Raw genomic sequence first — 57671 nt, forward strand, 5'->3', positions numbered from 1 at the left:
ATGGTACTGCACCCGACAGAGTGTGGGAGAGTAGGACACCGCCGCAACAACACTACAATGGTGAGGCCGTGAAAACCCAAAAGGTCTTTCACGGCCCCACTTGTGTTTGCTGGCAATCTCAGACAGTGCCAGCCAATTGCCGGCACAACAATCGGCAACGTGTCCGACGCTACAAGCCGTCTGTGACGATAGACCGCCTTCTTTATTTCATTAGGGTGGAATGCTTGTTCTATGAGTGAAACGACCAATCAAGTGTCGTCGGGCTACATTATCGAAGGTGCCCCCGACGGCATTCAGGCTTACCGTTCAGCCGCCCATGATCGTCTTGCCCACCAGTCACGCGTGGTGTTGCGACTCGGTCAGATGTTCCTGGCAAGCGGCGCTAGTGCATATCGCGTAAAAAACTCAATGGCAACGCTTGCCAAAGCAGTAGGTATCGCAGAGCATCACGCGCAAGTCACCTACACGGAGATCATCGCCACCGCATATGCGAACGGCACCTTCCGTACCGGTCTTGCTGAACAACGCCAAATGGGCGTCAATGCCGACCGTATCGACAGGCTGAACAACTACGTCGCTTCCATTAAAGGCAAGGCAGTTCTGGTTGAAGACGCTGACAAAGCGCTTGACGAAATCGAACGGGTGAAGCCACTGTATGACTGGTTTCCGAACGCTGCGGCATCTGGACTTGCTTGTGCTGCCTTCTCATTCCTGAACAGTGGCGGCTGGGTTGAATGCTCAGCTGTTGCAGTCGCAGCATTCTTTGGCCAGGCGCTTCGGCGTCAGATGCTCCACCGTCACATGAACCACTTCGGTGTGTGGATGAGCTGTGGTGCAGTCGCGGCGCTGATCTACATCCTTCTTGTTGCCCCTGCACAGCACTTCCTTGGCCTTGAGCCTACGCACCAAGCTGGTTTTATTTCAGCACTGCTGTTCCTAGTCCCTGGTTTCCCGCTAGTGACGGGCATTATTGACCTGGTCCGACACGATTTCCAAGGCGGTCTAGGTCGTCTGACGTACGTCTTCATGCTCTTGTTGTCTGCGGGCGTCGCCACTTGGGTAGTGTCAACAGTCTTCCACTGGTCTGTCACTCCCGAATACATCTACATCCTCAGCCCCTGGTTGCTCTATACTCTGCGGTTCATCACGAGCTTTGTCGCGGCGTTTGGCTTTGCTGTCCTGTTTAACTCGCCAACGCGAGTAGCGGGAACGGCGGCATTGATTGGTGCTTTTATCAACGTTGGGCGTCTTGCTCTGGTTGACGAGCTTGATGTTCAGACGCCCGCAGCTGTCGGTCTTGCAGCCCTTGCTGCAGGCCTCCTTGCAACGTTTGCAGCGGAGCACACGCGGTTCTCCCGAGTGACGTTGTCTGTCCCGGCTGTGGTCATCATGATCCCAGGTGTTCCGCTTTACCGTTCGCTCACCTACTTGAACAACGGTCAGATGTTCGAAGCCCTCCAGTCGCTATTCACCGTTATTTTCACGATCGTGGGTATCGGCATGGGTCTTGCTTTGGCGCGAATGCTGACGGATAAGAACTGGCTAACGGAATCGGTGCCTGTTGTTCCTCTCTTGGACGAGGGCCTCCCAGATCCGTTCAGCACTACGAACAGCGCTGACACGGTGGCCAACGACCACACTTTAGCTGAGGTAAATGAAACAGTTGGAGCTACCGGCGGTGAAGAGGCTCTGAGTGAGCAGTCGCTTGCCGAAGAAACAACACCAGACGATACGTCCTCAAACCAAGAATTGAGCGACTAACGTAGCGTCTGACTTTTCATATAGGTGTGGGGGCCACAGGCGCGCCTGCGTTGGGCAGAGGAGGAGCATTCTGCCTAGCACTATGGGGTGGGCTCGCGCTGGTCGTGCGCCCACTTCCGCCTGGCGCGTAGGGGGACGAGGCTCCAGCTGAAGCCGAGGACACGGATGCATCGGACGGGAAGGCGCTCGGTGACGAAGGATCATTCCCCGGAATACTCGAAGGCGAAGCAATGGGGTCATCAACCCACAGTTGCCAGCCCGCCGGTGCAGGGCCCCACGAAGGATCGGGGCTCCACCCCGGCCCGGGAGTAAAACTTTCAGGCGGTTTCGGCCAGTTAGGTGATGGATTGAAACGCACAGTCATGGAACGCTCTTCGAGCAAACAATGATGGGGCGTCGCCATTCTAAGAGAGGGGAGCATTCAAAGGGTTTGAAAGCGTAAGGCAAGCAAGCGGTGCTCATCTCGTCGAATTAAAGATAAAGAACCGGGCGGGCACCACTTGCGTGGTGCCCGCCCGGCCTCGTCAATTAGAGAGCAGCGGAAGGTGAAAGGATCAGCCAAGTCCACCGAGGATCTGGGCCACGAAGATCTTGCCAACCATTGCGACCGGGTAGATCAGAGCGTAACCAAGGGCAACGCGCGGATCCGAGTTCGTGCGGCCGTTGGCGAATGCCAGAACAGCAGGCTGGGTCTGCAGACCGCCAAGGAAACCGGACAGCTGCGTGCCACCCATCTTGAAGATCCAACGCATGACGACGTAGGTGCCAACTGCGAGGATCGTCGTGATGACGAAGCCCAGGATGAAGATCCTGATCCAGTCACCGGAGGTGAAGGCGTTCGCAATCTGTCCACCAGCGTTGGCGCCAGCCTGTGCGAGGAAGACCAATAGACCGAACTCAGAAAGAACCTGGCAAGCGGTGAAGGGCAGAGCAGTAACCAGCGGTCCGATACGGCCCAGACGACCGAAGACCAAGCCAACGATCAGGGTGCCTGCTGCCGAACCGATCGAGAAGTATTCACCGGACGGGGTCAGGATCGGGAGCTCACCGATCGCGATACCGAGCGCCATACCGAGACCCAGCGCGATCGGGTTCAGATCCGAAAGGCCACGAGCCGAGTCGCCGAAGAACTTCGTGATGGCTTCCATCTTGGAGGTAGGAGCAACAACGCGAACACGGTCACCCTGCTGAAGGATTAAGCCCGGCTCGGCAACCATGTCAACATCACCGCGACGCACGCGGGAGATCGTTGCGGAGAAGTGCTTCGCCATCTCCAGGTCAGCAACCGTGCGACCGGCAACCTTCGGATCAGAAACCGTCATGCGACGGAAGTCAAGGTAAGTGCGATCCTGCATGAGGGAGTGTGAAGAAGCGTGGCCCAGCTCAGTTGCTGCGCGAGCAACCAATTCACGAGGACCAATGACGGTCACCAAGTCACCAGGATCCAGAGTGTCAGACATCGACGGACGGGTGATCGGGCCGGTCTCGCCACGACGCAGACGCGAGAACGTGACCTTCGAACCGAGCTTCTCGTAAATGTCGCCAACGAACGGGTGATCGTCGCGCTCAACGCGGATTGTACGGTTCGCCAGCGGGGAAGGAGTATCGCGGTCGTTCTTGCCGTAGGAGAGCGCTGCGGCAGAAGCTGCGAGCATACCGATAACACCGAACAGGTAGGCAATCGAGTAGCCGACAGTTGCGCGGTCTAGCTGACCGGAGGCTTCGCCGGCGGCTGCAAGAGCGGGGGTGTTCGTGACCGCGCCAGCGAACGTACCCGAGATCAGCGCGATATCCATGCCGAGGGCCTTACCAACGCCAAGGCCAACGCCGGCCGCGACGATGTAGAGCACAACGACGGTCAAGATCGGGCCGACAGCGGTCTTCAAGTTATGGAAGAAGGACGCGCCGGAGTTGATACCGATAGCGAAGGTAAAGAGGGTCAGGCCGAGCGTGCCCAGCTGCGGAGTCACGCGAAGTTCGATGCCGTATGCCTGTGCCCACGCCGCCAAAATAATGGCGAAGAACAGAACTGCCGCAGCGCCGAGGCCGATGCCCTTGACCTTGATATGGCCAAACGCCATACCGATACCAATGAGCAGGAAGAGGAAGAGAACTGGCTGTTCAGCCAGCAGAGCGAATACTGTTTCCACAGTTACGACTCCAATGTTGTGTTGACGGAGTAATCACGCCCATTATTGCAGGTCTGCCCGCAAAGGAAATTAGTCCATCGTCCTATCTGTGACAGATAAAGCGCCGAAAACCTATCGTTTGTGTCACGTATGCAAATGAAACGACAAAGGCGATGAGATTCAGATTCCGCAGTGTGAGACAAGCGGGGGCACGGTGCCCTAGCGGGCATACGGTTTAAGCGTGTTCAACATTCTCTCGGTTGGTATTTCCGTCCTGGTCATCGTACCCGGGCGTGCGAATCCTGCCGCGTGAAAACGGATGGATCGCACGCCTTATCCCCAACGCCATGACGCGGCTGGGGATTTTTTGTTGAGATCCACCCACACATAGAGAGGACCCAGCGGTGAAAGACACTGCTCCTACGCAGACGATGACCGGGGCGCAAGCGATTATTGCTTCCCTTGAAGCTCTCGGCGTGACCGACGTGTTCGGCATGCCCGGTGGCGCAATTCTTCCTACCTATGATCCGTTGATGAGCTCAAAGCTCAATCACATTCTTGTGCGTCACGAACAGGGTGCAGGTCACGCCGCTGAAGGCTACGCTCTTGCCACCGGCAAGGTCGGTTGTGCGATTGTCACATCCGGCCCGGGTGCAACAAACACCCTGACAGCGCTGGCTGACGCGAACATGGACTCCATCCCCATGGTCGTGATTTCAGGTCAGGTGGGTGCCTCCCTGATTGGCACCGACGCATTCCAGGAAGCCGATATTGTTGGCGCCTCGATGCCATTGACGAAGCATGCGTTCCTTGTCACCGACGCTACAGAGATTCCATCTCGACTGGCTGAAGCCTTCGAGATTGCGTCGACTGGTCGTCCCGGTCCGGTCCTCGTTGATGTCACGAAGTCCGCGCAGACTGCCCAGATGAACTTTTCTTGGCCACCCGCCATGGACCTGCCCGGCTACAAAGAAGCTGCCAAGCCTCACAAGCGCCAAGTGCGCCAGGCTGCAGAGGCACTCCTCCAAGCGCAAGCCCCGGTACTGTACGTCGGCGGTGGCATGATCCGTTCGGGTGCAACCGATGATCTTGCTCGACTGGTTGAGGCAACCGACGCTCCGGTCGTCACTACTTTGACCGCACGTGGTGCATTCCCAGATTCTGATTCACACACCTTGGGTATGCCTGGCATGCACGGAACCGTGGCAGCCGTTGGTGCTCTGCAACGCTCCGACCTGATCGTCACACTCGGTGCTCGCTTCGATGACCGCGTGACCGGCAACCTCGATTCTTTCGCGCCTCGAGCGAAGATCGTGCACATCGACATTGATGCCGCTGAGATCTCGAAGAACCGATTCGCGGACATTCCGATCGTCGGTAACCTCGCCGACGCACTTCCGATGCTCGTTGACGAAATCGTCGCGATGAAGAAGAAAGATCAGGGTGAGGACATCTCCGGATGGTGGCGTTACCTCAACCGTCTGAAGGACCGCTACCCGATGGGGTGGACGAAGACTGAAGACGGCATGATGGCCCCGCAGGAAGTCCTGTCGCGACTGTCCAAGATCGCAGGCCCCGACGCTATCTACGTGACCGGCGTTGGCCAGCACCAGATGTGGTCGGCTCAGTTCATCCAGTCCGACAAGCCGAGGCACTTCATATCCTCGTCCGGTCTAGGCACCATGGGCTTTAGCATCCCCGCCGCCATGGGAGCGCAGGTCGGCAAGCCAAACAAGGTTGTGTGGGCAATCGACGGTGACGGTTCGTTCCAGATGACCAATCAGGAACTGGCCACCTGCACGGTGAACAACATTCCGATCAAGGTCTGCCTGATCAACAACTCCGTGCTCGGCATGGTGCGTCAGTGGCAGTCGCTGTTCTACGACAAGCGCTACTCCAACACGACGCTCAACCCTGTTGACGGAGAGCAGATCCCGAACTTCGAAATGCTCGCCACCGCCTACGGCATGGCAGCGCGCACCGTCCGCTCTATCGACGAAGTCGACGAGGCTATCGAATGGGCCATGTCCATCAACGACCGCCCCGTCCTGATCGACTTTAGAGTCTCGAAGGACTCCATGGTGTGGCCGATGGTCGCAGCAGGTGTGTCGAACGATGAAATCCGCTATGCCAAGGGTATGGCCCCCGACTGGGATGTGGAGGACTGAAAATCATGGCACAAACACATACTCTGAGCGTGCTTGTTGAAAACAAGCCCGGTGTCCTGACCCGCGTCTCAGCACTGTTCGCGCGTCGTGCATTCAACATCACCTCGCTTACCGTGGGTGAAACTGAGCATCCCGAAATCTCCCGCATGACGATCATCGTCAAAGCAGAAGACCAGCCCTTCGAACAGGTCACCAAACAGTTGAACAAGCTGGTGAACGTGCTCAAGGTCGTGGAGCTTGAATCGGAAGACTCCGTGGAACGTCGCCTGCTCCTAATCAAAGTGCGCGCCGACGAAAAGCGTCGCACCGGCGTCCTGCAGGTTGTCGACCTCTTCCGTGCTCACGTCGTCGATGTGCAGACGGAAACGGTCGTCATCGAATCTATTGGCTCACTATCTAAACTCGAAGCACTTGTCCGCTCCCTTGAGCAGTACGGTGTGACAGAAATCGTCCAGTCGGGTGCCGTGGCGATCGGCCGCGGATCACGCTCGATCACGGATCAATTGAAGGAGAAATGACAATGACTGAGATCATCTACGACGACGGTGCAGATCTGTCGATCATCCAGTCCAAGAAGGTTGCCATCATTGGCTACGGCTCGCAGGGTCACGCCCACGCGCTCAACCTCAAGGATTCCGGCGTCGACGTGGTTGTTGGTCTGCGTCCGGGCTCTTCCTCATGGGACAAGGCTGAATCCGCTGGCCTGACCGTCAAAGACGTTCCCGAAGCTGCTGCCGAAGGCGACGTTGTGATGATCCTGGTGCCCGACCAGGTCCAGCGTTTCGTCTACGCAGAGCAGATCGCGCCGAACCTCAAGGACGACGCCGCACTGTTCTTCTCGCACGGCTTCAACATCCGCTACGGCTACATCACCCCCGAAGCTGGCCACGACATCTGCATGGTCGCCCCGAAGGGCCCGGGACACACTGTTCGCCGTCAGTTCCTCGAAGGCAAGGGCGTTCCGGCCCTCGTCTGTGTCGAGCAGGACGCATCCGGCCAGGCACTTGCACTCGCACTGTCCTACGCCAAGGCAATCGGTGGCACTCGCGCAGGCGTCATCGAGACTACCTTCACCGAAGAAACCGAAACCGACCTCTTCGGCGAGCAGGCAGTCCTCTGCGGTGGCATTTCCAAGCTCATCCAGTACGGCTTCGAAACCCTGACCGAAGCTGGCTACAAGCCCGAAATGGCCTACTTCGAGGTCTGCCACGAAATGAAGCTCATCGTTGACCTGATCAACGAGGGGGGCCTGACCAAGCAGCGTTGGTCCTGCTCCGACACCGCAGAGTACGGCGACTACGTTTCCGGCCCACGCGTCATCGGTCCGCAGGTCAAGGAAGCCATGAAGGAGGTCCTCGCGGACATCCAAGACGGCACCTTCGCCAAGCGCTTCATCGCCGACCAGGACAACGGTGGCCTCGAATTCAAGGCACTGCGTGCAGAAAACGAAGCACACCCGCTCGAAAAGACCGGCCAGAAGCTCCGCAAGGCTTTCGGCTGGACTTCGGCAGACGTCGACTACACCGATGGTTCTGCAGCTCGCTGAAGCCTGGTGATGCTACGTCGCTAGACGTACAGCTAGACGTACAAGAGCACATATGGGTGTGGCCCCCCGACCAACTGGTCGGGGGGCCACACCCATATTCAGCTGAGCGAAGAAAAACCGATCACTTATCGGCGTTCTTCTGCATAGCTTCATAGATCAACGTGGTGTTCTGAGCTGTACGAATCTGAGCAACCGCACGCTCAAGTCCCAGACGGACTCCAATCAGAACCGCAAGGGCAACGATCCATCCGAACAGAAGTACGATGAAGCCAGCTGTTGCATCAGCGCTAAAAGCGGCAATCATGCTCACAAACCACGACAGGGCGATAAGGCCGAGGCTGATGATGTAAATGAACTTCATGAACCCCAGCGTCACGTAGTGGCTGAAAGAGAAATCAAAAAGAGCCCTGATAAAACCGACGCCAGCCTGGGCAGTAGTGGAAGTAGCTTGAAGTGCAGGAGCAGGCTGGGCCATTGCATACGGGTTTGCCTGTTGTGCCGGAACAGTCGGTATCTGACCGGTGGTGTACGTCGGCATCTGAGTCGTCGGCTGGGCAGAAGGAGCTACCGGAGGAGCCGGCGGCGGGGGAAGCATATCGTTCGCGGCGTTCGGATCTTGAGGTGCGTACGGGTTGGACATGGGATGTTTCCTTGCAGTGTCGATGAGGATACAGATAAGCGTTGACGCTTATCGAGTATATGTCTCATAGTTTATGACATCTCCCGACCTTCACGGGTAGGGGTAGCGATTATCTGAGTGTTGTCGTCAAACAGGTGGTACCTAGAGCAGACAGACCAGTTGGTGGACGCTCTGAATGCCCACACATGGGAGTGCCCACAATTGGGCTATGACAACTTTGAAGCTTGCAGTTATTCCCGGCGACGGTATCGGTAAAGAGGTTGTTCCCGAAGGCCTGAAGGTTCTGACCAAAGTCCTTGAAGGTTCCGACCTGGAACTTGAAACGACTCACTTCGATCTGGGCGCTGACCGCTGGCACCGCACCGGCGACACCCTGACCGACGAAGATCTTGAAGCAATCAGGGGAAACGACGCTATCCTTCTGGGTGCTGTTGGTGACCCGTCGGTTCCCTCCGGTGTCCTTGAACGCGGTCTGTTGCTGAAGCTCCGCTTCGCTCTCGATCACTACGTGAACCTTCGTCCCTCGAAGTACTACGAAGGCGTTGCCTCGCCACTGCGCACCCCCGACAACACGGACTTCGTTGTTGTCCGTGAAGGCACGGAAGGCCTCTACTGTGGCAACGGCGGCGGAGTCCGCGTCGGCACCCCGCACGAGATCGCAACCGAGGTTTCAGTCAACACTGCTTTCGGTGTTGAGCGCGTTGTACGCTACGCGTTCGAAAAGGCCAACGCTCGGCCTCGTAAAAAACTTACTTTGGTGCACAAACACAATGTCCTCGTGAACGCCGGACACCTCTGGCGCCGCACAGTCGAAGCCGTCGGAGCCGAATATCCTGACGTCGCCGTCGACTACTGCCACGTTGACGCGGCCACGATCTACATGGTCACCGACCCGCAACGCTTCGACGTGATCGTCACCGACAACCTATTCGGCGACATCCTCACCGACGAAGCGGGCGCAGTCACCGGTGGCATCGGCCTGGCCGCATCGGGCAATATCAACCCCGACGGTGCATTCCCGTCGATGTTTGAGCCCGTCCACGGCTCTGCGCCCGACATTGCAGGTCAGGGCAAGGCTGATCCGACTGCAACGATCTCCTCGGTCGCACTGTTGCTCGACCATATTGGCAAGCCGGAACTGGCAGCCAAGGTGGAAGCCGCCATCAAAAAGGACATGGCCGACCGCGTTGCCGCCGATAAGACAGGCACTCCGCTGGCTCGCTCCACCTCCGAAATCGGAGACGCGATCTGCGCGGCACTTGCCTGAGCGTATTCTCACCGACTGATGCGCGCCTAGGGTCACATGACGGAACCTCGGCAAGCATCGTCGTATCCGCACATATCCTTGAAGCAACGCCTACGAAGAGGAGAAATAATGGCGATCCAAGAGCATGTGCCTACTCAGCTGGAATCCTTGGCTGCTCAGCCGATTGGATCCGGTGACGAGCTTGCAGGTCGTTTCCCTCTTACCATCAACCCGAATCCTGCGTCGCAGGCAGAATACGACGCAGTGATGAATGATCTGACCTTCGGCTGTCAGTTCACCGATCACATGGCGCACATGCGCTGGATCAAGGGTGAAGGCTGGACGGATCGCGGCGTGATTCCTTACGGCCCGCTGGATCTTACGCCGGGTGCTGCGGTTCTGCACTACTCGCAGTCCGTGTTCGAAGGCATCAAGGCGTACCGTCACGATGACGGGTCGATCTGGACTTTCCGCCCGACTTTCAATGCGGCGCGCATCAACCACTCGGCTCGTCGTCTGGCTCTGCCCGAGATGGATCGCGAAGACTTCGTCGCCTCCCTGGTTGACTACGTTCGTGCGGATTCGAAGTGGGTTCCCGAAGGCGATGGCACCAGCCTCTACCTTCGCCCGTTCATGTTCGCGTCCGAGGCATTCGTGGGTGTCCACGCCGCCCAGGTGGTCGACTACTACGTGATTGGCTCGCCGTCCGGTCCGTACTTCAAGTCCGGCTTCACCGGTGTTGCGATCTGGGTCGTTAAGGGGTACCACCGCGCAGGCCCGGGCGGTACCGGTACCGCGAAGGCGGGTGGCAACTACGCTGCGTCCCTGATGCCGCAGGAAGTCGCTGCTGAAAAGGGCTTCTCGCAGGTCTGCTTCCTGGACACCTACGAGGAAAAGTATCTCGAAGAGCTCGGTGGCATGAACATGTTCGTCGTCATGGCTGACGGCACGATCCGCACGCCCGAACTGTCCGGTGTCATCCTTGAGGGTGGTACGCGTTCTGCAATCTGCCGTATGTTGCGCGAGCAGGGAACCGAGGTTCGTGAAGAAAAGATCGCTCTGGACGAACTGGTTGCGGGCATCCGCTCCGGCGCTGTTTCGGAGATCTTCGCGTGTGGCACTGCCGCCGTCGTCACGCCGATTACTCGCCTTGCGAATGATGACTTCGATGTGGAGCTCCCCGTTGGTGAAAAGACGAAGGCTATCCACGCTGAGCTGACCGGTATCCAGATGGGTCACCGTCCGGATCCGTACAACTGGCTCTACCGTCTCGCTTGACTTTCACGTTTTTAACGTAGGGGCCTCGTTGATTTTTATCGACGAGGCCGCCTCCATATACAAGACTGGGCTGTGGGGCTCAGTCCCACAGCCCAGTCTTGTGAGGGGCGGAGTTGGATCACTGATCAGCCAGGCGTGCACCTTCAGTCAGTGATTCGAGCTTTGCCCATGCGATCGACGGGTAGACGCGGCCACCCAGGCCACAGTCGGTCGATGCGACAACGCGTTCCTTGCCGACGATGTCGGTGAACTGGTGGATGCGCTGGGCAACCAATTCGGGGTGCTCGACAACGTTTGTGGAGTGAGATACAACGCCCGGGATCAGGTACTTTCCTTCAGGAAGCTCGATGTCCTTCCAGATTGTCCACTCGTGAGCGTGGCGCGCATTCGCTGCCTCGAAGGTCAGGCCATTGGCGTTCACTGCAAGAGCGAGGTCGACGATGTCCTTGAATGGGATGTCCGTGGTGTGCGGGCCGTGCCAGGAACCCCAGCAGACGTGGAAACGGATGAGCTCGGGATCGATACCTGCAAGTGCGTGGTTCAGAGCATCGATACGGACTTGCTGGAAAGCGCGGTACTCCTCGAGTGAAGGGGCAACAGCGAACTGGTCCCAGCCCTCGGCAATATCCGGAGCATCGATCTGAACGGTCAGGCCTGAGTCGGTGATGCGCTTGTATTCCTCGCGAAGAACATCAGCGAGTGCCCACACGACGGCCTCGTCATCTTCATAGAAGGCGTTGGCGACGCGGGCGGCAGAGCCGGGGGAGATAGCGGCGATGAAGCCATCCTTCACGGACTTTCCAACAGCTTCGAGGGCTGCTTTCGTGCCGGCAATATCGGCGTTGACAGCGTCGGTGCCAATGTAGGTGAGTTCCGATGTGATCGTCGGGAAGACAACGGGATTCTTATTCGCAATGTGGATACCGGAATCCGGATCGGAGTAGGCGTCTTGGAAACGTTGCCAGTCTCGGCGCTCTGCGAAGGAAGAGTATGAAATGCGACCTTCGCGGCCTGCCGGAGGACGCACATCGAAACGAGCGGTCTCTTCAGCGGTCAGACCACCGAAACGGGAGAAGGAGTAGGTCCACCATGCGCCGTAGTCGACTGTGTCGAGCATCGCATGACCGTACTCGCCATCGTTAACGACCGAAATGCCGAGCTCAACCTGCTTGGCAATAACCTTGTTTGCTTCTTCCTGAAGAATCACAGCAAACTCAGCGTCAGAGAGCTCACCCTTTGCCCGCTTCCAGTTCGCGTCGACAAGCTTGGGTGTGCGGGGGAGTGAACCCACATGGGTTGTACGGATAGTCACGTCGGTAATCCTTTCTAGCGACCGCGTCTTGAGCGAAAGATTACGTTTGGGTACGAGGCGCAGGCCGAGGTGTCCATTGGGTAGGCGAATGTGACACAACGGTCTGTTCACTCAATGACCTCGTCGGGCGCGCGTCAACCAATCCTCTTAGGCTTAACGCATTACCTAATTACTAGGAGGACGCTCATGAGCAGGCAGCTTCGCTCCGCGACTTCAACGCAGGGCCGCAATATGGCTGGTGCCCGTGCGCTCTGGCGCGCGACGGGTATGAGAGATAGCGACTTCGGGAAGCCGATTATTGCCGTCGTTAACTCGTTCACCGAATTTGTACCTGGACACGTCCATCTTCGTAACGTTGGCAAGCTTGTCGCTGACGCAATCGTTGAAGCTGGCGGCGTTGCCAAGGAAATGAACACCATTGCCGTCGATGACGGTATTGCGATGGGCCATGGTGGCATGCTCTACTCACTCCCCAGCCGCGAGGTCATCTCCGACTCCGTTGAATACATGGTGAATGCCCACTGTGCGGACGCCATGGTCTGCATCTCCAACTGTGACAAGATCACGCCCGGCATGCTGATCGCTGCGATGCGCCTCAACATCCCCGTTGTTTTCGTCTCCGGCGGCCCGATGGAAGCTGGCAAGAACATTGATCCGTCTGTGATCATTGGCGACGCAAAGACCGGCCACGGCAACCTCATCACCGTTATGAATGCGACGGCGAACGACGAGGTTTCCGACGATGCGCTGCTCGCCATCGAGAAGCTTGCTTGCCCGACCTGTGGTTCCTGCTCTGGCATGTTCACCGCGAACTCGATGAACTGTCTGACCGAGGCCCTTGGCCTGTCGTTGCCCGGTAACGGCTCAACCCTCGCCACCCAGGTTGCTCGCCGCGACCTGTTCGTGCGCGCAGGCGAAATGATCGTTGACCTCTGCCACCGCTACTACGACGAGGAAGATGATTCCGTCCTGCCTCGCAACATCGCGAACAAGGATGCCTTCCACAACGCGATGACACTGGATATGGCGATGGGAGGATCCTCGAACACCGTCCTGCACCTGCTGGCAGTTGCGCACGAAGGCGGAATTGACTTCGACCTCGAAGACATCGCAGAACTGGGACGCACCGTCCCGTGCCTGTCCAAGGTTGCACCGAACCACAATGACTACCACATGGAAGATGTCCACCGAGCAGGCGGTATTCCGCGCATTCTTGGTGAACTTGACCGTGGCGGGTTCCTCACCCACACCGTCCACACCATCCACTCGCCGTCGCTGGACGAGTGGCTGGGAGCATGGGATCCGAAGTCGCCTACCGTCACCGACGAAGCGATCGAACTCTGGAAGGCTGCGCCTGGAAACATGCGCACCACCGAAGCGTTCTCTACCTCGAATAAGTGGGCTGAACTCGACCTCGATCAGGAAAATGGTTGCGTCCGCGATATCGAGCACGCCTACACCGCAAACGGTGGCCTGACCGTTCTCTTCGGCAACCTTGCCCCCGAAGGCGCCATCATCAAGGCAGCTGGTATTGACCCGTCTCTCTTCCACTTCGAAGGCCGAGCGCGCGTCATGGAATCCCAGGACGAAGCCATCGAAAAGATCCTCGACAAGACCGTCGAAGCTGGCGACGTTGTTGTCATTCGCTACGAGGGGCCCGCAGGGGGGCCGGGCATGCAGGAAATGCTCTACCCGACCTCCTTTATCAAGGGACGAGGCCTCGGTAAAGCCTGCGCCCTCATCACCGACGGTCGTTTCTCCGGCGGCACGTCTGGCATCTCCGTTGGACACATTTCGCCTGAGGCTGCTGACGGTGGTCTGATCGGCCTGATCGAAGACGGTGATCCGATCATCATCGACGTGAACGAGGGGCTTCTGCAGCTCGATGTCCCCGAAGAGGAAATCGAACGCCGTCGCGCCGCCCAGGAAGCACGCGAACACCCGTGGACTCCGCTGAACCGTGACCGCGTTGTCTCACCCGCACTGCAGCTCTACGCCGCAACGGCAATGAGCGCATCGAAGGGCGCAGCACGCGACGTCTCGCGCGTCCTCCGCTGAACGTTGAATCAGTGGTCGCGGTCTCGTCGATTGTGATGAGGCCACCCCCATATCTGAACGGTTAGCCCAACACGACCTGACCAGACCAAAGCGCACACGCGCTGAACTCGAGGGAGCTGGCAATGAGCGAACACGTTGCCCTGTATGACACGACCTTGCGCGACGGAGCCCAACAGGAGGGCATTTCCCTGTCCGTCGCTGACAAGCTCGCAGCACTGCCTATTTTGGACGAGCTGGGCGTCGACTATATCGAAGGCGGATGGCCGGGCGCGATTCCGAAAGATACGCAGTTCTTCCAGCGCGCTCGCGGCATCCAGCTGCATCACGCGCGCCTTACAGCCTTTGGTGCCACCACGAAAGCCGGCGTTCGGGCATCCGAGGATCGCCAGGTTGTTGGGCTTGCTGAATCAGGCGCATCGGTCGTCACGCTGGTTGCGAAGTCGGATCCTCGCCATGTGACGCGTGCGCTACGAACAACGCTCGAAGAAAACCTGCGCATGGTGCGTGACACCGTCGAATACCTGACGGGCGAAGGCATCGACGTCATGGTCGATCTGGAGCACTACTTCGACGGGCTCGCATTCGATCCTTCATATGGAATTGAAGTGATGCTTGAGGCTGCGCGCGCTGGAGCCGTCGCAGTTATTCCGTGCGACACGAACGGTGGAAACCTGCCGTCGACTATCGGTGCGCTGACGGCGCGTTCGCGTCAAGCTTTGGATAAGGCCGGGTGCGGTTTAACGGTGCTCGGCATTCACACTCACAACGACACTGGGTGTGCGGTAGCGAACACCATTGCTGCCGTGGAAGCGGGGGCGCGTCAGGTCCAGGGTACAGTCAACGGCTACGGTGAACGCACCGGTAATGCGAACCTGCTAACGTGTGCGGCGAACCTGCAGATCAAGTGCGGTTTTGATGTGATCCCGGACGATGCGCTTTCGTCGCTGGACTCCGTGTCCCACCGCATTGCGGAGCTCGTGAACATCACGCCGTTCGCGCGCGACCCCTACGTTGGAACCTCGGCATTCGCGCACAAGGCTGGTCTGCACGCATCTGCGATCCGCGTTGATCCCGATCTGTACCAGCACATCGATCCCGCCCTGGTGGGGAATGGCATGCGGATGCTGGTATCCGAAATGGCTGGAAAGTCCTCAATCGAGCTGAAGGCTGAGGAGCTCGGCATCGACCTGACTGCTCTTCCGAATGCCGCGGCTCTGCTGGCGGCAAAGGTGAAGGAACGCGAAGCTGCCGGCTACACCTACGATGCTGCCGACGCTTCTTTCGAACTGCTGGCGCTGGGGGAACTGGGGCAGATGCCACGCTTCGTCCGCGTCGAGTCCTGGAAGGTGACGACTCAGGAAATCGCTGAAGTCAAGGGCGATCCCTTCGCCGAATCGGAAGCAACCGTCAAGATTCACACGGAACGCCGTCACATTCGAACGGCCGAAGGAAACGGGCCTGTGAATGCTCTCGACCGGGCACTCCGTCACGTGTTGACTCGCGACTACCCGGTGTGCGCGAGCTTCAAACTTTCTGACTTCAAGGTGCGTATTTTGGACGAGGATCGTGCGGGCACCGACTCCACGATTCGCGTTCTGATTGAAACCACTGACGGACACCGCTCCTGGTCGACCGTTGGTATCGGTACGGACATTATTGAGGCCTCGTGGGAAGCACTCTTCGACGCCTACATGTGGGGGCTGCTGCATTCGGGTGTGGCGCCGCTGTTGCGTGAGTGAGCTTCAGCTGAAAACGCTGGCGCGATTCGCATTGCGGGGCGTGGCGGGGGACAATTGAGCCATGCATGGAGAGTACAAAGTTCCCGGTGGCAAGCTCGTCGTTGTTGACTGCGACGTGGAAAACGACTCGATTGTGAATGTGCGCCTCTCTGGTGACTTCTTCCTTGACCCCGATGATGCGCTACTGCGTATGACGGGCGCGCTTGAAGATGCCCCCGCATCACTGTCGGGTGTTGAGATCGCTTCGCGTGTTGAAGCTGGCCTGGATCCCGATGACGTTCTCATGGGTATTACGCCCGCCGCTGTTGGCGTGGCCGTGCGTCGTGCTCTGGGACATGCGCTCTCTTGGGATGACATCGATTTCGAGGTCATTCACGGTCCCGTTGTTGACCCGATGATTAACGTTGCTATGGACGAGACCCTGGTCGAAGATGTTGCGGCTGGTCGCCGTAAGCCGTTCATGCGACTCTGGGAATGGAACGGCCCACAGGTTGTTATCGGTTCCTTCCAGTCCTATCAGAACGAGATCCAGCAGGATGGCGTCGAACGCCACGATATTACCGTGTCTCGTCGCGTCACCGGCGGCGGCGCTATGTTCATGGAGCCCGGCAACTGCGTCACGTACTCGCTGGTCATTCCGACCGCTCTGGTTGAGGGAATGAGTTTCGAACAGTCGTACCCCTACCTGGACCAGTGGGTCATGGAAGTCCTGGCAAAGCTAGGTGTGAAGGCGAAGTATATTCCGCTGAATGACATTGCGTCCGAAGCGGGCAAGATCGGCGGCGCAGCACAAAAACGTTGGTCAAACGGCTACATGGTTCACCACGTGACAATGTCCTACGACATTGACGCAGTGAAGATGAACGAGGTCCTGCGCATCGGCATGGAAAAGATCCGCGACAAAGGAACCCGTAGCGCTGTCAAGCGCGTTGACCCGATGCGCTCTCAGACCGGCCTGCCACGCGAGCAGATCCTCGACACCTTTTACGACCACTTCAAGACGAAGTACAACGCTACTGACGGTGAAATCACTGAAGCCGACATCCAGCGCGCGAAGGAACGGTGCGAAACGAAGTTCGCGACCTACGAGTGGGTGCACCGCATTCCGTGATTGGTCAGAGCTGTTCCCCGCGGCTTGTCTCAGTCGCGAGGATGTTGTCAAGAGCCAGTGATTATCGAGAGCTGAGAGACGTACTCAATCCCTCGCAGGAAACTCCGTTCTCCGCCGACTTCTCGAATCAGATCAAGGGCGAGATAGACAGGCGTCATGCCCATGTCCCAGTTTTGCACCTAGCCCAGGTTACGCGCCCCGAAAACGGCGGTGCCGACGCGGACGATTGTTGCGCCTTCAGCGATCGCCCAGTGAAGATCATTCGACATTCCCATCGACAGTTCCAGCTTGCTCATCGCGTACGAGACCCCGATTCGATCTCGGATCTCGCGAAGCAGCGCGTACGCGGAGCGGACATCAGCCTCGATGGGGGAATTCAGCCCAACTGTCATGAAGCCACTGAGCTTCAAGTGTTCTGACCTCACGACTGCCTCAACGACAGAATCAACGCCTGCCGGCTGGCACCCGTGTTTCGTGTCTTCACCGGACACGTTGACCTCGATGAAAACCGGCAGGGAAGTGGAAAGACGCTGGTCGATCTTCGTAGCAAGTGCTACAGAATCGAGGGATTCAATCAGATCGACGCACGCCAAAGCTTGATTGATCTTGTTCGATTGCAGTGGTCCGATCAAGTGCACGTGAGAACCTTCAACGCTACGGATAGCATCGACGGTATCTCGGGCTTCTTGAACGCGATTGTGGCCAAGCAAGATCGGCTGGCCAAGGTTTTTCAACAGCCGTGCCGCTTGCGCGCATTCCTCGGCGGATCGCGTCTTCACGGCAAGCTCGAGCGCAACTTTTTGCGATGTCCCATACTGGGTGCGCGCAACCTCAATCCGTTCCAACGCGTGCTGAATTCCCGCCTGAATGTTCATAGGTGAATCGTACGGCAGTCCGGCCTCGTACCCTCTGAATAATCCCTGACTTGCTCTGAACAACTGACTTTCGAAGAGCGCGCCCAACGCGCATGCGAGATAATTGATGCAGCTTCACCAACGACTTCAAGGAGACTTCGTGCGCACGCTGCTCAACATCATTTGGCTACTCTTCGGTGGCATCTGGCTTTGGCTGGGATACCTGCTGGCCGGCGTCATCGCGTGCGTTTTCATTGTGACGATCCCGGCTGGCCTGGCGTGCTTCCGTATCGCACAGTACGTGCTCTGGCCGTTCGGACGTAGTGTTGTGCCTCTGCCAAATGCAGGCGCGGGGTCGGCTCTGATGAACGTCGTCTGGTTCCTGATCGCTGGACTCTGGCTCGCAATGGGGCACGTAGTAACAGCTGCTACGCAGGCCGTGACGATTATCGGTATTCCGCTGGCGCTCGCGAATCTGAAGATGATTCCGGTGACGTGCTTCCCGTTCGGAAAGACCGTGGTTTCTGATCCGCGCGCAGTAATCATCTGAGCAGGTGTATCCAAGTGGGCAAAAAGCAAGCGAATTCGAGTTCGCCGTCGGGTCCGACTCGTGCGATTGAAGCATTGAACAAGGCCGGGATTTCCTTCACATTGCACGAATACGAGCATTCGCCCGAAGCCCGCACGTACGGTGGTGAAACGGTTGAGAAGCTCGGTGTTAATCCGGCTACTGCGTTTAAAACGCTGATGGTCAAGCTTAATACCGACGAGTTTGTTGTCGGGATTATCCCAGTTCTTCATCATTTGTCGATGAAGCTGATCGCGAAGGCTGCAGGTGCGAAGAACGCTGAGATGGCAGATCCTGCTGTCGCGCAGCGTCGTACGGGATACGTGGTGGGCGGCATTTCTCCGCTGGGACAGACGACTTCGCACCGTTTATTTGTTGATGAGTCCTGTTTGGACCATGACACGATGATCGTGTCAGGTGGTAGGCGCGGCTATTCGGTGGAGTTGAGCCCGCTGGACTTTATCGATGTGTCAGGCGCCGAATGCGTTCCGCTGACTGCGATCGACTAGGTGAATACAGGCCCGGCGTCTGCTGAGCCGTTAGAGATGAAAACCCTGAAGCAGACTCGCGATAGGAAACTCTCTCTTTTCTGCTGCCCGAGCAAGCTTCAGATCATTCGTGCAGAAAGTGATCTGAGTAGTGGGACTTGTCAGGATCGACGCTGTTGCAAGGTGAATCGCATCGAGGCTCTTGAGTTCGCCGGTGAACTTCTTAGTGTGGGCCTACGGACAGCAGGGTCAGCGCAACTCCGCCTTGGCGATCGGATTCAACAAGGTCGATCAGGGCGACGAGGCGCCAGTCGCCATCGCTATTCGGATCGAGCAGTGTCTGAGTCGCCAACCAATACGTGTGGTCACCGTCCGCCTCGGCGCCAGCAACCTCAAGATCTGCGGGGGAAGGGTGCTCATTCAATTCGCACAATGAGGTTGACCGAGCTTCCTGATCGATCCCGATCCAGTCATACTCCGCCCAGTAGCGCTCTAACACGTGATTCCAACGTTCTTCATCCCACCCGGAATCGGCGTCCTCGCGCGCCAGAGCCTCAACCGCGTCGCGGCTCATCAGTTCTACACGATGGAACATCGCCTTACGCACTGCCGTACGGAACGCATGCTTGTTCGTCGTAAACGCGATCGTTCCGTCCTCGTCAGCGCCGAACGCAACCTCGTTTCCAACCGTCTGTGTAGCCGGATTCGAGGCTGTGCCTTCAGCCAATGCCTCCCACTCGTCCAACAAGGAGGAGTCAACCGCACGAATCAGCGTGGCCAGCCAATCGATGATCGCCTCAACCTCGTCCGTCATCGCATCGTCGGGAATAATCTGCTTCATGCCACGATATGCATCCGTCAAATAACGCAGCAGCACGCCTTCGGAACGTCCCACGTCGTAACGAGAAACAAGCTCCGTGAATGTCATCGCGTTCTCAACCATCTCACGGACAACTGACTTCGGAGAAATCTCAAGATTCCCAACCCAAGGATTCGCCTTCACATAGGTTGCGAACGCCGGCTCCAACAGATCAGCCAACGGCATCGGCCACGTTACCGATTCCAATGCTTCCATACGTTCGTCATACTCCATGCCCTCGGTCTTCATCGCGGCGAGAGCCTCACCCTTTGCTACAGAACGCTGGGCAAAGAGCAGAGGACGAGGATCGTCGAGAACCGATTCCACAACGGACAGAACATCAAGCGCATATGACGGCGATTCAGTATCCAAGAGTTCAATCGCAGCAAGCGCAAACGGTGACAGCGGTTGATTCAATGCAAAATCATCGGGCAAATCAGTTGCCGCACGGAGCCTGGGACGATGTTCCTTCAACGCTTGAGCGGTAGAGACGTGCTCGACTACGCCCGCCTGCAACAACGAGGAGTAGATGTCGCCCAAGCGACGAAGATGTGGGTTCGAGTCCTGGGGACGGTCATCGTTGCCCACGGCCAGCTCCACCAAATGGGCTCCAGGATCGCGCCCTGCAACTTCCGCTCCGGCAAGAACATTCAAGACCATCGAGTGCGTCATTGAGAACTGTGAACGCAACTGTTCGGGCTGCTCTTCAGTTAAACGCGTGAACGTCGCCTTTGTCCACGAGATCGTTCCGTCACCAGGACCCTTACTCTTCTTCGCATGCTTCTTCTGGGCGCGCTTCAACTCACGCACGTCGCGAGCCGCTTCCTGGGCTGCACTGAGCTTCGCGCGCTCGCGGGCAGCCTCAATCTCATGCTCAGGAGCAAGAACACGCACATAGCCGACGGTGTCGAAGCCAGCGCGACCTGCACGACCAGCAATTTGATGGAATTCACGTGCTGATAGGTGACGCATCTTGTTGCCATCGAACTTCACCAATGACGTCAACAACACCGTGCGAATGGGCACGTTGATACCAACACCAAGCGTGTCAGTTCCGCACACGATGGGGAGCAAGCCCTGCTGTGTGAGGCGTTCAACCAGTCGGCGATAGCGGGGGAGCATACCGGCATGGTGAACACCAATTCCCTGAGTGAGTAGAGACCGCAGAGTCTGACCGAACCCCTTCGCAAAGCTCACGGTTGCAAGCTCGGCGTTGATCTTCTTCTTTTGGTCATCGCTGATCAACGTGCGCTTATTAAATGATTGCGCAGTTGAAACGGCATCTTTCTGAGAAAAATGCACGATGTAGACCGGCCAGCGGCCCTCGTTGAACAGGCGCTCGACCGTGTCATCCAAACGATCGACAACATATTCAAATTCAAGAGGAACCGGGCGCTTCGCATTATCAATCAACGCGACCTCGCGTCCGGTGCGTTCCTGCCACGTACGACGGAAGAACGCGGTGTCACCAAGTGTCGCAGACATCGCGACAAACTGAGGTTTCGTGAGCTCCAGCAGGGGAATCTGCCATGCTGATCCTCGCTGCGGATCCCCGTAATAGTGGAACTCATCCATCACGATCATGTCCGCATCCAAGGATGGGCCTTCACGCAGAGACTGATTCGCCAAGATTTCAGCCGTGCAGCAGATAATCGGCGCCAGAGGATTGAGGGACACGTCGCCCGTCACCATGCCAACGTTCTGCGCACCAAAAAGTGCGACCAGATCGAAGAACTTCTCTGAAACAAGAGCCTTCAGAGGTGCTGTGTAATACGAGCGCCCACCATTCGCCATCGACACGAAGTGCGCGGCCAACGCGATCATCGACTTGCCCGACCCCGTTGGGGTTGCAGCAATAATGTGCTTCCCGTCGAGGAGCTCAAGGAACGACTCTTCCTGATGCGGATACAGTGGCCTGCCCGTTGAGGCCGCCCACGAAGTAAACGCTTCGTAGAGCGCATCAGGATCCTTCAACAGGCCATCGTCTTCCAACTGGTCCAGAAGTTCATTCAAGCTCGCTGTCATGGTCCCATTCTCCCAGAAAGACGACTGCCCCCAAACGCTCGTTATTAAATGTTTGGATAGAAGGGACAGGCGATGTGAGCCTGTAAATAACTGCCTGTTCTAGGAAACGCGTTCAACGATGAGCCTCGTACCCCGACCGCCAACTGAAAATGCACCTAAGTGGTCACGTTGTGGATCGAAAAACGGGGAAAGCGGATCGTGTGCCATGCTTACCACGTCCCGTTAGCCGTAACCCACCACAGTGGTGGACAAGAAAGGAGTGCGACGTGGAAGACCTTGCAAATCAAATTCTGGCGGTCGCAGACTGGCTCACGTTACACGTGACAGTCTGGGTTCTCGTTGGCACCGGCCTTTTCCTGACCATCGCATCTCAGGGTGTGCAACTGAGGCATTTCCCGTCGATGATTCGCGTCGTCACCGGCTCGCGTCAAGGCGCGAAGGGTGGCATCTCGTCCTTCCAGGCGTTCACGATTTCACTTGCCGCCCGCGTCGGCGTCGGTAACGTCTTCGGCGTGGCCGCAGCTTTGCTAATGGGTGGTCCGGGCGCAATTTTCTGGATGTGGATCGTCGCCCTCGTCGGAATGGCGACCGCATTCTTCGAGGCAACGCTCGCGCAGGTCTTCAAGGTCCGCGTCGCTGACGGCACATTCCGTGGCGGTCCCGCGTACTACATTTCGCTCGGTATGAAGAACAAGGTACTAGCCTCAGTTTTCGCCGTCATTACTGTTGTCACCTGCGCATTCGTCATCACCTCCGTCCAGTCGAACGCCATCGCCGGAACCCTGCTCTCCGCACTCGGTGACGCCGGCTCTGAGCCCGTCATCGGTTCACTCACCCAGGCGCAGATCATCATCGGTGCCCTGCTGTTCGTCTTCTCCTCCATGGTCATCTTCGGCGGTATCCGCACCGTCGCCCGCGTGACCGAGTGGATGGCCCCGATCATGGCCACGATCTACGTCATCATGGTCGCGATCATCGTCATCATGAACATCGGCCAGTTCGGAACCGTCCTCGGTCAGATCTTCTCCTCCGCATTCGCGCCCCAGCCACTCGTTGGTGGCCTCGGCGGTGGTATCCTCGCTGCCCTGATCAATGGCACGAAGCGAGGCCTCTTCTCGAACGAAGCCGGCCAGGGTACTGCCCCGAACGCCGCTGCAACCGCGACCGTTGCGCACCCTGTGTCCCAGGGGCTCATTCAGTCCCTCGGCGTTTTCATCGACACGATCATCGTGTGTACCGCCACCGCGTTCGTCATCCTGATCGCCGGCCCGGACGTCTGGGGAGCCGAAGGCATCAGTCCCGCAAACCTGACCTCCGCAGCCGTCGCGAACGAGCTCGGCCAATGGACCATCATGCCGATGGCCGTCCTCATCTTCGTCCTCGCGTACTCGTCGATCATCGCCGCCTACGTCTACTCCGAAACAAACATGACGTTCGTGACTGACAAGAAGTGGGCAACTTGGACCGTTCGCGTCATCTCCGTCATGTCCGTTGTCCTCGGCGCGCTGGTCTCGTTGGACCTAGTCTGGAACGCCGTCGATATTGCGATGGCCGTCATGACCGTCACCAACCTGGTCGCCCTGCTCTGGCTCTCGAAGTGGGGCTTGGGCGCCATGCGCGACTACGAAGCTCAGCGCAAGGCAGGCATCGAGGTCCCCGTTTTCATCGGCAAAGACAACCCACTGCTTCCCGGCGACCTGCCGACCGACACCTGGGTCGAAGAAAAGGCCTCCTGACACCGCGAGGTTGGATTTCCCGTCCGACTTCCCAGTTGGTTGCTGAAACGGCTTCGTATTGACGAGGCCCATCAGAAAGCCATCCTGACTCAACGCCGGTGGTTCGGGCTCATGCCCGAACCACCGGCGTTTTACCACACTGTTCAACTCCAGATCTTCGAGTTCACCACAGCCACGCAGGCAATCCCCGAAAGCTCAGACAAGTGCGTGTTGTTTGGACTCCACCGACTACGTCGGCGGGGCCAGCCCAATACGCAAAATTCGCACTTGGGGGACAGCCTGCCTCCGCGATGGCTTAGCCCGGAGGCCACACAGCGCCCTGAACATGCCAGCGTGTGCCGACAAAAAGGCGCTCGCGGTTTAGGCTTTAACTATGAAGATCGTGCGTTTTTCTGATGGTGACTCACCGCGTTATGGAGCCCTTGAAGATGGCTCAACCCGAATCGTTGTCCTGAAGGGCGACCCGCTGTTCAATCCGGTTGAGCCCGATGGGCGAATCGTTGAGCTTGATGAAGTTCGCTTGCTTTCGCCGGTCATTCCGCGTTCCAAGGTCGTTGCGATCGGCAAAAACTACGCCGATCATGCGCGCGAAATGGGAGGCGAGGCCCCGGATATGCCGGTCGTCTTCTTGAAGCCGAACACCTCTGTCATCGGTCACGATGATCCGATCGTTCGTCCGTCCTGGTGCAATGAACTGCATCATGAAGGCGAGCTCGCAGTCATTATCAAGTCCCTGGCAAAGGATATTCCGCTTGAGGACGTCGACAAGATCATCCTTGGATACACCGTGGCAAACGACGTGACCGCTCGCGATATTCAGCGAGCCGACTCGCAGTGGACTCGCGCAAAAGGCTTCGACACGTCCTGCCCGCTGGGGCCGTGGATCACCGTTGACCCGAACTTGGACGTCAACAACCTGCGGATCACGACAACGGTCGATGGCGAAGTTCGCCAAGACGATACGACCGCCAACATGATCCACAATGTGGCAGAAATCGTCTCCTACGTGTCGTCGATCTTCACGCTGTTGCCCGGCGATGTCATCATCACCGGAACCCCCAAGGGCGTCAGCGAAATGAAGCCCGGTCAAACCGTTGAGGTCACCATCGAAGGCATCGGTACCCTTCGCAACACGGTTCGAGACGCCGAATAGTATCGGCCCTTTACCCGTTAAACGTGTGGGGAGCAGTTTAATGAACTGCTCCCCACACGTCTGTTTTTAGGTGGCCGGCCTCGTCAATTGCCAGAAAGCCAGCCACTTAAAAATCAGCCCAGACGCGTACCCGTGACTAAGGCGAGAACACGGTCGATCATCTCCGCAATTGTTTCGTGCGAGCATGCCAGGTTGAAGCGCGCCCAATCGGCGTAGTTGGCGCCCAGAGTCTTACCGTCATTGACTGCGATTCCGGCTTGTTCGCGCAGAGCAATCGCAGGTGAAGGATTCAGGCCCAAGCCCGCGAATCCCCACCACGACAAGTACGTGCCCTGCGGGCGAACGAAATCAATGGGAGAGTGTGCGATCGCGGCCTCGGCCGCATCGACGTTCAAGCGAATATAGTCGCGGACTTCGTCGAGCCAGTCGACACCATTCTCGTAGGCTTCGATCGTGCCAACAGTACCGATCGTGGAAGCGTGGAACTGCAGTTTTTGTCCCTGCTCATCCCAGCGCTCACGAAGCGCATCGTCGGGAAGAATCACTTGAGCGGACGGAAGCCCCGCAATATTCCACCCTTTCGACGCGGCGGTCGCCGTCACCGTGTGTGCGGCAAAACGCGGATCAAGACGAGCGTAGGAGAGGAAAGGAACCTCGTCGAGGACCAGGGGAGAGTGGATCTCGTCGCTGAACACGAGAGCGTCATACTGGCTGACCAGCTCGCCGAGCGCGCGAAGTTCAGCTTCGTCCAGAACACGGCCGGTCGGATTCCACGGGTTGCAGAGAATCACGAGGCCCGCGCCAGCCTCAAGACCTGCTTTGATACCCTCCAGGTCGAGCGCCCAACCCTTGTCACCGGCCCTATCGCCGTGAAGGGACGGAACCTCGATGACGGGGTGGCCAGCCTCAGTGGGCATTGAAAGGAAAGGCATATAAGCCGGCGTCGGAACGATCACCGGCGTTCTCGGGCGCATCAACGTGGTCATCGTCAGTTCCAACGCGGGAAGAACGGACGTCACCAGACGAACCTGGTCTGGGCGCAGATCCCAGCCGAAACGACGCTTTTGGAAAGAGGCGGTTGCTTCAGCAAGCTTCGGTGCCAACCACGACGGCTGGTAGCCCAATAGCCCATCATTGATGCAATCTGTCATCGCTTTCGCGACGCTGGGAGCGGTACCGAAATCCATCTCGGCAACCCACGCACCGATCGTAGGGGAGCCATCCTTGCGGGTCATACCCGTCCATTTCAACGAGCCCACGCGATGAAGCTCAGCATCAGTAAAAGTACGAATTGGCACGATTGCTCCTTTATCGGGTCGCCGAAGCAGTCATCGATACCCTCTGATGCCTGCCGAAAAAATGACGTATTAGGAACAAGCCTAGCGCCGACGAAAAACTCTGCCCGCTGGGGCGAGTAAGATAAAAGCATCATGAGTGAAACGACTGCTTCCGGCGCCGACGTGCGCGTTCGATTCTGCCCCTCACCGACCGGTACACCCCACGTGGGAATGGTCCGAACCTGCCTGTTTAACTGGGCATATGCGCGCCACACCGGTGGCACCTTCGTCTTCCGTATCGAAGACACCGACGCTGCTCGCGATTCCCAGGAATCGTTCGACCAGATCCTCGACTCCCTGGCATGGCTTGGCCTTGACTGGGACGAAGGAGTCAGCAAGGGTGGCCCTCACGGCCCGTACCGCCAGTCCGAGCGCATGGACATCTACGCCGATGTCGCAGCAAAGCTCCTCGAAAGTGGCTTCGCCTACGAGTCCTACTCCACCCCCGAAGAAATCGAAGAACGTCATCGCGCAAAGGGTGAAGACCCGAAGCTCGGCTACGACGGCTTCGACCGTGACCTCACCGAAGAACAGGTTGCTGCATTCAAGGCTGAAGGCCGCAAGCCGGTTCTGCGCATGCGCATGCCCGACGAAGACATCACGTTCAACGACCTGATCCGCGGTGAAATCACCTTCAAGGCCGGCTCGGTTCCGGACTACGTCATCGTTCGCGCCAATGGTCACCCGCTCTACACGCTGGTGAACCCGATCGACGATGCACTGATGGAGATCACGCATGTTCTGCGCGGCGAAGACCTGCTGTCCTCCACCCCGCGCCAGATCGTTCTCTATCGCGCACTCGAAGAACTCGGCATCGCCAAGTTCATGCCTTGCTTCGGCCACCTGCCCTACGTCATGGGTGAAGGTAACAAGAAGCTCTCCAAGCGCGACCCCGAATCGAACCTGCTACTCCACAAGGAAGCCGGCATGATTCCCGAGGGCCTGAACAACTACCTCGCCCTCCTCGGCTGGTCGATCGCACCCGACCGTGACATCTTCACGATGGACGAAATGGTTGAAGCGTTCGATATTGCTCAGGTGAATCCGAACCCGGCGCGCTTCGACCAGAAGAAGGCCGTCGCCACCAACGCGGAGCACATTCGTCGCCTCGACACCTGCGATTTCACCCGTCGCCTAGTGCCCTTCCTGGCACGCGAAGGCTACATGAGCGCCGCAATCTACTCCGAGCTCACCGATTCTGAGAAGGCAACCCTCGACGCCGCTGCTCCGCTGGCGCAGACCCGCATTCAGATGCTCGGCGAGGCCGGCCCACTGATGCGCTTCCTGTTCGTCGGCGCAAGCGCCCTCAAATACAACGAAAAAGCTGTTTCTAAGCTCAAGGATTCCGCTCCGGGCGTGCTCGCCGCTACGCGCGAGGTCCTTGCCGGACTCGACGATTTCAGTGCCGAGGCAATCAAGCCCGCGCTCGATGCCAAGCTGGTCGAAGAGATGGGGGTGAAGCCACGCTTCGCATTCGGCCCGCTCTTTGTGGCGATGACCGGTTCGAATGTGTCGTTGCCCGTCGTTGACTCGATGGCAATCCTGGGCAAGGAAGAAACCCTTGCTCGTCTTGATCGCTTCATCGCGACGCTCGCCTGATTTCCTCAACGCTTTCGTGCCAGTCGGTTGCTACCGGCTGGCACGAAAACGTTTTTTTTTGGGGGGGGGGAGGCCAAGTTTGGCTTCCGGCATCTTCCGCTTTGATTTTCCGCTTTGTTTTCATCGTGAATGTACGAGGTGCATCGCGGATCGCTGGACGTGAAAGACGTTGTTTCGACGCGCCATCTCCCTGATGAACAGGGGAGAGGCAGGAGAATGTGAGTCGAAACATGCCCGCTCGATTTGGCATTAGCGTCACACTCGACTACTCTTTCTTTTCGTCGCGAGAAACCGTAACGGTGACTGCGATTGCCAATGGGGTATGGTGTAATTGGCAACACAGCTGATTCTGGTTCAGCCATTCTAGGTTCGAGTCCTGGTACCCCAGCCATCGGAACGTATGTTTTCCGATAGGCCCCCATCGTCTAGCGGCCTAGGACGACGCCCTCTCACGGCGTTAACGCCGGTTCAAATCCGGCTGGGGGTACCAAACCGATTTACTTGGTTTACCTTGAAGTTTTCACCATGAGAATTTCAGCGCCCCCATCGTCTAGCGGCCTAGGACGACGCCCTCTCACGGCGTTAACGCCGGTTCAAATCCGGCTGGGGGTACCATTCACACTCATGCTGTGTGGTGTGGGTGTTTTTGTTTATCTGCCACCGGGCACTGACAGGATCGCGACTAGATGGTGATCCCGGCCTCGTACTTTGGGTGAACGTGGAGCGCACTGAGGTAAATGTGAGCGAAAAATACCCACTTTCGACGTTCATAATTCGAGTGCGCGCCTATCTTTACGTAAACTGGTTCGGTGCGCACGCACAATCGGACGATGGCCCGAAATGAACGTCAGGAGTATCTGTGTCCCTCATTGACAAGATTCTGCGAGCCGGCGAAGGCCGTACGCTCAAGAAGTTTGATCAGCTCGCCACCCAGGTTGATGCGTTGCAAGAAGACTTCGAAGCACTCACGGACGAAGAACTCCAGGCAAAAACCGCTGAATTTAAGGCCCGTCTTGAAGAGGGCGAAACCCTTGACGACCTCCTAGTTGAAGCTTTCGCAACAGTCCGCGAAGCATCTTGGCGCATCCTGCGTATGCGTCCCTTCCACGTCCAGGTCATGGGTGGCATCGCACTGCACAAGGGCAACATTGCCGAAATGAAGACCGGTGAAGGCAAGACCCTCGTCGCCACTATGCCCGCATACCTGCGCGCACTCACCGGCAAGGGCGTCCACGTCGTTACGGTCAACGACTACCTGGCAAAATACCAGTCGGACATCATGGCTCGCGTCTACAACTTCCTCGGCCTGACCACCGGCTGTGTACTGGTCGGACAGAAGCCTGCAGAACGCCGTAAGCAGTACGAAGCTGACATCACCTACGGAACCAACAACGAGTTTGGCTTCGACTACCTGCGCGACAACATGGCCTCCACCCTCGATGACATGGTTCAACGTGGCCACAACTACGTCATCGTCGACGAAGTTGACTCGATCCTCATTGATGAGGCTCGTACGCCACTCATTATTTCGGGCCCAGCCTCGGGCGACGTCAACCACTGGTACATGGAATTCGCTCGCATTGCACGCATGCTTGAGCGCGACGTCGACTACGAAGTTGATGAAAAGAAGAAGACCATCGGTGTTCTCGAAGCAGGTATTGACCACGTCGAAGACCAGCTCGGCGTCGAAAACCTGTACGAGGCAGCAAATACTCCACTGATCGGCTTCCTGAACAACTCGATCCGCGCCAAGGAACTCTTCCACAAAGACAAGGACTACATTGTCACCGACGGTGAAGTTCTGATCGTTGACGAGCACACCGGCCGTGTCCTTCCGGGGCGTCGCTACAACGACGGTATGCACCAGGCAATCGAGGCCAAGGAAGGCGTCGAAATCCAGGCTGAAAACCAAACCCTGGCAACGATCACCCTGCAGAACTACTTCCGCCTCTACCCGGAAGGCTCCCGCGCTGGCATGACCGGTACGGCAGAAACAGAAGCAGCGGAATTCGCCTCCACCTACAAGATCGGTGTTATCCCGATCCCGACAAACAAGCCGATGATCCGCAAGGATCAGCCGGACTTCGTTTTCCCATCGGAAGCCGGCAAGCTCAAGGCAATCATTGAAGATATCGCTGAGCGCCACGAAAAGGGACAGCCGGTCTTGGTGGGTACCGCTTCGGTTGAAAAGTCCGAACTGCTGTCCCAGTTGCTCAAGCAACGACACATTCCGCACCAGGTCCTGAACGCAAAGCAGCACGCGCGCGAAGCTGCCGTTGTCGCAATGGCCGGTCGCAAGGGTGCAGTCACAGTGGCAACCAACATGGCTGGTCGAGGCACCGACATTATGCTCGGTGGTAACTCCGAGTTCATCGCTCAGGCAAACCTCGCGGCCAAAGGGCTTGACCCGAAGGAAAACGCTGACGAGTACCGTGCGGCGTGGCCGATCGCCCTTGAAGAAGCAGATGCGGCCGTCCAGGCAGAACGCGAAGAGGTCCGTGAGCTTGGTGGCCTGTACGTTCTGGGTTCAGAACGCCACGAATCGCGTCGCATCGACAATCAGCTCCGCGGTCGTTCCGGACGTCAGGGTGACCCCGGCGAATCGCGCTTCTACCTGTCCATGGAAGACGACCTGATGCGCCTGTTCAACTCGGGTATGGCGCAACGCATCATGGCCTCGGGCGCATACCCCGAAGACCTGCCACTGGAAAACAAGCTCGTTTCACGTTCGATCGCATCAGCGCAGCACCAGGTTGAAGCGCGCAACTTCGAAATTCGAAAGAACGTTCTGAAGTACGACGACGTGATGACCAGTCAGCGTGAACTGATCTACGATGAGCGCCGTCGTGTCCTCGAAGGCGAAGACCTCGAGCCCCAGATGAAGAGCTTCATGCGTTCACTGGTTACTGGAATTATCGATGAAAAGACCGGTGGTATCAGCCCCGCCGAATGGGACCTTGACGTTCTCTGGGATACGTTGCGTGGCTACTACCCGCCGTCAGTGACCTATCAGGAAGTCGAAGAAGAACACGGTGGGGCAGGCTCGCTGGTTCGTGAAGACTTGGTCGAAGAAATCTACGGTGACATTACCGCTGTCTACGAGGACGCGGAAGAAGCTCTGAAGGCCAATCCGCTTGCTCGCGGTCAGCTTGGTGAAGAACCGATGCGTGACCTTGAACGTCGTGTTGTTGTCGCGACCGTTGACCGTCTCTGGCGTGAGCACCTCTACGAAATGGACTACCTCAAGGAAGGTATCGGCCTGCGTGCCATGGGCCAGCGCGACCCGCTCGTCGAATACAAAGACGAGGGCGCTCAGATGTTCCAATCCATGATGGAGCGCATCAAGGAAGAATCGGTCCAGCAGGTCTTCTCTGTTTCCCACCAGTTCGAGCGCGCTTTCGAACAGGCAAAGGAACAGGGCCTCTTCAAGGATGATGAATCTGCGAAGGAATCGGCAGAAGAACCGGCCACCCAGGCCGAGTCTGCTGATACACCTGCTCCGGCCAGCCCCGTTGCCGCTGCTAAGGCGCAGGTTATCATCGGCGAAGCTCAGCGCCTCAACCAGGCGAAGCTCAGCTACTCATCGTCCGATGGGACGACAACGCAGGGTGGGGCAACCTCGTCTGCCACGTCATCGAATCGTGCTCAGCGTCGCGCGTCGGCAAAGAAAGCACGTCGAAAATAAGCGCTGGCTCTCGCCTTGATGATTATCTCAGAAGGCGACGATAAAAACGAAAACTGCTCCCCAGAAGAACATCGTCATTGATGTTTTCTGGGGAGCAGTTCGTTTACTTCAATCGCTGTGAATGTCTAAGCGATTTCAAGAGCGGTCGTCATCCAGCGACCTTTGAACTCTTGTAGACGCAGTGCCACCGCATAGCATCGCGCAGCACCGCGAATAACGACGGACGCTTCAACTTTTCCGGGGCTGGGCTCGCTTGCTCGCCATGTGACGGGGATACACGCTGTTCGGGTTTCTTCGTCGCCTTCTTCCCGGAAACTCAGGTGTTTGAAAGCGTTGAAAAGTTGCGGAAGCATCCAGCGCTCCAGCTGACGTTTGTCCCTGAGGTCAAGGACTGCCTCGATAGCTGCGCGGGCAAAACCTGCAGCCCACGGTCCCACGTCAGGAAGTGTGTCGGGATAGTGCCCGTAGGGAGTAGCCCGCGATTCGAGCCATGTCCGAGTGTCAGCTTGTTGCTTCGGAGGAACGTCGATTGTGAGGTCCCAGCGAAACATGCGACGTTCGGGCATGTACGGGAAGGAAGCTGGCATCGTTGCCATTGGTATAGCTCCTCTTATCTTGAGATTCTCAGTGTGTTTGACTGTGTTCATCGTCCGTCATGTAGACATGAAGGGCTGATTGTGTTCCGCTGTATTTGCTACTCCCTTCTTTGCGATGGGGATGTGGTGCGTGCGTTAAAAAGTGGCATCGAATAAGGTGCAATATTACGACGCACCGATATAGGTTTTTGTGTAAAGGTTGTTTATGAGTTATGAGTGTGCGGTCTGTGGGTGGATGCTGTCAATAGATTTCAAACCCTGTGGATAACTTTTTACCCCTGAATGATTTTCAACTGTTCTTCGTAACGACAAAAGCCCTAGAAGAGTTAAAAAATGGCGTTTTTTCAAAGAAAAATGATGAGTTTGAAGCGGCGCATCATCGCCTCATCAGCGTTATAGTGCTCGCATGTGTTGTGAAGAGAGGAAGCTATTTGCTTCAACGCGCTCAATGACAAGCAAGACACAAAGGTAAGTGTGGAACACTGAAGCTATGCGCGTATATTTCCCCGCTCTATCGTCTGATCTTGGCGAAGAACAGATCTCTTTGCGACAGGCCTTCGTAGCCGTTCCTTCCCCAGACATGGGGGGTGAGGACGTTGAGGTGCTTGAAGATGATGCGCAGGTCGAGGCCGCGTTGGCTTCGTTGATTCTTCTGCGTGATGCCCCAACGCATGCATATGCGCGTATTGTGCTTGCAACTGACATTCAAACGGACTCAGTGCCTTCTGGAACCGGAGTGCTTGAAGTCAACAATGTTCGGTGTGATTGGAACGATGTCGTTGCGATTCTTGCCGATGATGGTGAAACATCGGAGCAGGTTCGGCGCGTGATAGAAGCCGATGATCAAGACCAGGCAGACCACGCGATTAGTGATCTCTGGGAGTTTCCTCTGCAGTGGTTTGATGTGTCGGAACGAGATGCGCTGCGCGAGATTCTGAAGTAGGAATCTGTATTCACTGATCCCTGATGCATCGTGTGGGGGCTAGCGTGATCAACGCTAGCCCCCACACGATGAAGCAAGGCATTTCCCTTCCTCCCTGACAAACCGTCTATTGAAATGGAAGGGGATAATGTGTCGCCTGGAATCAGAAGTCGATCGACAAGCTTGAACCACCGTTTGCTTTGGGGCGAACATGGATCTGATCGCTGATCTGCTTTGCCATCTCTTCGACGTGGCTGATGACACCAACGGTTCGACCAGTCTGGCGCAACGCATGCAGGTGTTGCATGACGACATCACGCGTATCGGAGTCCAATGAGCCGAATCCTTCATCGATGAACATCGATTTGATTTCCGTGCCCCCCGATTCAGCAGTGACAATGTCAACCAATCCCAACGCCAGTGCGAGAGAGGTATAGAACGTTTCGCCACCGGACAGCGTTTGGGTCTTGCGAATGCGGTCTGTTTCCAGATCGTGAATTGCCAACCCCAACCCAGACTTCTTTGAACGAGTGCCATCTTCTGGCCTGCAGATCAGTTGGTAGCGACCACCGGAGAATGCGCTGAGACGAGGATTCGTCGCATCCAAAACCTCATTGAGACGCGACACTAGCACCCATGACGATAGGGGAGTCGAACTGAGATTGAGAGATCCACCGTTGACGATATTCGCAAGACGCTGGTACGGAGCAACTGCTTCTCGGACACGGTTGAGCTCTGACACGGCGGTCTTAAAGTGCGTGTGAGCATCGTCAATCTGTCCCACAAGAGCACTGAGCTGACCACAGCGGTGTTGCATGGCATCGCGCGCAGCCGTCGCATTGGTATCCGCTTCTTCCAAGGCCGCCGTAGACTGCACACTTCGATCAGCAACAGTGGCAAGACGCCTGTCCAGGAGTTGGTTTCGCGTCATCTGAAGATCACTCTGATGGGAGTCAATCTGGTCCTTTAATGCACGGAGCTCTTCGCCAACGATGAAATGTGAATCAACGAAAGCGAGGGCTTCCTCGATGGAAGCGCAAGGTGAATCAGTGAGAGCCTGCGTCAGCGCATTCGTTGTAGTTTCAAGGCGCGCATAGCTTTGATTCCACTCTTGGAGGTGCTTGTGATGCGTGCGAGCGTCAGTCAAAGAATCGCTGACATTCGCCAGATGCGCTTCGATTGATTCAAAGGTTCCACGGCCTTCTTCACACCGAGCCTGCTTCGTATCGATTGATTGGGCAAGCGAAGAGTGTTGTGTCTGTGCCTTGCCAATTTCAACCTTGGTTTCAGCGAGCTCGTCTTTAACACGGCTAATGTTCTGCTCAAGTTCGGCCAGAGCCTGATCAAGTTCCTTGATCGTTTGAGACAACGCTGAATGCTTGTCGATTCTTTCTTGAGCATTCTTGATTTCGAGTTCCAACGAAGCTTTATCCGCACGAGCAATTGTGTTTCCGCTGGCTATGGCTTGGTTGGTCTGAGCGTGAAGCATCTTTGCTTCGTTCAATTCCTGCTCTGCTTTCGAACGCGCCTGATCGACAGCATCAAGGTCTTCGAGGGTGACAGCATCCGGCTGGTCGATACGTGCCGGAGCTGGATGCTCCACCGAACCACAAACAGGGCAGGGATTGCCGTCTTCAAGCTGGGTGGCAAGACTGCCACTGACATGATCCATCCAACGCATATGTGCTTGGTGGGAAGCGATGTTAGCTTCTTGCGCCCGGCGGCGAGCACTTTGAATATTCTTAGCCCTGACCTTGAGAGTTTCGATATGCTCAGCAACTTCACACGCAGCCTGGTAACGCGGTTGTAAGAGCGCCATGTCGCGTTCGCCTGTTGCGAAGAGCTCCAAGTCTTTCACCATGTTTTCGCGTCCTTCAAGGGCGCTTTCACGCATTTTGGGAAGCTGGGAAAGCTGGTCTTCAAGCTGGGTGCGTTTTTGGGTGAGTACAGCAATTGAGGCTGTTAATGCCTTGTGTTCTTCGCGTTCATTACTGAGTTCTTGCTCGAGTGATGTGAGGTTCTCAAGAGTTGCTTTCTTGGCACTGAGATCTTCCACAATGGTGCTGAGTTCTTCTAAAAGCCCATCAACCGTGTGAGAGGAAAGAGAATCTTCCTCAATAGGCGAAAGGGTTGTAAACCGTGAGCGAAGCTGACGATGCGCAGTGAGAAGCTCGGCATTTTTAACTGACATATAGTCGCGAGCGTCGGTGAATTGACGGACCGGCCCAGAGAGCGAGGAAGCAATAAGAGCATCGGAATGACGCTTCTTGTACTGATCAATGACCACAGTGTGCTCCATCAGCATCTCCAAGTGAGATTGGAGTTCCATGCGTTCTTCAACCAAGGAGTTCAAGGCGCGGGTAGCTTCGAGCTCGCGGTGACATGCTTCGGCTACATCGATCAACCCAGGGAGCTTGGCTTCTTCTTCATCGCATACGCGATGAGCGTTCTGGACGAGAGTGATTGCCAGCGTCGATGCCTGGTGTGAATCGGGGTCACGAGGATCGACATCCGCAAATGATGAGGCGGAATCCTGTGAAGCTAAGAAAGGAGAATCATGGGAAGAATCAGCATCGGCGGCCCGAATGAAGTCCTGAAGGTGTCCTTCCAGGCTCTCCAGATCGCTGAAACGACGGGTGACCTCGCGTTCTGCCTCTACTACGTCATCTGAATGTTGTTTTGATACTTCAGCAAGCTTCTTTTGGAAGGTCGTAAAAAGATGAGTGTTGAAAATATCTTTCAGAAGTGTTTCGCGTTGCTCCGACTTTGCCATCAAGAAATCAGCGAACTTTCCTTGAGGAAGAACGACAGTTTGAACGAACTGGTCTTTTGTCAGACCAACCGCTTGCGTGATCCACTGATTCATTTCGGCGGCGTTACGACCGACGGGATCCCCATCAACGTAGGTAAAATGACCATCGGCTGATTCGACGGGGTGTACCTGAATCAACGTCAGCTGTCCGTTACGCGCAGTCTTATTGCCCTCGGGGATATACGTGGGTTCTCGGTAGACCTTGAAGAAGCCTTCGGAGACTTCAAAGACTAGTTCGACATAGGATTTCGCTTTGGCTGGAACATGGTCAGACCGCAAGCGGTCCTTCGTTGAGTCGCTTCCGCGTGCAACAATTCCGTACAACGCAAATGTAATCGCATCAAGAATTGTTGATTTTCCAGCCCCGGTGGGTCCTTCAAGCAGGAACAAACCGGAGTCGTCGAATCGGGTGAAATCGATCGTTTCCTTTCCAGAGAAAGGGCCGATTCCTGCGAACTCTATACGAATCAGCTTCATATCAGGCCTGCTTCCTTACTTGTTCCCACGTGTCTTGGATGATGCCTCTCTCTGTGTCGGTTAGTTTTGCTCCGCCTAAGAGCTCAAAAAACTCGAGAGAGATTTCAGTATCGCTACGAGACGAAACCGCAGATACTCCCGTGTGAGACGGCGGAGTAAGCGATGACTCGTGCTGGATGATCAACGCGTACGGATAGATCGTTTTCAACCGTGGGATCATACGATCGGGTCGAAGATCATCGGTCACCGTGATGGAGCAATAGGATGCTTGATTATTCGGGTCAGGGTCGGTGATCAGCTGATCCATCGTTCCGCGTAGGACAGCAATCGGACGATGAACAGGAATATCAATCGGTTGCGGGTGAAGGTATCCCGCTTCGTCCACTGCTTCGGTGTCCAGCAAGTACACGCGCTTGTTCACCTGATATTCCGAGAAAGAATATGCGACCGGCGAACCCGAATAGAACACGGGAACAAGGGTTCCTGAAATCTGTTGGGGACGGTGCAGGTGTCCAGCTGCGACGTATGCAAGGTGTGCCACCGGTGCGTTTTTCCCGCCAAGCGTGTCAAAGATTCCCGCCGGCACATGGGCAACGCCACCGACTTCGATATTGCGCTCTGAATCCGATGCGCTACCGCCGGTGATAAACGCATGAGGCATCGCAATCGCCGGACGCACATCACCCTGAACGCGGCGTTGACGCAGGTCGTCATGGATTCGGCGCAGTGCTGCCCCCATTACGGCTTCGTGTGAGCGCGCCAGGGGAACAGGCAGTGAGGTTTCTTCATTGATCTCTTGATCGGACAGGATCTGACGAACAAGGTCAGGTTCAAGATAAGGCACGGGATAGATCAACGCACCATCGTCGAAGGTGCCGCATTCAATCGCAGTGCCGATTTGTTCTGGTTCAGTTGCTATGACAAGTGAATCGCTGAGAAGATCAGAGAACATTCCCAAACGAATGGGGCCATCGTGATTCCCGGACGTCAGAATAATGCGCGTATGACCAGCCAAATCGGTCAAGTAGCGAGACAGCTGGCGTACTGCGTGAACCGGTGGAACGCTACGGTCAAACACATCGCCACTAATCAGAACAACATCGATTTCGCGCTGGATAACCAGTTCCTTTAACCAGGTAAAGAAGGCGTCAATGGAGTCAGAGAGGGACTCGCCGTGAAGCGTGCGCCCAACGTGCCAATCCGATGTGTGAAGAATCTGCATGCTTCTAGTGTGAGGCATACCGTGTACAAACCGAATTGCACTCTCGACGGATTAGTCCTTTGGCCAGTGGAAATGATCAAGAATCTGGTCGTGAAGCACACCGTTTGACGCGAGTGCGTTCGCTCCCCAGGGGCCTGCTACTCCGGACAAAGACGTAAAGCGCCCACCTGCTTCAGTCACAATTGGCACCAGCGCGGCCATGTCATAAAGCTCAAGCTCAGGTTCGAAAGCGACGTCAACAGCGCCGGTGGCGACCAGCATGTAGCTGAAGAAATCACCGTAGGCGCGCGTGCGCCAAACGCGAGCCTGCAAATCAATGAACTCGTCAATCCGCCCAGCTTGCTGCCAACCCGTCAGCGACGAATACGATAGCGACGCCTCTGACAGGGCGCTGACTTTGGAAACATGCAGAGCATGAGGGGTATTCGAGCCAAACTGTTCCCATGCTCCGCCACCTTGGGATGCCCACCAGCGTCGTCCCAACGCAGGCGCCGACACAACACCGACAACAACATCGGGACCATCAACCAGTGCAATCAACGTCGCCCACACGGGGACATTGCGCACAAAGTTCTTCGTGCCATCAATCGGGTCAATGATCCAACGTCGCGTCCCCGCCCCAGACGAACCGCGTTCTTCTCCGTAGATCGCATCATCTGGGCGACGAGTCGCTAACGCAGTGCGGATCATGTCTTCGACGCCATGATCCGCGTCTGACACGGGCGTGAGATCAGGCTTTGACTCAACAACAAGGTCGGATGCTTGAAAGCGTGCCATTGTGATTTCATCAGCGCGATCAGCAAGATCCAATGCTATTTTCAGATCATCAGCGTAAAGAGACTCAGGCATATCTTCACCCTAGCGCGCATCGCGTGACGCTTGCTTTGCCGTGTTAACGGCATCAAGCAGGCGACGCGCTGACAGTGCCATAGTGTTGCGACGCGCAGAGTCTTCATGGCAGACAGCCTCAAACGGAGCCTCGCCACGCGCCCAAGCGTCGATTGCGCAACTCGGTTCGCCCTCCGCATGGGAACAGAGGGGGAGACACCACGAGGTTGCTTCTGCAACTTCCGGGAATACTCCCAGAACGTCTTCTTCGTCCACGTGCCCCAGGCCGAAAGAACGGACGCCGGGCGTGTCCATAATCCACCCGCCCTCGGGCAGTTCGAACGCTTCGGAGGAAGTGGAGGTATGGCGTCCCCGTCCCGTCACTTCATTGACGTGCCCGACACTGCGGTGAGCATCAGGAACCAGCGCATTGATCAGCGTTGACTTTCCGACACCCGAATGCCCGACAAGCACGGAGAAATGCCCCGCAAGCTCGCCCTTTAATGCCTCGAGCCCCTCAGTGGGAGTGGCCTTACCGCTCTCAAACGCCTGCGTAACAATAATGCGGAAGCCAAACGGAGCATAGGTCGCAAGAAGCTCGCTTGGGACGCCAAGATCGGACTTTGTGAGGCAGAGGATGGGGGTCATCCCGGCTTCATATGCGGCCACCAAACACCGGTCAATCATGCCGGTTCGAGGTGGTGGATCGGCTAGCGCGACGACGATACACATGGTGTCCGCGTTCGCGACAATCGCCTTTTCTCCGCGTTGGTCGGGCGCATCTTCCAATGATCGACGAAGGATGGAAGTGCGTTCTTCGACGGCGACAATTCGAGCTAGCGTATCGACGCGTCCCGAAACGTCCCCGGTTACTCGCACGCGGTCACCCATGATTACCGATCCGCGCTTCAGTTCTTTGGCGCGAACAGCATTCAGAGTTGTCGCGTCGTCCATCCTGACGCGATATCGCCCACGATCAATAGCAATGACATGTCCGAGCGGTGAAGTAGACCAATCTGGGCGAATTTTTGTTCGTGGACGCTTTGACTTTCCTGCGCGAACTTTGACACGCGGATCGTCGGTTCCAGTGTCACGCCTCAATGGAAGCCTCCTTGCTTGAAGCGACAAGCGATGCCCACATGGAAGGGAAGTCGGGCAATGTCTTTGCTGTGCACGCGATATCGTCCAGCGTTGTTCCCGGAATTCCCAATCCTAGGATTGCCGCGAAGGTTGCCATCCGGTGGTCGGCATAGGCGTGGTGGAGCGCGGGCGTTGGAGTGGTGGGGGGAGTGATCGCCAGATAATCTGTCCCCTCATCGACCTGACAGCCACATGCCCGCAGTTCTGTTGCCAAAGCGGCTAGACGGTCAGTTTCATGACCTCGCAGATGACCGATACCTCGTAGAAGTGAAGGTGAATCAGCGAAAACGGTGAGCGCAGCAATCGTCGGCGTGAGTTCCCCGATGTCCGCCAGCTCCACGTCGATTCCGCGAATATGGCCGGCCTTCGCGCTCACAGTCAGTGCGCCATCGTGCAGAGTAACGTCGGCTCCCAGCCACGGAAGAATGTCGCGCCATGCGTCACCGGCCTGTGTCGTTTCGGCGGGCCAGTGCGGGATTGTCACCTTTCCGCCACACACCAGTGCTGCTGCGAGGAAAGGGCCAGCATTCGACAGATCGGGTTCGATCGAATTGACGAGGCCGCGCGACCGTTCGTTGATGACATGCCATGAATGGAGCGCGGGGGTGCCTTCGTCTATTTCCTCGACATCGCATCCGTGAGCTCGCATGGTCTGACACGTCATTTCAATGTGGGGGAGCGAAACGACTTTACCGGGTGCACTGATCGTTACAGGATGGCTGAGCATGGGCGCAACCAACAGCAGCGATGACACGAATTGTGATGATGCGCAAGCGTCGACCGTGATTGCTGCTCCCGCCGGAAGCTGGAGCGGTCCCTGAATAGTGAAAGGCAGGAATCCTTTTTCGCCGTGGTAGGTGATCGTGGCACCACACTGCGCAAGAGCGTCCAGGAGTGGCTTGAGGGGGCGTAGACGAGCGCCCTCATCACCGTCGAAATGAGTGATCCGACTGCTGAGCGCAGCCAAGGGAGGGATAAAACGCATCACCGTGCCGGAAAGCCCACAATCGATGGAAATCTCATCGGTGCGCTCTGGCGCTTGAGGATCAAGAGGGACAACGTGCGCCGATGTGCCGGAAAACTCAATGTCAGCGCCCAACAGTCGAAGGGCGTCCATGAACAATCGAGTATCCCGCGAATCAAGAAGCCCAGTCAGTGAAGAAGGAGAATCAGCGGTCGCTGCAAGATAAAGCTCACGAGCCGACAGCGACTTCGACCCTGGGATCTCAACAGTCGCATCTAACGTGCCCGATGCTACGGGCGCCTGCCATAGGCGGGAAGTCAAGCGGAAACCTTTGTCGCCAGAGCTTTCTCACGCTCTAGGGCACGGCGTGCCTGCCACTGATTGACTCGCCATGACACTGACGGGGCACCCACGCGATCCGTGCTGGCCAGTGCATATGCCCCAGCGAGTGCGAAACGGGATGCCATTTCAGAGGTCATTTCACGGCGCTCAGCACGACTACGAGCAGTCCACAGCGGATGATTCACAAGAGCCATTGGAATCGAAATAGCCGCAAGAACCGTAGCGCTTGTCCGAGGAGCCTTACCAAGAGCAAAACATGTGGCTGCGCCCAGCGTCACGCCACCCAAAACCCGCGTTGCAACAGTCAGCTGCTCATCGGTGGGAGCGGCCTCGCCCGCTACCTTATCCATCAGCGGACGGACAACGTGAGCGCGCTCGACGTGTACTTCAGGCTCGCGCAGAGCTGAAATGCCATCGAGGATTGCGGGAAGCGCCAAAGCTGGCCTTGCACATGCACGAAGAAGATTCATGCTTCTATTGTCCGATGAAAAGCGGTTTTCGTGAGCCACAACGCGCTTGATTCTGGAATACAAACCCCGTCCGTAAACGTTCACAGACGTATGAACCACAAGATTTGGGTCTCCAACGCTTACCCTTAGAGTGATGACTACTTTCGACAACGCTTCTCGTCCCTGTGCAGAAGTGGAACTAGATCAGACATTCGTCCGCGATGCCATCCCGTACGAAAAAATGCTCTTCCGCGCAGCACTGCGACTGACAGGTAACAGAACAGACGCTGAAGACCTCGTACAAGAGACCTATCTTCGCGCATATGCGAAGTTCCATCAGTACGCCCAAGGCACCAATCTGAAAGCCTGGCTCTACCGGATACTGACGAACACGTTCATCTCCGAATACCGCAAAGCGCAACGTCGACCCAAACACTCGCCCAACGAAGACGTCGAAGACTGGCAGCTCATGCAAGCAGCTTCTCACGACTCAGTTGGTTTGGAATCGGCGGAAACCGAAGCTCTCGCTCGGATTCCGTCAACACAGATTCAAGAAGCATTACACAGCCTGAGCGACGAACAGCGAGCAGTCGTTGTACTCGCCGATGTTGAATCGCTCAGCTACAAAGAGATCGCCGACATACTCGACATTCCGATTGGAACCGTCATGTCGCGCCTCTCTAGAGGCCGAGCGAGCCTGCGCCGAACACTCGCAGACCTTGCCAAAGAATATGGAATTACAGGAGAGAACAATGAGTGAAGTTATCGGATGCGACGCGTTCCGAGAAGCGCTCTTCGCCCTGGTGGATTGTGAAGAATGCGAAGAACGCCGTTCGCTCATTGATACCGGAACAGTCGAAGGCCCCTGCGAACGCGAACGCCTTGCCTTGATCGCGCATGCTTCTGGATGCGAGCACTGCGCCCAAGAATTAGACCGTGAACGCAATGTGCGAACCGCGTTGCGACACTTCTTCGATGACGAGCCTCTTCCCGAAGGATTCGAAGCCCGTCTGCTCGCTCGCCTCTCATCGGTTCAGGTTGAAACAACATCTGTATATGTCGAAACGTCAGGGCAGTGACGTGTGTCGCTAGGGCGGTCAGTCTGTTGGCTTAACCGCTGTTTTTATGGGAAACTGTCAGGGTTGAATTCAAAACTTGAGGAGATCAACATGTCGAAGAGGGGCCGCAAGCGTCGCGATCGTAAGAAGCACGGTGCGAACCACGGCAAGCGTCCAAACGCATGAGCCGTCTTTAACGCAATGCCCGGAGGCGCAAGCCTCCGGGCATTTTGTTTTATCAGTTTCCTTCGCATTACTCGCGAGGTGTCGCACCCGTCCATTCGTACCACCCTGAATGCAGTACGAGCCACGCCATCAAGGCGTATCCGGACTGGCCGGGAAGAGTCAGCCCTGAATCCGTTCGCGCCCTCGAGGCTGCCATGTCTTCAAACCACTGATCGTGCGCAACAAGGGGAGTGTACGTATCAACGTAAGGAAGGCCTCGGCGCTGGCATACTTCACCCATCGAACGGGAAAGTTGAGCAACCGAAGAAGAATCGCTCCCGGCAAGAGGCGGAGGCCCCACCACGAAGCAGGGGATCCCCAGCGAGGCGGCACGATCAGTGATATTCGCCAGATTCAAGCGCGAACGGGCTGAGCTTAAACCCGCTGAAATATCAGCGGTACCAACACCGACAATCAAACCGCGAGGTCCTTCGGCACCCAAGCGGAGCCCTACTTCCGATTCCCAACGCGCTGCCAGGCTATTCGTGGATTCCCCGGGAACGCCCAATGTCATCACCGTTGGAGCCGTTGCAAACTCTGATCGAGCAAGCACGCGACCAATCCAGCCGAGCGCTCGCGGGTCACCAGTTCCAGTGACCAGTTCGTCTCCGATAACGCAAAGTCTCATTGGGCTCCCTCGAGTCAGCGAGCAAATGCTGCTGCCATGAGTTCGGCGTTCTGCTGCTTGTGATCCGATGTTCGACCCGCTGCGGTGGTTGCCGATTCGGGGCGAGAGACAAGGCGAACAGGACGTTCAAACTCCATGAACATATTGAGTGCCAGGAACGGCCAGGGACCTTGGTTCTTCGGCTCATCCTGAACCCACATGATTTCCGCGTGCGGGTAGCGGGCAAGCTCTAAAACAAGCTCCTGGGCGGGAAGCGGGTAGAGCTGTTCAAGACGAATGATCGCCGTTGAACGATCACCACGCGCTTCGCGTTCCTTAACAAGGTCATAGTAAATGCGTCCAGAACAGATCAAGACCCTGGTGACCTGCGTTGCATCAATCGACGGATCAACTTCACCGATGATTGGTCTAAAGGTCCCAGATGTGAAGTCTTTAACCTGAGAAGTTGCGGCGGCAAGACGGAGCAGTTGCTTGGGCGTGAAGGCAATCAGAGGCTTACGCGGGCGTCGATAGGCTTGCTGACGCAACATATGGAAGTGGTTAGCCGGAGTAGACGGCTGAACGATCCACATATTGTCCTGGGCAGCCAACTGCAGGTAACGCTCGATACGCGCCGACGAGTGGTCAGGACCCTGACCTTCGAAACCGTGGGGAAGCATCATCACCAGGGAAGAACGCTGGCCCCACTTCTGCTCGGCGGAGCACACGAACTCATCGATGACGGGCTGCGCGCCGTTCGCGAAGTCACCGAACTGTGCTTCCCAGACGGTCAGAGCATCGGGGCGTTCCACCGAATAACCGTAGTCGTATGCGAGCACCGCATACTCCGACAGGGGAGAGTCGAAGATATCGAACTTCGCCTGTGTTGGGGTCAGGAACTGAAGTGGTGTGAATTCACGGCCGTTCGTGTTGTCGTGAAGAACAGCGTGGCGCTGGACGAAGGTCGCGCGACGTGCATCTTCACCCGAGAAACGAACGGGCGTTCCCTCCATCAGCAGTGTTCCAAGAGCCAGGAGTTCACCGAATCCCCAGTCAATGGGACGCTTCCCGTAGGCCATTTCTTGGCGTCGCTCGCAGAGCTGAGCCATCTTCGGATGCGGGGTAAAGCCGGGCGGGAAGGAAACGTGAGCGTCACCGATGCGACGGATTTCTTCCGTCGTTGTCGCTGACTGCCAGCCAATCATCATGCCGGAACCGGGCAACTGAGATTCGGGCATCAACCAGCCGGCGCTTTCCTTCTCAGCATCATCTTGCGGTGTCCACCCGTTTTCTCGGGTTTCGGACAGGATGTTCGAGAGCTCGTTCTCGTACGCGGTCGCCGAAGCGAGGGCCTCGTCTTCTGTCAGCTGGTGACGACCAACGAGGTTCCGCGTGTAAACGGTGCGTGTCGACGGGATCTTATTAATCAATCCGTACATGACGGGCTGGGTCATCGACGGGTCGTCGCCTTCGTTGTGGCCGCGACGGCGGTAGCAGACCATGTCGATGATGACGTCCTTGTGGAACGTATTGCGGTACTCGAAGGCGAGCGCTGCCATGCGGACAACAGCTTCCGGATCGTCGCCGTTCACATGGAGGATCGGTACTTGTAGGCCCTTGGCGAGGTCGGTGGGGTAGCGGGTAGAACGGCCAGATGTTGGCCCGGTTGTGAAGCCAATCTGGTTGTTCACGATCACGTGGATCGTGCCACCGGTCTTGTAACCGGTCAGCTGGCTCATATTGAAGGTTTCCTGGACAACGCCCTGGCCAATGAACGCGGCGTCGCCGTGAACCAGAACGGGGATAATTGGCAGGCTTTCATCGCCAAGCACTTCCTGCTTGGCGCGGACAATGCCTTCTAAGACGGCGTCGGCGGCCTCGAGGTGCGATGGGTTAGCGCCCATGTACACCTTCGTTGCCACACCGTCTTCCAAGGTGTATACGCCCCAGGTTCCTAGGTGGTACTTCACGTCACCGGAGCCCTGAACCGACGAAGTATCTTGGTTTCCTTCAAACTCGGAGAAGATCTGCGCATAGGACTTGCCGGCAATATTCGCCAGAACATTCAGTCGGCCACGATGCGCCATTCCGATCGCAACTTCGTGGATACCTCCTCGTGCCGATCGCGCAAGGATCTCATCAAGAAGCGGGATCAGTGACTCGCCACCTTCAAGGGAGAAACGCTTTTGTCCCATGAACTTCGTCTGAAGGAACTCTTCGAACGCTTCGGCGCGGATCAGCGTCGACAGAATTCGACGCTGTTCAACCGGAGTGGGAACTTCGTAGGGAAGTTCGATGCGGTGCTGGACCCACTGTCGTTGTTCGGGATCCTGAATATGCATGTATTCAATGCCGACGCTACGCGTGTACGTATCGGACAGTCGAGTCAGGATATCGCGTAGCAACATTTGCTGTTCGCCACCGAATCCACCGGTCGGGAAGGGGCGATCGAGGTCCCATACGGACAGGCCGTACTGGGTGATATCCAAGTCGGGGTGGCGGCGCACGCGGTATGCCAACGGGTCCGTGTCTGCGGCAAGGTGACCGCGTGAGCGGAATGCGTGGATCAGCTCTGCGATGCGCGCGGGCTTCCCCTTCTCGCGCTCGACGTCGTACTCGTGGTCCGCTTCCCAGGCGTAGGGGTACTGGGGGATGTGAAGTGAAGAGAAAACGCGTTCGTAGAATCCATCCAGACCCGACAGCTTTTTATCGATGAGTGAGAGGAACTGGCCGGAGGCCGCCCCCTGAATAATGCGGTGGTCGTAGGTCGACGACATGAACATGGTTTTGCCGATGCCCATTGCTGCCAGCTTGCGCGGGGAAACTCCGCGGTATTCGGCGGGGTAGTCGGTCGCGCCAACACCGATAATGAGGCCCTGCCCCTTCATCAGGCGAGGAACAGATGTTGTTGTACCGATTGTTCCAGGGTTTGTCAGAGTGACGGTTGCCCCCTGGAAGTCGCCAGTACCAAGATCGCCTGTGCGCGCACGCTTGACCAGATCCTGATATGCGTCAACGAATTCCATGAAGGTCATGGTGTCTGCCTTATGGACGACCGGGACCATCAGAGAGCGCCCGCCGGAGGCGTTGGTGACGTCAATTGCTAAGCCGAATCCGACGTGGGCTAGACGGTGGATCGCGGCCTTGGTGCCTTCCATTTGATAGCGGACGTTCATATCCGGCATTTCGCACAGAGCCTCGACCAAGGCGTAGCCAATCAGGTGGGTGAAGGAAACCTTGCCACCAACGGTGCGCGCCAAGTGAGCGTTGATCAGAGCGCGATTTTCAATCAGGAGCTTCGCTGGCATCTGACGCTGTGACGTCGCAGTGGGAACAGAGATGGATTCATCCATGTTCTTCGCGGTTGCGCGCGCCACGCCCTTGAGGATTTGGAGCTCGTCTTCCTCGGCAAGATCAGTGTTGAGTGATGCGGCAGTGTGGCCGTGCATCTGACGTGTATAGGGAGACGTTGCTTCCATGATGCGCGCCGGAGGAGCCGGGGGCAGGTCAGAACGCGTCACGGACTCCACGTTCGTTTCCGGTGCGTCCGTTTCTGGTTCCTCGAACACAGATTCAGCTAAGACACGCGCTTTCGGCTGTGCGAAGTGTGACGTGGGGTGATCGTGGATCGACGAGGTCGCCGGCGGGAAAACCGCGGCCTGAACGGGGGCGGGGTGCGATACGGCCGGAGCGGCCTCGGCAATTGGCTGAGGAGCACGCAACTGAGGAGGAGCAGACTCGGTCGTAAAAAACGCGCGCCACGAGGGATCAACCGAAGTTGGATCCGCCTGATACGCGCGACGTATGGTGTCGACGTACCAATCATTTGCCTGCGGCTGTGCCCCGTTGTCAGTTGCCACGAGAATCTCCGTTCTGTTCAGCCGTGAACCCTACGGCACAGCATACGGATAGTCTGGGTCTTTGGGCCCGATTTTATAGAGATTGGACATAGCTTGAACGCGTCTTTGGGGAAAAGAAGAAGAAACTTTGGTGAAACTGGCAACAGAGTGGGTATCTTGTGTTATCTGGAGCCCAAATCGGTAAACTGAACGAGTTATGGACTCTGATTTACCATCGCGCAGTAAGGCCACGCAGTGATCGCAACTATTGCGATGCTCATGCTTGGCATCGTTCTGACAATCGGCACATTTATTTTCGTGTCTGCGGAGTTTTCGCTGGTCGCGCTCGATCAAGCGGTCGTTGAAAAGCGATTTCAAGCCGGCGACAAATCCGCCGGAGAAGTCCTGAAAGCAACGAAAAATCTGTCGACCCAGCTCTCTGGAGCCCAAGTTGGTATTACGCTGACCACGATTCTTCTCGGCTACACCACGCAGGCAACAATCGCTGACCTTCTTGAAACGGCACTCGGAAGTGCTGGTTTAGCCCTTGGGCTTGCCACGGGTATCGCCGCGATTGTGGCAGCAGTTTTCATTAACGCCGTATCAATGCTCTTTGGTGAGCTGGTTCCAAAGAACCTTGCACTCGCTCACCCCTTAAAAACCGCGGGTCTTGTCGTTCCCTTCCATATGTTTTTCACTGCGCTGATGAAGCCGATTATTATCGTTTTAAACGGGTCGGCGAACGCGGTGCTCAAACTGGTGAACATTGAGCCTCAGGAAGAGATCTCATCTGCTAGGTCAGCGTCTGAACTCGAAGCAATGGTTCGACACTCAGCCGAAGAAGGCACGATCGACACGTCGACCGCCTCGTTGTTGACGAACTCAATCCGCCTGTCCGAGTTCACCGCTGCCGACGTCATGACAGACCGCGGGTTGCTTCACTTCCTGCCGGACACCGCCGTCGCATCTGACGTTGTCGCCCTCTCACGAGAAACCGGGCACTCACGTTTTCCGATCGTCGGTGAGGATTTAGATGACATCATCGGCTTGGTTTCGTTGCGTCGTGCCATCGGAGTTCCTTTCGAGCGTCGCGACGAGGTCCCCGTTGTGTCTGCTTCCCTGATGGCCGGCGTTCCATCGGTTCCCGAAACAGCCCCCATTGGTCCTCTGATGGTGCAATTGCGTGACGAAGGCCTGCAAATGGCAATCGTCGTTGATGAATACGGTGGGGTGGCAGGTGTTGTCACTTTGGAGGACGTCATCGAAGAAATCGTTGGTGAAGTGTCCGACGAGCATGATGGGCGTCGCCTCGGAATCCGTACCCGTGCCGACGGCGCTCTGCTGATCCCCGGAACCCTGCGCCCCGATGAGCTCTTCGAACGAACTCGGATCGCCCTTCCTGAAGACAACGCCTACGACACGATAGGCGGCCTCGTGATGGCCCAACTTGGACGCATCCCGATGGTTGGCGACCGCGCCACCGTGCACTCAGTGATCCTCGAAGTTGAACACATGCAGGGGCGACGCATTATGCAGATAGCGCTCTATGCGCCTGACCAGGAAGATGAACAACCGGAGGTTCAGCTATGAGCGCCGGTTGGGGTCTTGGAATCACCGTTATGTTGCTGGCAATGAACGCTTTCTTCGTCGCCGGCGAATTTGCGACGACATCGTCGCGTCGTTCGCAGATTGAGCCTCTCTACGAAGAAAAGCGTCGCGGAAGCGCTTATGCGATGTTCGCTCTTAAACACGTATCATTGATGCTCGCTATTTGTCAGCTGGGTGTCACGGTCGCATCAACAACCCTCGGCGTCGTCGCAGAACCGGCGATCGCGCACCTCGTGGAGCATCCGCTGGTTTCACTGGGCTTACCTGCTTCGTCGGCGCACGTCGTTGGTTTTATTGCCGCACTGATTATCGTGTTGTTCCTGCACGTAGTGTTCGGTGAGATGGTGCCGAAGAACGTGTCGATCGCAAACCCGGCACGACTCCTTCTGCTTCTTGCACCGCCTCTCGTGGCAATTGGACACGTTGTCAGCCCGATTATCCACGCAATGGATTCATTGGCGAACTGGTTCCTGTCACTTCGTGGAATTGAACCTAAATCTGAAATTGCAGCAACGTTTACAGCCGAAGAAGTGGCCTCCATCGTCAAATACTCGACCGCTGAAGGAGCTTTGAGTGACGACCTTGGTCTGCTCTCGGGAACCTTGGAATTCTCGACCGAAACCGCTGGGTCAGCGATGGTTCCTTTGGGTAACCTGGTTACTTTGGAGTCCGATGTCACCCCCGACGAGGTTGAAAAAGAAGTCGCTCGAACGGGTTTTTCGCGCTTCCCGATCGTTGCTCAATCCGGTGAAATCGCTGGGTACATTCACCTGAAGGACGTACTCTATGCCGATGCCACGAATCGCACTCAACCGATTCCCGCCTGGCGTATCCGCAAGATGGAAACTGTTGCATCAACTGATGAAGTTGAAGACGCGCTCCGCGCAATGCAACGTTCGGGAACTCACTGTGCACTGGTGAAAAACCAAGCAGGAGAACGAATCGGCGTGCTCTTCCTTGAAGATGTTCTAGAAGAATTGGTTGGCGAGGTTCGTGACTCATTGCAACGCGATGTGATTACTCGCGACCGCGATGAGTTATGACTCCCACTTTCAACCAAACCTCTTTAACCGCCTGGCGATACGATGTAGGTTAGTAACCGTTGAACTCGGACACTCGCTTCGAGGGCAACCCCTGAAATCAGCAGATGAAAAGGAACTTTCAGCGTGCCTGAAGCTAAGATTGAATGTCCGTTGCCGTCACGTCGGCAGATTCATGGACATAGCGATCTGGACGCGTCTACGCCTCGCAAAAGACAATCCCACGTTACTCGTCGTGTAGCTCGTGGCGGTGTTCTTGCTGTGCTGTTGGCAACGACTGTCGCGATCCCGCTGTCGGGGTTTGTTGGCGCACAGTCTTCTGTTGAACTTCCTGCGCGCGCACTTGGTGTCAGTGCCGGTGATGAGTCCTGGGCAACGACAACGGCCGTCGCGCAATCGCAGGCCCTTGAAGGATCCGTCACCGCAGCATCTCGCACACGCGTTCGCGCACCTCTGACTCTCAATAGCTGCTTGCCCTCTGCCCAGACAGCCGCGGGCAATCGAGATGTCCAGGTTCGATCCTCGGAAATCTACTGGCCAATGCCACCGGGAACGTTCGAGATCACGTCGCCCTTCTCGATGCGTGTTTCCCCGATTTCTGGCCAGCTACTGATGCACGAAGGCATCGATATGGCTGGTCCACTGGGGACTCCGCTACACGCCGTGTATGACGGCGAGGTCGTCGAGGTCTCTGAAAACAGCCGTTCCGGTGCGTTGGTGAAGCTCAAGCACGTCCGTGAAGACGGAAGCATTTTCTATAGCGCGTACCTGCACCAGTACATGGATCAGATCAAGGTCCGTGTGGGCGACAGCGTAGAAGCGGGACAGGTAATCGGTGCCGTTGGAAACAACGGTTGGTCAACTGGCCCGCACCTTCACTTTGAAATCCATAACTCCAATGACGAGCCCATCGATCCCGAAGCATGGCTTAAAGAAGTTGGCGCAGTTTATCTCGGAGAGCAGGCTTGTTCATGATCCCGGTTTCTTCTCGCGTCGGGCCGATCATTCTTGCCCACAGGGGAGGCAACGAGGTCGCGCCTGAAAATTCGCTTGAGGCATTCGCTGATGCCCGTCAGCTCGGTATCCGCCACATTGAAACCGATGTTCATCTGACCGCTGATGGCAAGGTTGTTATCCACCATGATCCGATGATCGATCGCGTGTACAACGGTTCTGGTCTGATTGCTCAGATGACTTGGGATGAGCTGAAGACGTACACGAACGATCACGGTGATCGTATTCCGTTGCTGTCCGAAGCTCTTGAGACCTTCCCGGATCTGTACTTCAACATCGATGCGAAGGTTCCCGGTGTTGAGGGGCCTCTGTTGGATGTTGTTCGTCAGGCTCATGCTGAGAATCGCGTTGTCCTGGCATCGTTTAACGAACGTCGGCTGAAGTGGCTCAGAGAGCAATCTCAGGGCCAGATTGCAACGTCGTTGGGTAGTCAATCCGTGGTGCGTTTGGTTGCGGCTGCAAAGAGCGCAACGAAGACGCGCACATGGCGGATTCCAGGTTCTCATCAGGGCGTTGTTGCCGCTCAGGTTCCGCTGTCCTTTGGCCCTGTGACCGTTGTGGATCGTCGTTTTGTTGCGGCGGCCCATTCGCATGGTTTAGCTGTCCATGTCTGGACGGTCGATGAGATTGACGATCTTAATCAGCTGATCGCTCTTGGAGTCGACGGCTTTGTGACCAATAAGCCGAAGTATCTGCGCGACTATCTGATCGATCGTGGATTATGGGAAGAGCTTCCTGCTCCAGGCGCGATGCGAGGGCAGCACCCGCGCGACTGAGTGTCGTGAGCAGAATGCACCCCCATGCGTTTATGTGCATGCGGGTGCGTTTTCTTTTGCGCTACGAGGTGCGGGCTGACGGATTTGGGCGTGTGAGGCGACATTTTGGGGTTTGCGTGGAGTGACACCGTTTTGTTGTCTCGAATGACCTCAGAGAGTGCCAGCGAGGTTCTGTATGCCTGATCTGCTGTTGAGGTCGATGCTGACCCCATACTTACAAACGCATTCGGGGTGTGCACCGTGCGGCGCACACCCCGAATCGTCTTTCACGCTGAAAGGTTATTGGTCAGCCACAACGTGGTGGTGAGTGATTACGGGTTCACGCTTTCCAGCTTCCACGTCGTTGGCGAGCTTTACTCGCCACACCATCTGAGCGACGAGGAGCGCTACCAGTACCCAACCTGCGAGATGAGCGATCATGGATTCGGCAACGAAGATCAAAGCCATGGCAACCAATGTCGGAAGCAAGTCTTGGAACGCCTTCACAACGTATCCGGCGAAGGGCGGCATGTGGACGCCATCGGCGTCAGCAACTGACTTGACCATGAAGTTCGGACCATTGCCGATGTACGTCAATGCCCCGCAGAAGACTGCACCCAGCGAAATCGGGACCAAGTAGTACTCGGGGACACCCGCGATCAGGGTTCCATCGCCACCCAGCGACTTCGCCATTTCGAAGAAAGTCATGTAGGTCGGGGCGTTATCCAAGATCGAGGACAAGCCACCCGTGAAGATAAAGAAGGTAACGCGGTTCAGGGGGAGGTGCGGTGCCACCTGCTCCAAGAAGCGCAATGCCGGAGCCATCGTCGAGAAGATGCCGATGAACAGGGCTGCAACCTCAAGGATCGGGGCCCAAGTAAAGGCATTGTCCTCGTAGCGGATCTTCTTAGAGCCCGCAAAGTAAGAGATTGCTGCGGCGCTGAGCATGACGATCTCGCGCCACGGAACCAGGTCTGCTCCATGCGCGTGACCTTCAATGATCTCGTGAGCGTTCCACGAGGGGATTTTGGCAACGGCGACGATGACAATGGCGAAAAGAACCAGGTTGAAAGCACCGCGCAGGCGCAACGGGGTGATCTGGGTATCGTCCCTGACGATTTGCGCCCGAGGCTCCGACGAGTAAAGCAGACGGTCGAGCGAGTAGTATATGCCGAGCATCAGTACGAGTACGAACAACCATTCCTTCCACAGCTGGAACGTCCAGGTGAAGGGGACACCGTTCAAGAAGCCCAGGAACAGTGGCGGGTCGCCGAGAGGTGTCAGTATGCCACCGCAGTTAGCAACGATGAAGATTGTAAACAGCACGGTATGTACGCGGTGGGTACGCTCTTTATTCGTCGCAAGAAGAGGGCGAATCAGGAGCATTGCGGCGCCTGTCGTTCCAATGAAAGAGGCAAGCGCGCCACCGATTGCCAAGAAAACTGTGTTGTTCTTCGGGGTTGCGCGAATGTCACCTTCAAGGTGGATACCGCCGGAGATGATGAAGAGCGAAAGAAGCAGGGCAATGAACTGAACGTATTCAACGCCGACGTCAATCAGCGCTTCATTTCCGATCATGTACACCATGAATACCAGCGTGGGTAGGCCTAGAACAAGGGCAACCAGAAGCTGGCTGGAGTTACGTTCCCACCATTTGTGTGTGGCGGGGATGATCGGGAAGAGTGCAATGGATGCAAGCATTGCTACGAACGGCAGAAGAGACCACCATTGGAAGGTCATCGGGATCCTTGTCGTCGATTACTAGGGACAGGCACATATTCGTGCGTACCATTTCAGCCTAACGTGAAACCGCAGTATCTTGCCGAAGATGTCCGTTTTTGACGATTGTTAACAATTTGCCCTGAATGTTCGTCCAGACGTGATTGGGTAACAAAAAGTGCCCCGAACAGGATTCGAACCTGCGACCTTTCGCTCCGGAGGCGAACGCTCTATCCACTGAGCTATCGGGGCTTAACGCATTGAGTCTAGCAAAGGTTGATGTTGGGTGAAGAATGGTGCTTGACCGCTTCACTTTCGTGCATAGGTCGAACGCCCTGATGACGCTTAGGGTGAGGAGTGTCATACTAGGGGAGTTGATTCGCTGATACCCAAGGAAGGGACACAATGCGCGTTCATATTGGAACAGACCATGCTGGCTACGAGCTGAAGGAAAAGGTCGTCGAGCACCTCAAGGAAAAAGGTTACGACGTTGTTGACCACGGCGCCCATGAGTACGACTCGTTGGACGACTACCCGCCGTTCTGCATTGAAGCAGCAGAAGCAGTGGTTGCTGATGCTGGCTCTCTGGGTGTCGTTATTGGTGGCTCCGGAAATGGTGAGCAAATGGCCGCGAACCGTGTGAAGGGTGTGCGCGCTGCGCTGGTGTGGAATGATTCGATCGCACGTCTTGCCCGCGAGCACAACAATGCGAACGTCGTCTCTGTTGGTGCGCGTCAGCACACCGTCGAAGAGTGCCTGGCATTCATCGATGCCTTCCTCGAAACCCCATTTTCTGAAGACGAACGTCACCAGCGTCGTATTTCCGAAATGGATGATTACGACGAAGCGCATCGAAAGTGAGTGGTGTCGTTAGACGCTGAAACTCAATAGAATGGGGTTCTTCGGTATTCCGAGGGACCCCATTCGTGTTGTTAACGGCGCACGTGGCTGAGCTGGGGCTGCCCCTAGATGTTGAATCCGAAGCAGGGAGCTAAGGTTAGCGCCACAAGGAAAATGTTGAGTGCCACGATGGCGACGGCAATCAGAGTTCCACAAACCTGCGTGAGAGTCGCATTCGAGTGTTCGCCCATAATCGAAGGTTGACGCGTGTAGCGGATCAAAGGAATAATCGCGAAAGGGATGCCGAAGGACAGGATAACTTGGGAGACGACCAGTGCCCACGTCGGTTCTGCCCCTATTCCGAGGATGATGAGGGCGGGGATGAGCGTGATCAGTCGTCGCACAATGAGCGGGATACGAATGTGAAGCAATCCGGCCATGATTTCTGAACCGGCGTATGCGCCAACGGATGTTGATGCTAGGCCTGACGCGAGAAGGCCAACGGCGAAGATCGTGGCAACGACCGGTCCAAGTGCGCTGGCGATTGCAGCGTGAGCACCTTCAATGGTGTCTGTTCCGCTGACCCCTGATAGTGCCGATGCTGCGAGAAGAAGCAGGCCGATGTTGACGATTCCCGCCAATCCGAGTGCCCACACGATATCAATCCGGGTTGCTCGCAAGTGATGTTTCAGGTCCGCGCGAGGAGCTTTTTCGTCGTGGTCGTTCACCAGCGAGGAATGTAGGTAAATCGCGTGTGGCATCACGGTTGCGCCAAGCATGGACGCTGCGACGAGAACTGAGTCCGTGCCAGCAAATCGGGGGACGAGGCCGGCCACAACTGATGGGCCGTCTGGCGGAGCAATGGCCAGTCCTGCAAGGAATCCGATTGTGATGATGAGCAAAAGGCCGATGATGACGCGTTCAAAGATCTTTTGTGTCCCGCCACCTTGCAGGGTTAACAACAGTGTTGAAACGACACCGATAATGAGTCCACCGGTAAGAAGCGAGAGCCCGAAGAGGAGGTGAAGTGCCAGAGCTCCGCCGATGATTTCCGCTAAGTCAGTTGCGGCTGCAACGACTTCTGCTTGAAGCCAATAGCCAATGCGTGCGCGTTTTTTCAAACGTGTGCCGAGAAGAGTGGGGAGTGATAGTCGCGTGACTAGGCCCAGCTTTGCGCTCAAGTATTGAATGAGCATTGCTGCAAGGTTGGATGCCAAAAGAACCCATACCAGCAGGTAGCTGTAGCGTGCGCCGGCGGTAATGTTTGCTGCAACATTCCCGGGGTCTACGTAGGCGATTGCCGCAACGAATGCAGGACCCAGCAGCGTCGCAAGCGACGGGTGATGAGTCTTTGATGTGCGGGGAGCAGGTAGCTGCGTCTCCGTAGAATCAAGTTTCGGCATACCGAAACCTTAACGCGTTTTTATTGCGATGTCACTCAAGAATGAAGAGCATGAACACGCCAAAGCAACCTAGACCAGCGTGACCAGGGATCAAGATTCAGTCGAAGCCTCGTCAACCTGATCGGTGGAGAGCACGGGGTAGGTAGCGAGCACGCAGACGTACTGGGCGAAGGCGATCCCAAAAACGACGAACCAGAAAAGCAAACGAATCGCCCACGGCAGTGAAATTGATGCCAACACAAGGGGTCCAGCCACAACGAGCAACGCCAACAGAGTCCGATGAAGCTTCATCACGGATGCCAAAAGCGCGACGCTGGCCAAACGCGGAAGATCTTTGACGTTTACGCGTCCCTTGTATGCCAAACGGTGAGCAAACATCGGCCAGACCCACACGTGCGTAAACGCTGCAATCAGCACTACGAATACAAGCAGCGTACGAACGATCAATACCATCGAGTGGGAAGCAAGATGCGTCGTCACAGACCACTCCCACAACAGTAGGGAGAAAAGTAGTCCTTCAACAAGTGCAAGGAGAATCGCGGGCAACGCTGCCTTGCGGACAACCTGAGCGACGGCCGGGGCAATCGCCGTGGACTCGGAAGCAATTAAACGCAACGAAACCAAGGTCATCACACCAAGACCCACACCGAAAGTGACGACGGGTAGCGAAATGAGCAAACCGACAACGTTCGCCATCACAAGTGCCGCAATCCACGACAGCACCTGAGCGATTGACGAATCAGGCCCAAAACGTGAGCTCACTTGGCTTCTCCGTTCTGAACCAGGGGAGCAGTTGTACCACCAGCATGAATCGTGGCGGGAACAAAGACGTGACGGACCGGTGCGGAATCATTGATCTGCTCGAATAAGACATCGCAGGTCAGACGAGCGATCTCAAGGGGAGGCTGAACGACAGTCGTCAGTTCAGGCTCGACAAACTGGCCGATCGTAATGCCGTCGAAACCAATGATGGACATGTCATCAGGAATCAACAAACCCGCTTCGCGAATTGCGCGCATTGCACCAATCGCGAGAACATCCGCGATGGCAAAAATCGCGGTCACATCGGGACGCTCTTGAAGCAGGCGCTTCGCCAAATGATATCCGTGTTCGTAGGTGTAGGGGTTCATCTGCTCGCGTGTTTCGAAGCGAATCAGATCATCATCAAGCGGAATGCCGGCATGTGAAAGAGCCTGTCGGTAGCCGGTGATGCGCTGGGCGCCAACAGAAGCATCCCCTTCGGGAACGCCAAGGGCGGCAATCGTTGTATGCCCCAAGTCAATCAGGTGCTGGACAGCGCGGGTAGCTTCTTCTTGGTCATCAACGGCTACAGACGAATATGCCGAATCATCAACTTTGGGCAGACGTGACACCGTGGAAAGCACGAAAGGCACGTTGAACTTCTCGAAGACGGATGCTTCGTGGCGGAAAGAGCCGCCAAGGAAAATGGCTCCCGCCATCAGTTCTTCATCAACGATCTTCGTGGCCTCTTCGACTTCGTCAGCCCAGTGGGGGACCTTCACGACGGTCAGAAGATAGTTCTTTTCGCGGACGATAGCTTCCAATGGATCGAGAACCTGTTGGAAGAACGGATTATCGATGCCCTTGATGATCAGGGCAATCGCAGGATTGTGAGAGAGCTTGAGGAAGCGAGCATGACGGTTGGGGCGATATCCCATCTGATCGGCGAGCGCCACAATGCGTTCGCGAGTGCTGTCGGAGATATCGGGCTTGTTATTGAGTGCACGAGAGACTGTCACCACACCAACACCGGCGGCTTTGGCGATGTCTTTAATCGTGGGGCGGGAATTCGAGGCTCGCATGGTCGCCTTCGTTTCGCTTTCTAGAAAACGGGGGTTCAATGGCGCTCGCCCCTTATCGTGAGCCGTGTCATACCAAGTGCGGTGCGACGCGTCTTCAGATAAGGGGCGAGTCCGTCATGAAGTATGTTCAGCCCTTGACTGCGCCGGCGACGACGCCTTCAATGATGTGCTTTTGGCTGGACAGGTAGAAGATGATGATCGGAATGATCGCAAGAACGAGCATTGCCATCAACGCGCCCATGTCGTTTGAACCGCGTGAGCCGACCAGCTGCTGAACAACAACAGGGATCGTCTTGTACGGGGTCGACAGACCAATAACCAAGTAGGGCAGGAGGTAGTCGTTCCAGACCCACATCGCGTTGAGGATCGCGACGGTGATCATCACGGGCTTCAGCATCGGCATAACGATGCGGAAGTAGTTCTGAACCGGACCGCAACCATCAATCATGGATGCTTCTTCAATCTCCAGCGGAATCGACTTCACGAAGCCGGAGATGATGAAGACCGACAGGGGAGCACCAAAGCCCAGGTACAGCAGGATCATGCCGATTGGGTTGTCGAGGTGCAATATGTCAGCGATCTTGACGGTTGGGAACATGACCATCTGGAAAGGAACGATCATCGAGAAGACGAAGAAGAGGTAAAGCAGGTTCGTCCACCACGTCTTCACACGCGTAATGTAGTACGCGGTCATCG

45 protein-coding genes and 4 tRNA genes (1 of these 49 running past the window's edge) are annotated in these 57671 nt (G+C 56.6%); 28 read left to right on the forward strand and 21 right to left on the reverse strand.

Going from position 1 to position 57671, the window contains the following annotated elements; all coding sequences use genetic code 11:
• Positions 1–231: 231 nt before the first annotated feature.
• Positions 232–1761 (forward strand): threonine/serine ThrE exporter family protein, encoded by a 1530-nt coding sequence (locus PG731_RS00005; RefSeq protein ID WP_270771320.1) that lies wholly within the window; start codon positions 232–234, stop codon positions 1759–1761.
• A gap of 554 nt (positions 1762–2315) precedes the next feature.
• Here PG731_RS00005 and PG731_RS00010 read toward each other — a convergent pair.
• Positions 2316–3911, reverse strand: coding sequence for an aspartate:alanine exchanger family transporter (locus tag PG731_RS00010; protein ID WP_270771322.1), 1596 nt, complete (start codon positions 3909–3911; stop codon positions 2316–2318).
• 383 nt (positions 3912–4294) lie between these two features.
• Between PG731_RS00010 and PG731_RS00015 the strand changes: the two genes are divergently transcribed.
• Genes PG731_RS00015 through ilvC form a run of 3 tightly spaced genes read left to right on the forward strand, consistent with a single transcriptional unit; the run spans position 4295 to position 7604 of the window.
• A complete protein-coding gene (locus PG731_RS00015) occupies positions 4295–6058 on the forward strand; it encodes an acetolactate synthase large subunit (protein ID WP_270771323.1) in 1764 nt (587 codons plus the stop codon).
• A gap of 5 nt (positions 6059–6063) precedes the next feature.
• The gene (ilvN, locus tag PG731_RS00020) at positions 6064–6576 is read left to right on the forward strand and encodes an acetolactate synthase small subunit (RefSeq protein WP_270771324.1); all 513 of its coding nucleotides are present in this window, start codon (positions 6064–6066) and stop codon (positions 6574–6576) included.
• A gap of 2 nt (positions 6577–6578) precedes the next feature.
• On the forward strand, positions 6579–7604 hold the full coding sequence (ilvC, locus tag PG731_RS00025) for a ketol-acid reductoisomerase (protein WP_270771326.1): 1026 nt from the start codon (positions 6579–6581) through the stop codon (positions 7602–7604).
• Between the two features lie 121 nt (positions 7605–7725).
• Here ilvC and PG731_RS00030 read toward each other — a convergent pair whose 3' ends face one another.
• Positions 7726–8244 carry a DUF4282 domain-containing protein gene (locus PG731_RS00030; RefSeq protein ID WP_270771328.1) on the reverse strand — a complete coding sequence of 173 codons (519 nt, stop codon included), beginning with the start codon at positions 8242–8244 and terminating at the stop codon, positions 7726–7728.
• A gap of 208 nt (positions 8245–8452) precedes the next feature.
• On the opposite strand from PG731_RS00030, the gene PG731_RS00035 reads away from it, so the two are divergent.
• A complete protein-coding gene (locus PG731_RS00035; protein ID WP_270771329.1) occupies positions 8453–9511 on the forward strand; it encodes a 3-isopropylmalate dehydrogenase in 1059 nt (352 codons plus the stop codon).
• Between the two features lie 108 nt (positions 9512–9619).
• On the forward strand, positions 9620–10768 hold the full coding sequence (locus tag PG731_RS00040) for a branched-chain amino acid aminotransferase (RefSeq protein WP_270771330.1): 1149 nt from the start codon (positions 9620–9622) through the stop codon (positions 10766–10768).
• A 118-nt stretch (positions 10769–10886) separates the two neighbouring features.
• On the opposite strand, the gene PG731_RS00045 is transcribed toward PG731_RS00040, so the two are convergent.
• The gene (locus PG731_RS00045) at positions 10887–12080 is read right to left on the reverse strand and encodes a cobalamin-independent methionine synthase II family protein (RefSeq protein WP_270771331.1); all 1194 of its coding nucleotides are present in this window, start codon (positions 12078–12080) and stop codon (positions 10887–10889) included.
• A gap of 186 nt (positions 12081–12266) precedes the next feature.
• On the opposite strand from PG731_RS00045, the gene ilvD reads away from it, so the two are divergent.
• The 3 genes from ilvD (at position 12267) to PG731_RS00060 (ending at position 16988) form a co-directional block, all read left to right on the forward strand.
• Positions 12267–14138, forward strand: coding sequence for a dihydroxy-acid dehydratase (gene ilvD / locus PG731_RS00050; RefSeq protein ID WP_270771334.1), 1872 nt, complete (start codon positions 12267–12269; stop codon positions 14136–14138).
• 122 nt (positions 14139–14260) lie between these two features.
• Complete coding sequence (cimA, locus tag PG731_RS00055; protein ID WP_270771336.1) at positions 14261–15877, forward strand: citramalate synthase; 1617 nt, start codon at positions 14261–14263, stop codon at positions 15875–15877.
• A 61-nt stretch (positions 15878–15938) separates the two neighbouring features.
• The gene (locus PG731_RS00060) at positions 15939–16988 is read left to right on the forward strand and encodes a lipoate--protein ligase family protein (RefSeq protein WP_270771337.1); all 1050 of its coding nucleotides are present in this window, start codon (positions 15939–15941) and stop codon (positions 16986–16988) included.
• Between the two features lie 179 nt (positions 16989–17167).
• Here PG731_RS00060 and PG731_RS00065 read toward each other — a convergent pair whose 3' ends face one another.
• Entirely contained in the window at positions 17168–17863 is a 696-nt protein-coding gene (locus PG731_RS00065; protein ID WP_270771338.1) for a YggS family pyridoxal phosphate-dependent enzyme, read from the reverse strand.
• A 139-nt stretch (positions 17864–18002) separates the two neighbouring features.
• Here PG731_RS00065 and PG731_RS00070 point away from each other — a divergent pair, with 139 nt between their 5' ends.
• Together PG731_RS00070 and ybaK are read left to right on the forward strand one after the other, a co-directional pair.
• Positions 18003–18392 (forward strand): YccF domain-containing protein, encoded by a 390-nt coding sequence (locus PG731_RS00070; protein WP_195224938.1) that lies wholly within the window; start codon positions 18003–18005, stop codon positions 18390–18392.
• Positions 18393–18406: 14 nt separating this feature from the next.
• Positions 18407–18919 carry a Cys-tRNA(Pro) deacylase gene (ybaK, locus tag PG731_RS00075; protein ID WP_195224939.1) on the forward strand — a complete coding sequence of 171 codons (513 nt, stop codon included), beginning with the start codon at positions 18407–18409 and terminating at the stop codon, positions 18917–18919.
• A gap of 202 nt (positions 18920–19121) precedes the next feature.
• On the opposite strand, the gene PG731_RS00080 is transcribed toward ybaK, so the two are convergent.
• Entirely contained in the window at positions 19122–21782 is a 2661-nt protein-coding gene (locus PG731_RS00080; protein ID WP_270771344.1) for a DEAD/DEAH box helicase, read from the reverse strand.
• A 266-nt stretch (positions 21783–22048) separates the two neighbouring features.
• On the opposite strand from PG731_RS00080, the gene PG731_RS00085 reads away from it, so the two are divergent.
• Positions 22049–23518 (forward strand): alanine/glycine:cation symporter family protein, encoded by a 1470-nt coding sequence (locus PG731_RS00085; RefSeq protein WP_270771346.1) that lies wholly within the window; start codon positions 22049–22051, stop codon positions 23516–23518.
• A 373-nt stretch (positions 23519–23891) separates the two neighbouring features.
• Positions 23892–24671, forward strand: a complete 780-nt coding sequence (locus PG731_RS00090; protein ID WP_270771348.1) for a fumarylacetoacetate hydrolase family protein — start codon at positions 23892–23894, stop codon at positions 24669–24671.
• Between the two features lie 113 nt (positions 24672–24784).
• On the opposite strand, the gene PG731_RS00095 is transcribed toward PG731_RS00090, so the two are convergent.
• Positions 24785–25969 (reverse strand): MalY/PatB family protein, encoded by a 1185-nt coding sequence (locus tag PG731_RS00095; RefSeq protein ID WP_270771349.1) that lies wholly within the window; start codon positions 25967–25969, stop codon positions 24785–24787.
• 132 nt (positions 25970–26101) lie between these two features.
• Here PG731_RS00095 and gltX point away from each other — a divergent pair, with 132 nt between their 5' ends.
• From gltX to secA, 5 genes are all read left to right on the forward strand, one after another.
• Complete coding sequence (gene gltX, locus PG731_RS00100; protein WP_270771351.1) at positions 26102–27607, forward strand: glutamate--tRNA ligase; 1506 nt, start codon at positions 26102–26104, stop codon at positions 27605–27607.
• Positions 27608–27923: 316 nt separating this feature from the next.
• Positions 27924–27998, forward strand: a tRNA-Gln gene (locus tag PG731_RS00105).
• 23 nt (positions 27999–28021) lie between these two features.
• Positions 28022–28097: transfer RNA gene (locus PG731_RS00110), tRNA-Glu, on the forward strand.
• Positions 28098–28146: 49 nt separating this feature from the next.
• A tRNA-Glu gene (locus PG731_RS00115) sits at positions 28147–28222 on the forward strand.
• Positions 28223–28466: 244 nt separating this feature from the next.
• Positions 28467–31292 carry a preprotein translocase subunit SecA gene (secA, locus tag PG731_RS00120; RefSeq protein ID WP_270771353.1) on the forward strand — a complete coding sequence of 942 codons (2826 nt, stop codon included), beginning with the start codon at positions 28467–28469 and terminating at the stop codon, positions 31290–31292.
• Positions 31293–31417: 125 nt separating this feature from the next.
• On the opposite strand, the gene PG731_RS00125 is transcribed toward secA, so the two are convergent.
• Positions 31418–31888 (reverse strand): Rv3235 family protein, encoded by a 471-nt coding sequence (locus tag PG731_RS00125; protein ID WP_101628580.1) that lies wholly within the window; start codon positions 31886–31888, stop codon positions 31418–31420.
• A gap of 260 nt (positions 31889–32148) precedes the next feature.
• Between PG731_RS00125 and PG731_RS00130 the strand changes: the two genes are divergently transcribed.
• Positions 32149–32340 carry a hypothetical protein gene (locus PG731_RS00130; RefSeq protein ID WP_270771359.1) on the forward strand — a complete coding sequence of 64 codons (192 nt, stop codon included), beginning with the start codon at positions 32149–32151 and terminating at the stop codon, positions 32338–32340.
• A gap of 38 nt (positions 32341–32378) precedes the next feature.
• On the forward strand, positions 32379–32831 hold the full coding sequence (locus PG731_RS00135; RefSeq protein WP_101627380.1) for a DUF6912 family protein: 453 nt from the start codon (positions 32379–32381) through the stop codon (positions 32829–32831).
• A 142-nt stretch (positions 32832–32973) separates the two neighbouring features.
• Here PG731_RS00135 and PG731_RS00140 read toward each other — a convergent pair whose 3' ends face one another.
• Genes PG731_RS00140 through PG731_RS00165 form a run of 6 tightly spaced genes read right to left on the reverse strand, consistent with a single transcriptional unit; the run spans position 32974 to position 41065 of the window.
• The gene (locus PG731_RS00140; protein WP_270771360.1) at positions 32974–36099 is read right to left on the reverse strand and encodes an AAA family ATPase; all 3126 of its coding nucleotides are present in this window, start codon (positions 36097–36099) and stop codon (positions 32974–32976) included.
• 1 nt (position 36100) lies between these two features.
• Positions 36101–37321 carry an exonuclease SbcCD subunit D gene (locus tag PG731_RS00145; protein WP_270771362.1) on the reverse strand — a complete coding sequence of 407 codons (1221 nt, stop codon included), beginning with the start codon at positions 37319–37321 and terminating at the stop codon, positions 36101–36103.
• Between the two features lie 51 nt (positions 37322–37372).
• Entirely contained in the window at positions 37373–38170 is a 798-nt protein-coding gene (gene hisN / locus PG731_RS00150) for a histidinol-phosphatase (RefSeq protein WP_270771363.1), read from the reverse strand.
• A gap of 9 nt (positions 38171–38179) precedes the next feature.
• Positions 38180–39250 carry a ribosome small subunit-dependent GTPase A gene (gene rsgA / locus PG731_RS00155; protein ID WP_270771364.1) on the reverse strand — a complete coding sequence of 357 codons (1071 nt, stop codon included), beginning with the start codon at positions 39248–39250 and terminating at the stop codon, positions 38180–38182.
• Positions 39240–40574: a 3-phosphoshikimate 1-carboxyvinyltransferase gene (gene aroA / locus PG731_RS00160; RefSeq protein ID WP_270771366.1), complete on the reverse strand. Its 1335-nt coding sequence runs from the start codon at positions 40572–40574 to the stop codon at positions 39240–39242. Before aroA ends, rsgA begins: the two co-directional genes overlap by 11 nt.
• Entirely contained in the window at positions 40571–41065 is a 495-nt protein-coding gene (locus PG731_RS00165; protein ID WP_101627374.1) for a hypothetical protein, read from the reverse strand. The genes aroA and PG731_RS00165 overlap by 4 nt, the downstream gene beginning before the upstream one ends.
• A 133-nt stretch (positions 41066–41198) precedes the next feature.
• Between PG731_RS00165 and PG731_RS00170 the strand changes: the two genes are divergently transcribed.
• The 3 genes from PG731_RS00170 to PG731_RS09195 all read left to right on the forward strand — a co-directional run bounded on the left by PG731_RS00170 (position 41199) and on the right by PG731_RS09195 (position 42288).
• Positions 41199–41804, forward strand: a complete 606-nt coding sequence (locus tag PG731_RS00170; protein ID WP_101627373.1) for a sigma-70 family RNA polymerase sigma factor — start codon at positions 41199–41201, stop codon at positions 41802–41804.
• Positions 41797–42123 carry an anti-sigma factor family protein gene (locus PG731_RS00175; protein WP_195224956.1) on the forward strand — a complete coding sequence of 109 codons (327 nt, stop codon included), beginning with the start codon at positions 41797–41799 and terminating at the stop codon, positions 42121–42123. Before PG731_RS00170 ends, PG731_RS00175 begins: the two co-directional genes overlap by 8 nt.
• A gap of 90 nt (positions 42124–42213) precedes the next feature.
• Entirely contained in the window at positions 42214–42288 is a 75-nt protein-coding gene (locus PG731_RS09195; RefSeq protein WP_373273797.1) for a 50S ribosomal protein bL37, read from the forward strand.
• 67 nt (positions 42289–42355) lie between these two features.
• Here PG731_RS09195 and PG731_RS00180 read toward each other — a convergent pair whose 3' ends face one another.
• Complete coding sequence (locus tag PG731_RS00180; protein ID WP_270771369.1) at positions 42356–42955, reverse strand: GDSL-type esterase/lipase family protein; 600 nt, start codon at positions 42953–42955, stop codon at positions 42356–42358.
• A gap of 14 nt (positions 42956–42969) precedes the next feature.
• A complete protein-coding gene (locus PG731_RS00185; RefSeq protein ID WP_270771370.1) occupies positions 42970–46794 on the reverse strand; it encodes a multifunctional oxoglutarate decarboxylase/oxoglutarate dehydrogenase thiamine pyrophosphate-binding subunit/dihydrolipoyllysine-residue succinyltransferase subunit in 3825 nt (1274 codons plus the stop codon).
• A 237-nt stretch (positions 46795–47031) separates the two neighbouring features.
• Here PG731_RS00185 and PG731_RS00190 point away from each other — a divergent pair, with 237 nt between their 5' ends.
• From PG731_RS00190 to PG731_RS00205, 4 genes are all read left to right on the forward strand, one after another.
• Entirely contained in the window at positions 47032–48363 is a 1332-nt protein-coding gene (locus PG731_RS00190; RefSeq protein ID WP_270771647.1) for a hemolysin family protein, read from the forward strand.
• Positions 48360–49424 carry a hemolysin family protein gene (locus PG731_RS00195; RefSeq protein ID WP_270771371.1) on the forward strand — a complete coding sequence of 355 codons (1065 nt, stop codon included), beginning with the start codon at positions 48360–48362 and terminating at the stop codon, positions 49422–49424. Before PG731_RS00190 ends, PG731_RS00195 begins: the two co-directional genes overlap by 4 nt.
• A 123-nt stretch (positions 49425–49547) precedes the next feature.
• Positions 49548–50396: a M23 family metallopeptidase gene (locus tag PG731_RS00200; RefSeq protein WP_270771373.1), complete on the forward strand. Its 849-nt coding sequence runs from the start codon at positions 49548–49550 to the stop codon at positions 50394–50396.
• Positions 50393–51211 carry a glycerophosphodiester phosphodiesterase gene (locus PG731_RS00205; protein ID WP_270771374.1) on the forward strand — a complete coding sequence of 273 codons (819 nt, stop codon included), beginning with the start codon at positions 50393–50395 and terminating at the stop codon, positions 51209–51211. Before PG731_RS00200 ends, PG731_RS00205 begins: the two co-directional genes overlap by 4 nt.
• 279 nt (positions 51212–51490) lie before the next feature.
• Here the strand turns inward: PG731_RS00205 and PG731_RS00210 are convergent, their stop codons facing one another.
• The gene (locus tag PG731_RS00210) at positions 51491–52930 is read right to left on the reverse strand and encodes a sodium:proton antiporter (RefSeq protein ID WP_270771376.1); all 1440 of its coding nucleotides are present in this window, start codon (positions 52928–52930) and stop codon (positions 51491–51493) included.
• Positions 52931–53088: 158 nt separating this feature from the next.
• Positions 53089–53161 (reverse strand) — tRNA-Arg (locus PG731_RS00215).
• Positions 53162–53314: 153 nt separating this feature from the next.
• On the opposite strand from PG731_RS00215, the gene PG731_RS00220 reads away from it, so the two are divergent.
• Positions 53315–53770: a ribose-5-phosphate isomerase gene (locus PG731_RS00220; protein ID WP_270771378.1), complete on the forward strand. Its 456-nt coding sequence runs from the start codon at positions 53315–53317 to the stop codon at positions 53768–53770.
• A gap of 104 nt (positions 53771–53874) precedes the next feature.
• Here the strand turns inward: PG731_RS00220 and PG731_RS00225 are convergent, their stop codons facing one another.
• The 4 genes from PG731_RS00225 to PG731_RS00240 all read right to left on the reverse strand — a co-directional run.
• Positions 53875–55152 carry an Nramp family divalent metal transporter gene (locus PG731_RS00225; RefSeq protein WP_270771379.1) on the reverse strand — a complete coding sequence of 426 codons (1278 nt, stop codon included), beginning with the start codon at positions 55150–55152 and terminating at the stop codon, positions 53875–53877.
• A 90-nt stretch (positions 55153–55242) separates the two neighbouring features.
• Positions 55243–55914 (reverse strand): hypothetical protein, encoded by a 672-nt coding sequence (locus PG731_RS00230; protein ID WP_101627365.1) that lies wholly within the window; start codon positions 55912–55914, stop codon positions 55243–55245.
• Positions 55911–56975: a LacI family DNA-binding transcriptional regulator gene (locus PG731_RS00235; RefSeq protein ID WP_270771381.1), complete on the reverse strand. Its 1065-nt coding sequence runs from the start codon at positions 56973–56975 to the stop codon at positions 55911–55913. The genes PG731_RS00230 and PG731_RS00235 overlap by 4 nt, the downstream gene beginning before the upstream one ends.
• 127 nt (positions 56976–57102) lie before the next feature.
• On the reverse strand, positions 57103–57671 hold the 3' portion of the coding sequence (locus tag PG731_RS00240) for a carbohydrate ABC transporter permease (RefSeq protein ID WP_101627363.1). The gene runs 307 nt beyond the window's last position; the window shows 569 of its 876 coding nt (coding positions 308–876); the start codon falls outside the window, past its right edge — the gene reads right to left on this strand; it ends in the stop codon at positions 57103–57105.

It is taken from the genome of Pauljensenia sp. OF14-1SRA (genome assembly GCF_027694595.1).
In the GTDB taxonomy this organism is placed as follows: domain Bacteria; phylum Actinomycetota; class Actinomycetes; order Actinomycetales; family Actinomycetaceae; genus Pauljensenia; species Pauljensenia turicensis_B.

Coding starts and splice junctions, on each gene's coding strand:
- PG731_RS00005 (WP_270771320.1), top strand. CDS start 232: ATGAGTGAAACGACCAATCAAGTGTCGTCGGGCTACATTATCGAAGGT.
- ilvN (WP_270771324.1), top strand. CDS start 6,064: ATGGCACAAACACATACTCTGAGCGTGCTTGTTGAAAACAAGCCCGGT.
- ilvC (WP_270771326.1), top strand. CDS start 6,579: ATGACTGAGATCATCTACGACGACGGTGCAGATCTGTCGATCATCCAG.
- PG731_RS00030 (WP_270771328.1), bottom strand. CDS start 8,244: ATGTCCAACCCGTACGCACCTCAAGATCCGAACGCCGCGAACGATATG.
- PG731_RS00035 (WP_270771329.1), top strand. CDS start 8,453: ATGACAACTTTGAAGCTTGCAGTTATTCCCGGCGACGGTATCGGTAAA.
- PG731_RS00040 (WP_270771330.1), top strand. CDS start 9,620: ATGGCGATCCAAGAGCATGTGCCTACTCAGCTGGAATCCTTGGCTGCT.
- ilvD (WP_270771334.1), top strand. CDS start 12,267: ATGAGCAGGCAGCTTCGCTCCGCGACTTCAACGCAGGGCCGCAATATG.
- cimA (WP_270771336.1), top strand. CDS start 14,261: ATGAGCGAACACGTTGCCCTGTATGACACGACCTTGCGCGACGGAGCC.
- PG731_RS00060 (WP_270771337.1), top strand. CDS start 15,939: ATGCATGGAGAGTACAAAGTTCCCGGTGGCAAGCTCGTCGTTGTTGAC.
- PG731_RS00065 (WP_270771338.1), bottom strand. CDS start 17,863: ATGAACATTCAGGCGGGAATTCAGCACGCGTTGGAACGGATTGAGGTT.
- PG731_RS00080 (WP_270771344.1), bottom strand. CDS start 21,782: ATGACAGCGAGCTTGAATGAACTTCTGGACCAGTTGGAAGACGATGGC.
- PG731_RS00090 (WP_270771348.1), top strand. CDS start 23,892: ATGAAGATCGTGCGTTTTTCTGATGGTGACTCACCGCGTTATGGAGCC.
- gltX (WP_270771351.1), top strand. CDS start 26,102: ATGAGTGAAACGACTGCTTCCGGCGCCGACGTGCGCGTTCGATTCTGC.
- PG731_RS00125 (WP_101628580.1), bottom strand. CDS start 31,888: ATGGCAACGATGCCAGCTTCCTTCCCGTACATGCCCGAACGTCGCATG.
- PG731_RS00135 (WP_101627380.1), top strand. CDS start 32,379: ATGCGCGTATATTTCCCCGCTCTATCGTCTGATCTTGGCGAAGAACAG.
- PG731_RS00140 (WP_270771360.1), bottom strand. CDS start 36,099: ATGAAGCTGATTCGTATAGAGTTCGCAGGAATCGGCCCTTTCTCTGGA.
- PG731_RS00145 (WP_270771362.1), bottom strand. CDS start 37,321: ATGCAGATTCTTCACACATCGGATTGGCACGTTGGGCGCACGCTTCAC.
- hisN (WP_270771363.1), bottom strand. CDS start 38,170: ATGCCTGAGTCTCTTTACGCTGATGATCTGAAAATAGCATTGGATCTT.
- PG731_RS00165 (WP_101627374.1), bottom strand. CDS start 41,065: ATGAATCTTCTTCGTGCATGTGCAAGGCCAGCTTTGGCGCTTCCCGCA.
- PG731_RS00170 (WP_101627373.1), top strand. CDS start 41,199: ATGACTACTTTCGACAACGCTTCTCGTCCCTGTGCAGAAGTGGAACTA.
- PG731_RS00175 (WP_195224956.1), top strand. CDS start 41,797: ATGAGTGAAGTTATCGGATGCGACGCGTTCCGAGAAGCGCTCTTCGCC.
- PG731_RS00180 (WP_270771369.1), bottom strand. CDS start 42,955: ATGAGACTTTGCGTTATCGGAGACGAACTGGTCACTGGAACTGGTGAC.
- PG731_RS00195 (WP_270771371.1), top strand. CDS start 48,360: ATGAGCGCCGGTTGGGGTCTTGGAATCACCGTTATGTTGCTGGCAATG.
- PG731_RS00205 (WP_270771374.1), top strand. CDS start 50,393: ATGATCCCGGTTTCTTCTCGCGTCGGGCCGATCATTCTTGCCCACAGG.
- PG731_RS00210 (WP_270771376.1), bottom strand. CDS start 52,930: ATGACCTTCCAATGGTGGTCTCTTCTGCCGTTCGTAGCAATGCTTGCA.
- PG731_RS00220 (WP_270771378.1), top strand. CDS start 53,315: ATGCGCGTTCATATTGGAACAGACCATGCTGGCTACGAGCTGAAGGAA.
- PG731_RS00225 (WP_270771379.1), bottom strand. CDS start 55,152: ATGCCGAAACTTGATTCTACGGAGACGCAGCTACCTGCTCCCCGCACA.
- PG731_RS00235 (WP_270771381.1), bottom strand. CDS start 56,975: ATGCGAGCCTCGAATTCCCGCCCCACGATTAAAGACATCGCCAAAGCC.